This window comes from Paenibacillus sp. URB8-2, assembly GCF_013393385.1.
Taxonomy (GTDB): domain Bacteria; phylum Bacillota; class Bacilli; order Paenibacillales; family Paenibacillaceae; genus Paenibacillus_AQ.
Genome location: NZ_AP023239.1, coordinates 4092482 through 4150152 on the forward strand (window position 1 = coordinate 4092482; position 57671 = coordinate 4150152).

Below are 57671 nucleotides of genomic sequence, written 5' to 3' on the forward strand. Positions count from 1 at the left end.
GCAGTCTGTCCTCTGGACAGCGGCAGCTGATCTCCTTCGCCAGGGCGCTTGCGCATGATCCCGCGATCTTCGTGCTGGACGAAGCGACCGCCAATATCGACACGCATACGGAGAAGCTGATCCAGCAGGCGGTCGACAACCTTGCGCGCGGGCGCACCACCCTGATTATCGCCCACCGCCTGTCGACGATCGCCGGAGCCGATATCATCATCGCGATGAAGAACGGCAGGATCGCCGAGTCGGGCGGCAGCGGCGAGCTGCTGAAGCAGGGCGGATATTACGCGAAGCTGCTGGAGGAAAGCCGCAGCCATGCCGCATCCTGCTGAAGGTTTATTTCAAGCGAGGAGGCGGGAATGCGTGTAATCGGGGAGGGAAAATCCCGGCGGGAGTAGGCGACATCAGCGGAAGGTCCAGCGTCTCTTCGTTTGGATGACCGTACAGATTATTGACACCGGCTGAAACGACGGCGGCGGAGGCTTCAAGAATTGCAGCCATACCACGCCGTTCGAGGTTTTGCTGCCGAATCTCAAGTAGACTTCATCCGGAGCAGCAGGTACGCCACAAAAAAAACTGCCAAGAATAATCTCGACAGCCGAAAACCCTGCTACTTCTGGTACAAGGATGCCACGCATTCCACAAACATCTGAAGAGGAGCCCGGTATAATCCGTCAGCTCCTCTTAAGGGCAAGCTTATCTGCGGGGCATGGTGATGCCCGAGTTGGTTTTATATTTTTCCGTAGCTTCCTTGATGACATCCTTACCGCCCTTGGAAAGCCACTCTTCTACAGCCTTCGGCCAGTCGCTGATGGGCTCCTTGCCATACACCATCTTCACCATGTGCGTCAACAGCACCGGAGGGGCCGTATCTGAGTTGGGAGCGATGTCCGGATTCTTCACCAGGGCGTCAAGACGCGGGTCGAACTGAATCCCGTCGCGGCCCTCCTTAGCCAGAATCGTTTCGTATACTTTGATCAGTTCCTTGCCTTCTTCCGTCATATTAAGGACCCCCTTGTTGTAAGTGGTGTCCTGCACCAGCCACAGGAAGGACTGACGGTAGCGCTCCTCATCTACGGCAGCGGAATCCGTGGGGGGGGTGTATACGATTTTGCCGTTCTCTTCCTTATAGGTTTCGCCCTTGTTCCCGAAGGTAAAGAAGGTTTCCGCCTCATCGCTCAGCATCCAGTCAAAGAATTTCACGATATCCGCAGCATTCTTCGTACCTTCCTTGATAAAGTAGGTGCGCGTAACGGAGCCGTACAAGTAGGAGCCGCCTTTTCCGTCAGGGCCAACCGGCGACGGAATAATCTCCAGCTCGGCGGGTGGCGTTGCAGCCTTCAATTGCTGCTCCCACTGCAGAAGCTCATTGGCATTCATCGTCCACATACCCGCTTTGCCCGCGAGAATCGCATTCTTGTAGTTGGTCGGGTTGATGGTGGCGAATTCCTTGTTGATCAAGCCTTCGTCATACATGGTCTTGTAGGTCTGCAACGCTTTCATCATATTTTCGTTGTCCATAAACTTCGGCTGAACCTGGCCGTTTACTTCCTCGAACATGGACAGGTACGGAAAAACATCATAAGCGCCAAAGAAAGCGTCGGAATACTTGAAATCCTGCCGGCCCATGTACGGGTTCTCAACGCCCAGCTTTTTGAAGGCCCGGAGCACATTCAAGTACTCATCGACCGTTTTGGGAACCGGCAATCCAGTTTGATCCAGCAGGTCCTTGCGAATCCAAGTCGCGCGACGGGACGGATTGGACAGAAACTCCGGTATCGCGTAGATTTTCCCTTGATAGGTGACATTTTCCCAGTCTTCCTGCGGAATTTTCTTCAACAGATTCTGACCGTATTTCTGCAGCAGGTCATCCAGGGGCATGAACACTCCCGCCACAACGGAACCGGCCATTTCCTTGCCGTTTACGCCGCCTGAACCTTGAACCACGTCAGGAATATCGTTAGTGGCGAACATCTGGACCATTTTCTGCTCGAACTCCTTATGAGGAACCAGCACAATGTCCAGATCGGTGTTCGTCATCTCCTCCAGCTTTTTCACCCATTTATCCTTATTCAGATTGGGCGATTTCTCAACATAGTTAAAAGCCAGCGTCCGCAGCGAGATGGAGAATTTAGTTTTCTGCGGCGCATTTGTCACTTCTCCGGCAGTCACTTCTTTGTCCTTGCCTGAGCAACCAGCAACGGCTGTAGCGGCCATTAATGCAACCAGAAAGACGCCAATCCATTTTTTCATTATAACCTTCTCCTTGTAAAATGGGGTGCCATTCGCAAATGAAAACGTTTTTAAAGACTAGTACGCTTTGGGAATCTCAACCCGGCGGGTAACCCCCTGATTCGTAAAGTAAACATGAACCCCATGGTCCTGATCGTCCATAAAGTACGATACGTAATCCCGGCTTCCTGATTTTTGGGGAATAAGGAGAGTCACGATACGATGGCTTATGGCCTCTTGGGTTGATGCGGTCAGGTGCCAGTGCTCGGGCAGCCCTTCCCAATCCTTCGGATCTACATCGGTAAATTGATTGTTTTGGCTAAGCGCCATCTCTCCGGAAGAGCTGTAGACAAACCGGCCCTCCATTTGAGCTTTTTTGCCATTTACTTTGAAGGTTTGGCCCTTCAACGTCAAGGGATAGAGCGTATGGAACAGCCAATCCAGTTTTCCGGGACGTTCCAGATCCAAACTATCCGCGATGACAAAATAAGCGCTATCAAAGAAGTATATTTCCCGCACATACCGCTTGATATAGGGCACATTCTCCCGGTAGGCTTCCGTTGCATCCATCTGCGTGTAGCTGATCCCGGGCGTGCTATGCGCCTTCAGCACCTTGCCGGAGGCTGCCATGTTCTTCGACTTGTCCGTTCCGGCATATTGGCCCCTCCCGTCAATAAGAATCACGTTCTTGGAGCGGGTTTGCCTGCGCCACTGCATATGCATCGTGCTGTTGAATGCGACGTAATAGCCACTCTCGATAGCCAGAGGCTCGCCGAACGCATGCAGCAGGAAGGCGTTCTGATCCCCGTGGCTATGGCTCACGGAGCCGTAACGGCTGCTCTTGGCGAGCATCATGATATGCTCCTGAGGTTCTTCCATCCTATGATGCATGGCGACCCAGCCAACATCCTGAAACCACTTCAGAGGCTCCGCAGCGAGCGGTGGCTCTGAAGGAACCTGCGGATAATCCTTGCGGTAAACCATCTCATCGAACCGAAAATCCCACCAGCCGTAATTATAGAAGATCATCTGGGTATCGGGATTCAGCTCTTTGGTCCGCTCATAATACCACTGGTATTGTCCGTTTCCCTCTAAACCGGCGAATTGGCGGATATTGAAGCCCGTCTTGAGACTGACCGGATCCCCCAGCGTCGATTGATCCCCGAAGCTGGCCCTCAAAGTGTCGGGGCTGAAGCAATAGAGCGGAAAGTCGCCGGTTTTGCGTAAGAAGGGACGCTCATAGAAGTTGATTCCCATGTATTTGCGAACCAGATTGAACGCCTCTGTAACGAAAGCCATCTGAGTGGTCCAATACATAGGACCTTCAGCCCAACCGCCATCCTTGCCGCCCCATGGGGTATACATTGCGGAGAAATACTCCAGCGTATAATCAAACCATTCCTGAACTTTCTCCTCCTCGCCCAACATGGAAATGCAGCAGGGAACGAGCACGGAGGACAAAGAGCGGACCGCATGGCTGTCATAAGGCACTTGATGAATTCGGGAGCGTTCGATGACGTGGAAGGCTACCTGTCCGGTTCTCCGCAGCAGAGCCTGCCGTACCTTAAGACGCTCCTCTTCCGTCAGAGAGCCGTGAAGCCAATCATAGCCCCATGCCAACGTTCCGGCTATGCGAAAAGCGCATTCGTCATTGTAATCCCGGCTGGTGGTCCCCTCCGTGTTCCAGCTTGCAGCATGAAGCAGCCACTCTCTTGCTTTGGCAATGAGCGCCTCGTCCTCCAGCACAACCCCCGCTATGGCAAGATGCCGAACGGCGTAGAAAACTTCCTGGCAGTCCATATACATCTGCCGCCATAGCTTGGCTACGCGCTTATTATCCGGATACGGCGCAGGCTCGGGAATAAGAGCACGCTCTGTCCAGGGCAGTACGGAATGCTTCAGGAAGTCATCCCAGCCAGTTGAGGCAGGGTCTTGGCGGACGGCTTCCCGGAAGGAATGAAGCTGTTCCGCCTGGAGCCAAAGCCGCGGATGGCTGGCGGAAACGGCGGAATACCGTTCCGCTCGGGATGGAAGAGGCGTTAACGGCAGCTTATCCGCAACCACGAAAGCTCTTACTTTGCTCCACTCGGAACGGGAATCGTTCTCCCCGATAAGAGTGTAGCGCCAATGATAGGTGCCGGGTTCCAGCGGCTTATCCGGAGTAAACAGATTATAGGGAATTCGACTGTAGGTCAGCGTGCATTCAGGCTTAAATTCGGTGGTTAAGGATATCTGCAGCTCATACATTCCCTCTTCCAGACAAGCAGGCATCCATGTAAAACGCGGCGGGTTCTCTCCAACATCCGTATGTTCATCAGGCCCATAAGACACGTCGAGAACGCCGCTGGCGGGTTGAAATAAAGGTTCGGACATCTTTACTCCTCCGTATTCCGGTACTCTTCCTGAATTAGTCCCGCTTCGGGGTTCAGGCCATAGACAACTCGTTGCCCAGTTGCTTCTACCTGGATTCGGGCCGGTTCGCCCGCTTGACTCACAAGCTTCAGTACGGCCGGTTCATGACCGTCCCGATAAACCGTAATGAAATCAACCGAGGGGCCTCTGTGCCGAAGCATGATGCCTCGAATGCGCCTGCTCGGGTCTTCGGTAATACCCGGTGTGCGGATTTCATGCAGAATGGAGCCGGGCGGCAGCAGAGCGCTTACGGACACTTCATATTCCGGGTCGTGGCTCCCTCCACCATGACGGGTGCTCCACCCTGCTCTTAACGCACAGTCTGTCTCATTCTGTAGGACGGACAGCACCTCTACTGAGCCGTAGCCCGCTTCTTGTCCAAGGACTGCCGGAGAGTCCGTCCGGACGCGGCGAGGCTCAACCGGGAACAGCAAATGTCCCGTCGGATGATACCACCAGTCTACTTCCTGATCCTGCTCCCGGCCCGTTACCTGCTCAACATGAAACCAGTCCAGCAGCCAACCGTCGGTCAATAAAAGATGCCGGTCGAGAACAGCCTCTTCATATGCGCCGTCCGAGCGAATCCATAAGTACGTATCTTCGTTTTCCTGCCGGAATTGCCTGCAGCTGCCGGTATGGGGAGCCTGGGAGCGTCCTCCGATGCTGACCGTGTTATGGCTCGCGGTTTCGGCATACCATTCCTTTCGCAAAATGGAGCCGTAAGGAACCATTCCGAGCTCGGGAGCAACCTCTCCCAACCGATGCATAATCGTGATTTGCAGCTTGTCATAATGCCCGTGAGAGCCGCCATGCTCGCCGAAGTCTGCCAGAACGGACAGTGGGTTGCCCGAGTGGCGGAGGACGGCGAAGCCGGAATCCGGCAGCAGGACAGAGGCCCTCGTCAAGGAGGCGGAGTGAAGATCCATACCTTCTCCTTGTCCGTATAGCACCGCCTCCAGACCGGTCCGCCCTTCCTGCCCGTATAAATACCGATAAGCCTTCGCCAGTACAGGCTGGAAGGTGGGGTCTTTGTAAACCGCACACCCTATTTCGAATATTTCAGCGACTTCCCGCGAGAAAGGAACGCGTGCATAAGGACCATCATGCAGGGCTGGAAGCTCCCCGTTGTCGCCACTAAGCTCCACTAACAACTGAAACATGCCACAGATGGATTGTCCCTGATCTCCCCTGGCGTCATAGAGATCGACACCGAAGCGTTCGGCCATCTCGGCCGCTATGAGATAAGCCCGCAGCACAAAAATATGGTAGTACGTGCTGCCTTCAAATTCAAAGCCGTCCGGCTTGACACCAATAGACAGATGATGATAGAACCCGCCTTCCCCCTCCAGCAGGGAACCGAGCTTTTCCCCGGTACCCTTGGCGGCGTATACGCAAGCCAGGCTGGCGTTTAGCCATGCGGTATAATTGTTCTCTGCATTCTTCTTCTCGTGAATGAGAATGCGGCGGTACTGCTCCATGCTCTCCTCCAGCATCGTGAAGAACGCCTGCAGCTTCTTCTCTTCCTCCGCCGTGAACGTCACTCCATGGTCCACAAGAAGCAAGTAGGCCCGAATAAGCGTGGTGGACCAGATAGCCTCCGTCAGCGCCTGATGAAAGGCGCGGCCCCTAAGCATCCATGGTTGAGCATCGGGATGAACCGGATACAGCGGGAACTGCTCCGCATATCCGGCAAGAATCGTCCGGGCCAGGCCGCTATAGAAGTCTTCCCCGTCTGCGGCGTATACCACAGCAGCCTGCAGTGCATACCGCGCCATCGCCTGATGCCGGTATACCAGCCATGCTCCCCGGTAGGGTTCACCTTCCAGCTTGCAGCCCTTCGGACAAGAAAAGACAACCGCATCCCGCTCTGCAGCATCGAAGATCAGCTCGGTATGATGCCGGGGACACACATATTGATGCCACCAGCCGCCCGGCTCTGCCGGAAGAAGAATCTCTTCACTCCGGAAAAAGTCCAGCTCTGTCTTCAATTTATCCACCGCATGGCGGGCCCAGGAAAAAGTGCCCGCTTTCTCCTTTATGGTCATCATCGCATGGACATGCCTCCGTTAATTTCAATGATTTCGCCTGTCAGATAATCCGACAGCTCCGAAGCGAGGAACAGTGTCACGTTGCTCACATCCTGCGGAACGCCTTCCCGGCCTAGCGGAATCTTATCAATCGTCGCCTGCCTTACCGCATCCGGGGTAAAGGTGGCATGGAAAGCGGTCTGACCGATGAACCCGGGGGAGATAGCGTTTACATTGATTCCGTGAGAGCCCAGTTCCTTGGCAAGTCCCTTGGTATAAGACCATACCGCCGCTTTGCTCGCCGCATAGACGGAAGCGCCAGGTCCGCCGCCGTCATGGGCCGCGAGGGAAGACACATTGATGATTTTACCTCTTTTCTTGGCAATCATTCCCGGTGCTACGGCTTTGCAGGCAAACACGCAAGATTTAAAATTGACGTCCATCACCTTGTTGTAATGTTCTTCGTCCATTTCGGTATTGGGAACCCTATTGACCATACCGCCCGCATTGTTGACGAGGATATCGATGGTTCCGCCGAAATGCTCCTCAATTTCCTTCACCATGTTGTCCAGTTGGGCAGGGTTTGTTGCATCTGCCTGAAAAGCATAAGCTTCTCCTCCGGCCTGACGGACCGCTTCCACCGTCTCCTCCGAAGATCCGAACAAATAGTTTACGGCCACTTTGGCGCCGGAAGCAGCCAGCGTCTCCAGGATTTGTCGGCCTATCCCCGCATTGGACCCTGTAACAAGCGCAATTTTACCAGTCAAATCAATTATCATTGCATATTCCTCCCAATAATCGTTTTATTTTTAAAACATCCTTTTCCCCGCTCCACAGGCATGGACAAGATCATCCGTGTTCCCTCATTCTCCTTGCTTTCGACGCTTAACCCGTATTGTTCTCCGAACACCATCTGGATTCTCCGGTGCACGTTCATGATCCCAATCCCCCCTCTATGATAGCGGGAATCGCCTTCCGTATCCGCCAGTTGATTCAGGTTCAGCTTTTCGCGAAGCTCGTTGAGCCGTTCCCGGGACATCCCTGAGCCGTTATCCTCTACGAGAACATGAAGCCGGTCTCCCTCTATCCTGGCGTCAATTCGAATATAGTGCCGGTCCTCAATCCCATTGAAAAATGCATGCTGAAAAATATTTTCGATCAAGGGCTGAAGCGTCAGCCTGACCGTCTTGGCGAGAAGCAGCGCTGGCGGAATCACAACATCGATTTCGAACTCCCGGCCGATCCGGTGCTTGAGAATCGTCATGTAGCTCAATACATGACGAAGCTCATTGGCTATCGTAATCTCCTCCAGGTTGGTTTGGATGGAGTAGCGAAGCATGAACGCCATGGCTTCCACCATTTCCGCTATTTCATCCGAATCCTGAACGACCGCGTAGCAATTAATAGTCTCTAACGTGTTATACAGAAAGTGCGGATTAATCTGCAGCTGAAGCGCCTGGAATTCCGCCTGCTGACGCTCCAGCCTGGTCTCCTGCAGCTCCAGAGCCGCCTTCTGGGTCGTAAGCTCCGCTTCATATACCCGCTCGATCATTTCGGACAATCGGGTCACCATAAGATTGTAGCTGCGCATCAAGCCCCCCAGCTCATCCTGACGGCCGTCCGTCTCAAGCCTTCGCCAATTTCCTTTTTCCGTCTCCCTCATGCCTTCCTTGAGAATCAGGATGGGCTTCGTGATAGATCGTCCGAACCGGGAGGCAAGCCACAGTGTACCGGCAAGCGTGAGAATTCCCACAACCAGCGTGGTCGTACGTATGGTGGAGATGGGCTTGCGCAGCTCGCCAACCGGCATGGATACCACAAGCTGCCATTTGGAATAATCGGATTTTCGCGACACGAACATATACTCTTTCCCGTCTACCTTCTCCACGACGGAATCGTTCGGGTGCTGAAATACGTTACGGATGAGATCAGCAGATAACCCTGGAAGGTTCTCATTCCCTTCCGGCCGGTATAGGAGTTTGCCGAATTCATCCATGATAAAGAAGGATCCGCCCTGTCCCAGATCAAGAGGTTCCCAAATGCGGGCCAGATCCTCTGCCTTGAACTCGATGGCCACAATGCCGTTGGGACGATAGGATGAGACCCCTCTGATTCGGCGGACCATCGTAATAATGTGCTGATCCCCTTCATTCATCACGTTCGTGTTGAGAATGGCGATGCGGCCGCTATCCGGCGTATGCTTGCTTAAGAAACGGTAGCGTTCCAGGGGATGAAACTGCAGGCTGTGCGCCTGATTCGAGTTATCGTCGCTGATGGACTTGCCGTGTTCGCCAATGACATACATCAGGTTAATCTGGGGATAAAGAATGAACAGTGAGCGAAACAAATACTTCTGTATGTCATTCGTGTATTGATAGTAAGAGTAGCTGTCCTCCGGGTCCATATCAAGGAACTGTTTGACTTGATTGTAGGACAGGATGGAATCGCTGGCCTTTTCATAATTTTGCAAATACAGGTCCGTTTGATAGGACGCGCTCCTGATGACTTGGGCAATGGACTTCTCCGAAGATTTATCAAGCGCTTCCGAAGCCTGAAAATAAGAGATGAATCCTACCATGGACAAGGATAGAACGATGACGGTCAGAAAGGAGGCAAACAGCTTGCCCGACAGACTCTTTCTCATCATTCAATTCCAAGCCGGCTGCGGTACTCGGAGGGAGCCAGCCCCGTGAACTTCTTGAACGTCTTCGTAAAATGGGGGTGGTCCGCATACCCGACCTCATACGAAATATCGGTTATCCGATAGCTTGAATTGGCAAGCAGCTTCTTGGCCTTCTCCATCCTGCGTCTAATGCGGTAATGTACGAAGGTCTCTCCCGTCGAATGCTTAAACAACTGGCTGAAGTAAGAGGCATTCAGACCAAGCACCTCCGCCACCTCCTCCAGTGAAACTTCCTGGGCGAGATGCTTTTCGATGAATGCTTTAGCTTCCTCCAACGGGTCCTTCGCCTTGCCCTTGCGCTTTATCCGAAGCTCTTCCAGTATAGCTTCCGACGCCTCTGCGAAGCGGTGGAACAACTGTTCAGGTCCGGCTTCTACGGACAGGTCAAGCACGCTTTTACCGGGTGTGACCGAATTGGCATGGAGCTTCTTCACGAGCAAGGTGTAACCCTCTTCCAGAAGCTCTTTTTGCTGACATCGGCTCATCCTGCGCTGCAGGAAGTCAGTTTCCCATTCCTTCAGCACAAGGTAAAGCTTCTCTTTATCCAAGGTCCAGACGGCATCATCCATCCGCACAACCCATTCATCGAGCTTGGCGACAGAGACAAAGCTCCCCAGTTTCTCTCTATTCGCCTCCAGCTTGGCGATCACATTCTGAAGGTTTCCTTTGCTTACGGGCTTCAGGAGATATTCTTTTACTCCATAGGACAAGCATTGACGGGCGTATTCAAAATCCCCATAGCCCGAGATGACAACTGTCTGAATATCCGTCTCCATCTCCGACAGCCGCCGGCACAGCTCCAGTCCGTCTACCCTGGGCATACGGATATCTGTAAAAAGAAAATCCGGCTGTTCCTCCATAATGAACTGAATCGCCTCTTCCCCATCCTGAGCCAGCCTGATGCTATACGGATGCCCGCCGCATTGACGGATCATGACAGAGAGTCCCTTCCGAATCATGGGCTCGTCGTCTACGATCAATACACATCTCATCCATGGATACCACCTTCCGTTTCGTCTCGATTCACGCATTTCCATTTTATCACATCAATGATAAATCAGGATTTCACGGAGCCGACCATCATTCCTTTAACGAAATGGCGTTGAAGAAACGGATAAATCATGATAATCGGAATAGTAGCGATAATGATAACGGCCATTTTGATGCCCTCAGGCGATGTGTGCGCCAGAGAGCTATAGACCGAGGAAGCCGGGTCGATGCTGATATCGTCCGTCTCGAACAGCTTCTTCAGCATCACCTGCAGAGGCCATAAGGACGGCTTGTTGATGTAATACAGAGCGCTCATGTACGTGTTCCAGTGCCCGACGGCGTAGAAAATCCCCAATGAGGCCATTACCGGTTTGGACATCGGCAGCACCATACTGGCGATCATCCGCAGCTCACCGCACCCGTCGATCCGGGAGGAGTCAATGAGCTCCTGGGGAATCTGCATGAAGAAGCTTCTCATTACGAAGAAGTTAAAAGCGCTGATGGCGCCCGGAAGCATGAGTGCCCAAAGGGAGTTCATAAGCCCTAAGTTCTTGATCAGAATAAAGTTCGGAATAAGGGGGGCGCTGAATACCATGGTGAACAATACCATCATGACGATGTATTTGCGGCCTACGAATTCCGGGCGCGACACCGGATAAGCGAGAGACGCCGTCGCAATCAGATTGATTGCGGTGCCCAGCACCGTAATATAGACAGAGACGCCGAACGCCTGCCAAATGGACCGATCACTGAGAACGTACTGATAATTGATCGTCGTAAAGTCCTTTGGCAGCAAGCCTACCCTGCCATTAATAATCGCATCCGAGCTGCTGAAGGATTGGGCAATCACGTTCAGGAACGGCAGAAACATAGCCAAAGCAAGGGCGGTCAGAAACAAAAGATTAAACACATTAAATAATTTCTGGCCGCGAGTATAGCGTCCTCTCATCTTCCCTACCTCCATAAAGAGCGTTTAATACAGCGATTCACCGGTTGTTTTCTTGCTCAAAATATTGCCGATGAACACCAGCATGAGTCCCACTACCGACTTGAATAGCCCCACTGCTGTTGTATAGCTGTATTGCTGGGACAACAGCCCCGCCTTATAGATATAAGTGTCCAGAATCTCCCCGTTCCCGGTATTGAGCGCGTTCAGAAATACCCATACCCGCTCGAAGCCAAGATCAAGAAATCTTCCGATATGGAGAAGGAACAAAATCATAATCGTCGGTATAAGAGACGGGAGCGTAATGGCCATGGTTTGCTTCCAGCGCCCGGCTCCGTCCACTTCGGCAGCCTCATACAGGTCCGGGTTGATTCCTGCCAACGCGGCCAGGTAAATGATCGTGCCGTACCCGGAATCCCGCCAAATGCCGGAACCGATCAGAATCGTGCGAATGTATGAATTTTCACCGAGAAAATAAACCGGCTCAAACCCGAAGGCCTTTATAACCTGGTTCACTATCCCTGTTCCGGGAGAGAGAATACCCAAGGCGATTCCGCTGACAATTACCCAGGACAGGAAGTGGGGCATATATACCACCGTTTGCAAAAACCGTTTGTAAAACACAAGACGAATTTCATTCAGCAGGAGCGCAAGCACTATCGGAGCAGGGAAGGCGAATATGAGATCATACAGACCCAGCAGAATCGTATTGCTTAAGATTCGTCCGAAATCCTGGTATTGAAACATGGTCCTAAAGTGCTCAAGCCCCACCCACTCGCTGCCCGTAAAGCCTTTAAAAATATTGTAGTTCTGAAACGCAATTACCGAACCGGCCAACGGCACGTACTTGAAGATGATAAAGTACAAGATCCCGGGAAGCGCGATCACATAAAGCGCCCTGGATTTCCACATGTATGAAAGAAGGGACTTCTTCGTATTGGCCTTGTAGCTTATAAGGTCTACCGCGGTTATCTTAGCCCCCATAACCGTTTCCTTCAGGTCCTGCTTTCAACAGGTTTGCCGGAGCATTCTCATCTAAGGGGATTTCTTGAAATTCGACGGTAATAAACCGTTCCTCCCGTTCAATAACCCGGGATAGCTCCCGCTTGAATACAGCGACAATCTCCTCCTTCTGCTCCTGTGTTCGGCCTTCGTACATTTTAATCGTAATGTGCGGCATCGTCTTTCCTCCATTTCCTCGAATAGTGATTGGAACTATCCTTATTCTACCTCCAATAAAGCGCTTGCAATATGGAGTTTCTATGAGTGGACTTGTGTTTTCTTTAGGGTAGCCCGTCGCGCTTTGTCACAAAGCCATCTTTTGTCCTATTCACATCATGGTTTACTAACAACCAGAAGCGCTTTCAAAACAAACTCGGCGACCTGTCTCCGGTAGAATACCGGGAGCAAGTCGCCGCTTAAAACCTGTTTTTTACTGTCTACTTGACGGGGCTATGACAAATGTCAGTTAGTTGCATCTGCGCTGTCGGAAGGCCAGCCTTCAACTACTTCCACTTGTTCGCTTTTGAAGTAATTGACGCCGATACTGTCAACGAGATTCTCCCGCAGAACGATACCGGTTCCAGCGAGAAGTCGTATGCCGTTCGTATTACCGGTCAGCGAATTTCCGATCAATTGAGCGTTCAGCGGGTCTCCCTCTCCGATATTATTTGCTTTGCTGTCGCCGGGATCATGCTCAAGCGATATCGCCCAATAATTTGACGCGGTATTAAAGCGAATGACATTCTCTTTGATAATCGTGCCCGGCCCGTTCAAGATCCGGATGCCCTTGGCATCCTCTATATGGGTTGTGTATTCAATCAGATTACGCTCGATGACTGTATCTGGCGTACCCATAATTACATTGATTCCTTCTCTTGTATTGCGAATCGTATTGTCATGGATATAGTTGCGCGGTCCTGTCTTGCTGTGATTGCTGGGCGCCGTACCGCCGGTGTTTCCAAGCCCGATCGCAGCGCCGGCAGGAATATCGGAAATCACATTGCCGTATATTTCGTTCAAATATTCGAGTTCCCCGTGCAGATCGATGGCATCCAGCTTTGTATTCACAAACTGATTGTTTCGCAGGACATTGTTATGTGCAACAAATTGGATCAGCACGCCATGCCGCAAATAAGGCCCTTCGAACCGGGAGTCCTCAACAACGTTCCAAAGCGTGTCGTTATCGTACCCATTGCGATCCTGTTTGGCCATACCCTGAATCGACACGCCGTAGCCGGCACCGCCCGGACCGACATCCGTCGCATTACGAAATGTGCTGCGCCGTACGACAATATCACGGCTGTTGTCGATACGCACGCCCATACGCGAATACTTCTCCACTGCAACCTGATCAACCGTGATGTTGTATGACGGAACCTCGCCCAAATTCGCGATGACTATCATGCTGTCGGGACCGCCGGCGTCCAGGTTGTTCACTTTATGGTCCGTCGTGTAGACACCGTTCCAGTTGGAAGTTAATGTGAGATTGGATATGGACAGATCATGCTGTCCGGATGCTTTCATCAGGGCGCTGTTTCTCACCTTGTCGAGTGACGTCTTGAGGATGGTTTTGGATTGATTTTCGCCGCGAAGGTTTACGCCTGACTTGAGCTTCAAACTCACAAGGGTATCCAATGTCGAGTTCAAATTATAAACCCCAGACGGCAAATAGACTTCGTCACCTTGCTGGGCACTGTTAATGGCGGCTTGAATGGCGGCGCCGTCGTCTGTGTCGTTATCGGCCGGATTGGCATTAAAGTTCAGCACGTTCAGGATACGCCCGGTTGTCGCATGCGGGGAATGAACCGGGTGCACCGTTCCGTCAGCCTCGGTTAATCCCGGAGCTGTGAACGGAACCGGTTCCTGGGTCGGACCAGGCATGTAGTTCGGAATGCTCGCTACAGGCGTATCGCCATTCGCAAACGGCGCATAGATGTTTACCTCCGATAAGCTTGTGTACGCACTGCCGTCGGAATTCCCAAGACCTACAATGCGCACATATCTCGCTTCTGTGTCCGGGAGATCGAATGGCTGCATCTCCGTCGTCCTGCCGCTGCTGGTGCCAGACCATCCCGGAGTCCACGTCACACCGTCATCCGAAGTTTCAATAACCAATTGGGTCGTGCGCAAATCACCTTTATAAAATGCAACACCTAAATAGCCGATCGGCTTCCGTTCGCCTAAATCGTACTGGACCCAGGCTCCGTTACCGGCGGCAGACCAACGGGTGAACAGGTTATTATCGATGGTATTCGTTGCGATATTGCCGTCGCTGTCGCTGGCTGTCACGTCTACCGTCGCGTAAGGAACGATGGGTTCTGTCAGCGTAGAACGGATGAAAGAAAGCGGTGCGGATGCATTGCCCGACAGATCCACCGCTTTAACCTTAAAGGCGTACGCCGTGCCCGGGTGAAGCCCGGTGACCGTATACGTCGCATCGGTAACAGTGGATAGGAGCTCGTCATCCTGGTAAACGCGATATTCGCCGATACCCTGATTATCCATGGCGGCCGACCACGAAAGTTGAATGAAGTCTGTGCCTATATTAACGGTTTTCAGCGAACTGCCATCCCGCCAGGACGGCGGCACATGGTCGTTTGAAGTATCTGGTTTGTGCACATTGGGCTTTGCTGCGGTACGACTCTTCACATATTGATCCAGGAAGGCCCACGCCTCGGCGCTTGCTTGCTCGGCCGCGTCGCCGGTGAAACCGTGCCCCTGCCCTGGCACGATCTTGACATCGATCACTTTCACGCCTGCGTCCTTCAATTGATTGGAGAACGTAACGCTGTCCGTGTACGGGATCGTCGCATCCGCATCACCATGGCGGATGAAAAAAGGCGGGTCGTCCGGCGACGCATAAATGCCAGGCATGGCCAGCCGCGCCTGATCCGGCACGGAGAACGCGTTATTCCCACCTAAAAGCGCTGTCACAGAGCTGTAGCTATTGGCAAATTTCGTTGTAAAATCCGCTGGTCCGTACATATCGACAACCGCTTGCACTTGATCGGAATATTCCTGCCAACCACCCGTCCCATCCAAATCCGGAACGTTTACGACATGGCCTGTATCCAGCGCAATTGTCTCGCCCGAGTCCATGTGCCCTGTCGTACCGAGCAGCGAGGCCAGATGACCTCCTGCAGACGAACCCCATACGCCGATCCGGCTGGGGTCCAGATGGTATTCTGCCGCATGCGCGCGCAAATAACGAATTGCCAGCTTCACGTCCTGAATTTGCGCCGGAAACGGCGCTTCCGGGGTTAAGCGGTAATCCAGCGATACCCCGATGTAGCCGCGCTTGGTCACATAGTTGCAGATGCTTGCAAGGGCTTGCTTCCGGTCCCCGTGGTTCCAGCCTCCACCATGAATATATACTATCACCGGCATCGGTTCATGAGGCGGGGTCTTCGGTACAGCAATCGAAGTATAGATCGGCCGCGTTCCGGCATTTCCAATCAGCACGTCTTCATACAGCTCGACGCCCTCCGGAACCGGAAACGGCTGAGGCTCTACCGGCGGAGGGATCGGCACCGGTGTCTCGGCGGGCGGTATTCCGGGAATGGCTTGAGCCTTGATGGCGACACTATCGATGTACATATTCGCGCTCATCAATTCGCCCACACGAACCCGAACTTTGACGTTCGGGTTGTTGTCGGCTCCGCTGCCCAGGAATTGGACTTTGAGCTTGTTCGGCTCACTGTTCTTTTGTTCCAGCGTCCCCGGAGGAAGCTTGAATTCCTCCAGCGTTGTCCAAGTCGTTCCTCCGTCGCCCGACCATTCCACGATGATGCTTCCCCCGATGTAGGAGGATGCCCGAGTATAATAACTCAATTGAAGATTGCCGTACCCCGTCGTATTAACCGGCAGGGCCAACGCGTCCTTCCCGTCGATTTTCACCAGATTCGGCGCGGACGGGGCCGTGGACGACACCGAAGTTTTCGCCACGCTGTTATCTTCGCCTTCCTGCAGCCATGGCGCCGGAATGGCAACGCCGCCGACCGATCCGAAATTGTCAGGGTCATCGAAGTTTTCCTCGTAGAGTGTAACATAGTCGCCGGACGGTTCGGCTGCATGAACCGAGGTAAGCGCTTGCAATCCAAAGGGTGGAGATAACAAAGCCAAAGCCAACAATACGCTTGTGCCAAGTCGATAAGCTTTCCTACGCATTCCGTTGCTCAAATGAATTCCTCCCAGATAAGGTATAGGAAATATCAAGCCGCATAGAGTGTCTCAAACCTCGATAGCTGTGCTGCTTATTTATGTCGGGACAAGATGACGCCGTCGTTTTTGTTATAACGTTCTGTCGCTTCCTTGACGACTTCACGGCCGCCTTTCTGCAGCCATTCCTCCACCACCTTCGGATAATCGGAAATCGGCTCCTTACCGTATACCATATTGATCATATGCGTCAATATGACGGGCGGCAGTTTATCTGCGGTTGGGGTGATGTCCGGGTTTTTCTGGTAGCCTTGCAGCTGGGGCTCGAATTGAATCCCGTCGCGTCCCTCACTCGCAAGTACCGTATCGTAGAACTTCATCAAGTCTTTCCCTTCGGGGGTTAGGCTGAGCGCACCTTTATTGTAGGTCGTATCCTGTACGAACCATAGCAGTATTTGACGGAATGTTTCCTCGTCGACTTCATTGGCGTTTTTCGGATTCTTGTAGTTTATTTTGCCGTTCTCTACCGTGTAATTTTCCCCTTCAATCCCGAAGGTAAAGAACTTCTCCGCTTCGTCACTGACCATCCAGTTGAAAAACTTGACGATCCCGGCAGGGTCCTTCGCTTTCTTATTGATTAAATAGGCTCGAGGCACCGGACCGACGACGCGAAGTCCACCCTTTCCGTCCGGCCCTGTCGGCGAAGCGATCAGCTTCATTTTTCCAGTGGGTACCTGTTCCTTTAGCTGCTGGTCCCATTGGATCAATAGGTTGGCATTCATGTTCCAGATGCCCGCTTTGCCTGCGAGAATATCGTTCTTGAATTTCGCCGGATTAATCGTGACGAACTCCTTGTTGATCAACCCTTCGTCGAACATTGTCTTGTACGTTTGGATCGTTTTTTGCATATTCTCGATATTCATGAATTTCGGTACGATTTGATCCCCTTGTTTCGTAAAGAAATTGGCGAAGGTGTCATAAGACCCGAAGAACATATCCGAAAACACAAAGTCCTCCCGGCCCATGTAAGGATTCTCCACACCCATCTTTTTGAAGGCACGCATGACGTTCAGGAAGTCATCCACCGTTTTCGGTTCTGGCAGCCCTGTTTTTTCCAGAAGATCCGCGCGAATCCAAGTCGCTCGGCGTGACGGATTGGACAGCCATTCCGGAATGGCGTAGATGTTGCCCTTCTCATCGGTCTCCTTCTCCCAAGCCTCCTTCGGAATTTTTTTGAGAAGGTCTTGCCCATATTTCTGAAGCAATTCATTTAGGGGCAGGAATACTCCGGCCTCCACGGAACCGGCCAACTGGGGATTCGTCAGGCTGGAGCTTGCTTGAACGACATCCGGAATGTCGTTGATCGCGAACATTTGGATCATTTGCTTATCAAAATTTTTCTGCTGCATCAAACGGATGTTAAGATCTGTGTTTGTAAGTTCCTCCAACTTTTTAACCCATTTGTCTTCATTGATATCCGGATGATTATCCGCATACGAAATGTTGCCGGTCCGGAACGATATGGAGAAGGAGGTTTTCTTTCCCGGACCCTCACCTGCTTGTTCCTGTGCCTCCTTCGATGACGAGGAACATCCGATCAAAGAGGCTGCTAATAGCGACACGCCCACCATGGAAAGCATCCATCGCTTCATTTCCATCAGCTCCCTGTTACATAATTTTTGTCAGCGGCACTCGAATGTCCAGACGTTCGAAGCGACTCTATCGCAGGCCGCAGCAGCTTAGATAAATGCTCACTCATCAGCATGTGCCCGTAATCGGAAGGATGAATCAGATCGGACGTGAGCGATGCAAGATCTCGCATGATCCGTGCTCCATCCAGCAGATGCAGCTGAGGATGTTTTCTGCTTTCACAGCAATGAAGCAGCGCTTCGTTAAAGATTTTCTCTTGGACATGAAGATGATGCGATGCATCAAGAAAATAAGTTGCGCGATTCGGATAAATCGTAGTGACGAACACCGGTTTGTCGCGATGGCGTTCGATAACCCGGTCCAGCAGGTAAGTCACCCTCCGCTTGAATTCCTCGGGAGTCACCACTGCGCGCATGTTGACGCCAAGCTCCAGAAACAGGAAATCCCAATCCCCGCGTTCGGCCAGATGATCGGCAACGACGGTCTCGCAATAGCAAGATCCGCTGAGCGCAAGGTTAAGCACATCCACGCCGAGTCTGCGCGCAGTCTGCTGCAAGTATCCGTTGAAATGGTGCGTGGATCCTGCGCTCTGACTGATGGAAGACCCGTATGCCAGCATCGTAAGCGTTGGAACCTCATCCGGCCTCGGCGCGCGCACTTCGCAGCCAAAGGCATCCACCTCGTAGAAGACAGCCCCGAAGCGGTCAAAATGCAAGCGCCACACGTTAGAGGAAAATCCAGACTGATTCAGCCGTTCGCTCGGCACCTCTACGAAACGCTCCGGCTCCTCCAGGTGCAGGGTGGTTACCGTACCGGCCTGCAGACAATGCCGGGAATGAAAAAAATCCCCTCTGCATACCACGATGCGGCCGTTAATATCATTCGAGCCGACGGTGACCCTGACATGCTTGGATTCGGTGACAAACCGCAATTCGCAGCCGTTCGATTGTACCGCCTTGGTCCTTCCTTTCTCCGACAAACCAATGCGCACATGCTGCGGAAAACGCTGCAGGTGCAATCCAGATTGATGGGGTTTATGTACCAGCTCCGAAACATTGTGAAAATACACGCCTTGCTTTTCCATCGTTGCAGCCACACCACCTTAATGATTACGAAATAGTACTAACTCATATCTGACTCTAAATAAATCATATACTAATAATGAAAGCGTAGTCAATATGATTTTTTATTATTTATGAGTCATATATGAGTTAACGGTTGTGCAATAATCAAATAGTCCAACAAAGAAAAAAGCACAAGTTCAGCGCTGAACCTGTGCCGGAATTTTCGAATGGAAATGCAACCCTCAAGAGCGCGGAGTCTCCTGATCCGCCGTGTTCAATGCTACCTCGAGCCTGCGGCATAACTCGCCCTTTTCCAGCAAGCCAGAAACAAACATCATGATATCACGTTGAATCCCCTTCAACTGGCGGTTATTTAAGCCCAGCTCCGTCACCATGCGATAGGTGGGAAAGATCTCGCGGTAAAGCTGAAAGCGGGCCGGACGATAGACGACTTCCTCGCCCTCCCATTCCATCGCCAAACGGTTGGCTGCAATATTCAGCGTCTTGCGCCGAATGAGCAGTTGCGCCTCGTACGAGGTGAGAAAATCGACGAGAAGCATGGCTGCATCCTTGTTCTGCGATTTGCTGTTAACCGCCAGCCCGTTTATGATCAGCAGCGTATTGGTATTTTGCAGCCTGGGCAGCGGGGCAATGTCGAATGCCAGATCGGAATGACGCAATTGATTCAAGAAGTAATAGGTGGTCATAATCATGGACACTTTGCCTTGCAAGAACAAGGCTTCTGCATCCGCATCGCTCTCGGACAGTATGGTCGGGAATACATCTTTCATGCTTATCAGCTTTCGACAGGTTCCCAAACTATCGATTAACTTTGAACCGCAGAGCCGTAATTTGCCTTCGCCGTCCCTTTCTGCCTCGAACGTCGTGCCGCTTTGAAGCAGGAACAATGGCCACCGGTTACGAGAAGGCAGATAAAAATAAAAGCCGTACCAGTCATGTTCTTCAGCCACTTTACGTCCGTTAGAGAACAAATCGTCCCAGGTCCAACTGCTGTCGGGAGGCGATATACCGGCTTCCTTAAAGTGGCGTTTATTATAACAAAGCACGACAGGAGAAAATATGAAGGGGCGAACGCGATTCCTGTCACCGTACCGGAACGGTTCGGAAAGAATACGGTACGCGTCCGGCTGCTCCTCCAGCGGCTCCAGCAACTCCGTACACCCTTGCTCCAAAAAATCCTGGTAATTGTTATTGTTGATCAGTACGACATCTATGATTTCCGATTGCAAATATTCCTTCAGCGATGCCGAGTAGCTTCCTGAAGGCAATTCGAGCGGCTGAACGTCGATATGCGGATACCTTTTGCCGAACTCATTCAGAAGCTCTTGCATCTCTACAAGCTTTGGGATGGTGTTCACATATCCGAATTTGATCGTCGTTTTGTACTCCGGTGCCGGAGGGATTACCCGATTGCCGACACGCGGAATTTTCTCAATCAGGCCTTCGTCCACCAGTACCTTAAGCCCGTTGCGCACGGAAGCGTTACTAAGTCCGAAACGCACCTCCAAGTCGCTCTCCGAAGGAAGATAACTGCCAATCGCAATACTCCCGGAATGAATTTCATGTCGCAATGTTTGAATCATTTCCTCTATCTTAATACGGAAAAATTTTCGGCTATTCCTTTTCTGCATTGGGGTTCCTCGCCATCTTCCGGTTACTCCTGCCCATATGGGACAAGTTTACAGTACTCATCATACTGAAATCCTTCCGGAACGACAAGTCTCGGAGTTTGGTCCGAGTAAAACTGCGTTCATCGCCGACGGCGGCCAGACAGTGGCGGCCAATGCGCCGTAACACGAATAATATTGTCATGGCACCAATGGCATGTGTGTAATTAACAACAAGGCGCCATCTCCAAAAAAAGAACGTATGGCTGAAACTACGAGAATAGGCCACGAGGATTCAATTCCGTTTATTATGAACAGAGCAAAAATCAAAGTAAAAATTGCAATAAATGCGTTTTGCGACACAAGATGTACAGACGCGGCTATGACATGCTTGAAGCAACACTCGACTTCCTGGTACGGGACCATGAGGCAGTACTTCAGGAGTAAGGCTTCTGTGGCGTGTATTTGTTCAGTACGTAAAACATTCTTGAAATTAAAGCGGATGTCCCCCCATATTATCCGGTTGTTCGCTTGTCATTTACCCTCCAACTTATGACGTACCGTTATTCCTTCCGGCAGAACTCGCATCTGAATCTCCCCGTGCTGGTCCGTGCGAAAAACCGTTGTTCGGGCTGCGGATAACCGTTCCAGCACTTCGCCATTGGGATGGCCGTACAGGTTGTTGACCCCGGCGGAGATTACTGCGGCACGCGGCTTCCAGTACTCCAGCCAGACGCCACCGGTGGATGACTTGCTGCCATGATGGGCGACTTTCAGTACATCGACGGGGGAGGCAGTGTCCCCCGATGCCTGGACGGCGTTTAACATGCGTTCCTCGCTCTCCGTATCAATATCCCCCGTAAATAAAAAGCTTCTTCCGCTCATGTCGAGGCGAAAGACAACAGAAGCCGGATTCTGCTCCTCCAGCATCGGAATTTCTTTTCCTGCCGTCTTCATCGGCACCGGCCACAAGAAGGACAATTTTGTGGAGTCATCCGGTGACAGAGCCATCCCCCGATGAACGCCGTACAGCTTTACCCCGCGATCAAGCGCCGTCTTCATCAGCTTGATGTATTCCTCCCGCTGGGCCAGCGTTCCGTTTAACAGCAGCGCCGACACCGGAATCTCCTCCAGTACGGCTTGAAGACCGCCTGCGTGATCCTGATCCGCATGTGTCAAAATCACCGCATCGAGCCGGTGGATGCCACGCTTTTTGAGCAGGGGAACCAGCGTCTTGGCCCCGACCTCGTAAGGGCTGCGGCGGATGCGCCACTCCTCCTTGCTGCCGTACCTCATCGTTCCGCCGCCGTCAACGAGAATGTGGGCGCCTTCCGGCGTGGTAATCAGCATGCTGTCGCCCTGTCCCACATCCAGAAAACTGACGGAGCCCTCGGGTGACAGTTTCTCCGGGCGGTATCCCGTATACAGCAATATGGTGAAGGCCCCGGCGAGCGCCGCGGCCGCGATGCGATAGCGGATCAGCGTTCCGGCACGCTCCAGATCACCGGGGAACGCGGCAGCGGAATGCGGATCCTTGGAAAACGGCTGCAGACCTTCAAGCGGCCTTGTCTCGTCTTCTGCATACAGCGGCGCGTCGCGCATTTCGGCGTAATGCTTCAGCACCCGAAGCAGCGCGTACAGCAGCGCATAATACAGGGCAATCCATAAAAGAGATGGCGAGCGCCAAATCGTTATTCCCGCATAACGTCCGGTCCATTCAACGGCGTCAAACGTCACGTCATTCATCATTTCTACAGCATGGGCCAGAGCATTGGCACAGACCGGCCATATCTTGCCGAGCAGCAGCGCGGCCGTCCCTGCGGGAAGTACAGCAAAGGTGATAAAGGGAACCAGCACCAGATTAGCCGCAAAAGACAGCAACGCAAACTGGTTAAAATAGTAAATGGTCAGCGGAAAGGAAACAAGCTGCGCAACCAGCGTGACAGCCACCGCGCTTCCGAGCCTGCGGGGCAGAGCTGAAACCAGCGGCATGGCCAGCGGAACATAGATCATAAGCCCGGCCGTAACGAGAAAAGACAGCTGAAAGCTGACGTTCAGCAAAAAATACGGCTCCCATATCAGCATCAGCAGCGCAGATGCGGCCAATATGTGCATGCCGTCCTTCAGCACACCCATGCGCGCCGCATACAAGGCAATCATGCTCATCAGCCCCGCCCGGACGACGGACGGGCCCGCGCCGGATAGAAGCACATAAGCCGGAACCAGCAGCAGCGTAACGGTCAGCGCCGTCTCTCTGGTGAACCTCAGCCGTGACAGGACAAACAGCAGAAAGCCTGCGTAAACTGCGACATGCATTCCTGAAATGGCAAGAATATGCGTCAGCCCGAGTCTGGAAAACTCCCGGTACGTCTCCGGGTCGAGCTCATCCTGCATCCCGATGATTAGCCCCTTCAAATATCCTGCGTCTTTCTTACGGAACAGGGATTCCAGCTCAGTGCCCAGTTGCGCTCTGACGGCATCGTTCCAGCGCAGAAGTGTTCGAAAGCTCCACGTTGCCGGGGGCGCGGCATCGATTTGCCCGGTCCCGGAAATTTTCAACAGCCAATGAATATGCCGGTTCCGCAAATACCCGCGGTAATCGAAGCCTCCGAAATTCCTTGCGCCGGAAGGAGACGACAGCGCCCCCTCCATTGCTACACGGTCTCCTCTTCTCCAGGAGGCCGCGACGGCGATTTCCTGCTCGGCTTGGAGCTTCAGCTGTACTGCGATTTTTTCCCCATGGACCAGTTTGGCGCCTTCTTCGGCTGGGCCGCTTGTTCCGTCCGGGCTCAGCGGCGGCGCTGACTTCTCCTCTCCACTATCGGACAGAGAACCGTCCTGAGCGCCGGATGACCGGATTCCATCAAGTTTAACTGTAAAATCCACCCGATCGCCGTCCCGCTCCACGGTTGAAACAATCGTCCCCTCCGCGTAAACGGCCAGTTCTTCCATCTGAACAGAAGACATTCCAAGCGCCTCTGGAAGAATGCTTGCATTCCGGTGGTCATTCCATTCCCAGTACGCTCCGCCCAGGGCAACAGTCATCCACAGCATGATCAGTTGCTTCCGGCTCCATCGGCCGGATATTATGGCAGCCGCCAGCAGCAGCGACACCCCGGCCCAAGCCGCAAGAAGCCTTCCTGGGGGCAGCATGCTTGCGGCCGTGTTTCCTGCTACCCAGCAGATGACAACATAGAGCAGCGGTCTTCTTCTCATCGACCTGCCTCCTTTCTGTCCAATCTAACTACATCATGGAACACAATCAGCCCCGAAAAAGGCAAAAAAAGAACCCCTGCAAACGCATAATGCGTTAGACAGAGGTTCTTCCTCCTGTTTCGGTACTTTGTTCTGAATTTCATTGATAAGCTGCGTCCGCCTTAGTCGGATACGCTCAGCACCGTCTCGCGCGGAGGCTCATACCCTTCCAGCCGGCGGAACTGGATGCCCTTCGAGGACATCATCAGCCGTACCTTTTCCGTATCCTTGGGATAACTGCGAAAATACACGATTTCGACGACGCCGCTGTTCGCAAGCATATTCGCACAGGTCCAGCATGGCTCGTCAGTTACATATACCGTGCTGCCTTCACGGTCAATCCGGTCCGTAAAGAGCAGCAAATTCTGCTCCGCATGGATCGTCCGGATGCAGCGCTGCTTTTTGACCATTGTCTCCGTCCCATCCACAATCTCCAGTTCATACTGCTCGGAGACCATGCATCCCTCTTCGGAGCAGTCCGGCACCCCCATGGGAGCACCGTTATAAGCCGTGCCAAGCAGCTTCTTGCCCTGGACGAGCACGGCGCCAACATGGCGGCGCGGACAGCGCGAACGTGTCGAAACCATAAAGGCGATGTCCATGAAATAGGTATCCCAATCTTTGCGATAGGCAGTGGTCATTGTCGTTCCCCATTTTCTCCAAGATCGTTGTTCACTATTGTAGCATATCCCCCGTCCGCGCACTATAACAACCGTCGCTTACCGAATAAGGCGTCAGGCAAAGCTATTCGCTAAAAAAAACGTAGGGTTTCAGCTTCTCCAGCATCTTCGGGCCGATTCCTTTGACGTTCTCCAAATCGGACGCGCTGCGGAATGCACCATGCTGTTTTCGGTAATCCAGAATCGCCTGCGCTTTCTTTTCGCCAATGCCGGGCAGGCTTGTCAGTTCGGAGATTCCCGCTGTATTGACATCGACCTTGCCCTCCGCTGAAGCCTGGTCATCCGCCGCCGCAGTTGTGGGAGCGGCGGCACTGCCCAACGGGCTCCCGCCACCCCTGGATTGCGCCGCAGCATCCGCCGCCGGTGCGGTTGCGGCTTCCCCGGCGCCCTGCCCGCCGCCCTGCATCAGAATGCCGTCGGTTTTCGCTGCCGCCTCGGCTGTTGAGGCGGCCGGCTCACCGGCGCCTTGCCCTCCGCCCTGCACCGCGCTACCGCCCGCTGCCGCCGCGTTCTCTGCCGGTGTTGCGGCCTCCCCAGCGCCCTGCCCGCCACCCAGCACCGCTCTGCCGCCCGCTGCCGCAGCGTTCTCCGCCGGTGCGGTTGCGGCCTCCCCAGCGCCTTGACTGCGGCCCTGCTCCATGCGATCCGCTGCCGCAGCATTCTCCGCTGATGCGGCCTTCCCTGCGGACTTCCCGCTATCCCTGTCCCGGCTGCCGCCCGCATCCGACCCCGGCCCGCTTTCAACCGCCTGCGCCACCCGGATGTTCAGCGTTTCCCAACCCGCTGCTCCAATATCCCGGCCGCTTCCGGCGTTCCAGAGCAGACCGCCTCCGATAATAGCTGCGGCGATTCCGCCGATTAGCTTAGTCTTTTTCATAACCGCTCACCTCGTCCTTCTTGTCTTCTGATAAATCTGTTACCGGTTTCCAGGTTTCACCTAAATATTAGGCATGAGTCCAGGACTACAATGCATACATATAACGAAGAACATTACTGCCAATGAGTAAAGCGCGAAAGGAGGGAACCACAGGATGAAAGTGGGTTTTATCGGAACGGGCAGCATGGGCGGCCTGTTGATCGACGCCTTTCTTTCTTCCGGGGGGCTTCTGGCCGGTGACGTGATTGCGAGCAACCGCAGTCCGCAGAAGTTGGCTCGGCTCGCGCAGCTTCACCCCGGGATCACGCTGGCGGAAAGCAACGGCGAGACTGCGGTCCGAAGCGATATTTTATTTTTATGCGTCAAGCCGATGGAATTTAAAGCGCTGACCGATGAAATCGGCCATTGTCTCCGCAGCGAACAAATCGTCGTCTCCATTACCAGCCCGGTTCAGATCTACCATCTGGAAAGCGCGCTGCCGTCCAAAATCGCCAAAATCATTCCCAGCATCACGCACAGCGTATACAGCGGAACCTCGCTCTGCGTGCTCGGCAGCCGGCTGGGGGACGAAGACAGAGTGCAGGTGCTTAAGCTGATGTCCCATATCGGCACTCCGGTGGAAATTTACGAGCACCATACCCGTATCTCTTCCGATTTTTCCAGCTGCGGTCCGGCGTTCCTTAGCTACTTTATCGAACGCTGGATTGAAGCGGCCGCGGATGCGACCGGAATCGACCGGATGCTGGCGGGAAAGCTTGCGGGCGAAATGCTGCTTGGAACGGGCAAGCTGCTGACCGAAGGTGAATTTACGCCGCAGGAGCTGCAGGACCGGGTCGCAGTGCCCGGCGGGATTACCGCCGAAGCGCTGAACCACCTGCGGTGCAGTCTGGACGGCGTGTTCGAGCGGCTGATCGCGACGACGCACGGGAAGTACGATGAGGATGTGGCCAAACTCGATTCGCTGTTCGGACAGGACGGGATAACCCATAGGAAATGAGGGACATCCTTGCGACATAACCAGCCTTGGCCGCATAGCTTAACCGGGATATTTCGCATAAAAAGCCTAAGAAGAAACGGCTTCGCCGTCCTCTGGAAGAGGAAGGCATCCGTTTCTCGTAAAAATATCAGGTTAAGGATAAGCACGAAGCTTATACTTTCTGATATTTCAAGAAGAAACGCCTGACGGCGTCCTTGACGAACGCAAGTACGTTTCTCGTAGAAATATAAGGCCTTTTATAAGCGTGAAACTTATAAATTCTTATATTTGCAAAAAAACGCAAAAACCCCGCAGCGGGATAAACTCCGCCGCGGGGTTTGGCGTGCTTCGCTAACCCGCTACGATATTGACCAGCTTGCCCGGAACCGCAATGACCTTGCGGACGGTCTTGCCTTCGATAGCCGCGCTCACATTCGGAAGAGCCAGCGCATGCGCCTGCATTTCCTCTTGTCCCATGTCCTGCGGAATCAGGCTGCGCTGAACGATTTTGCCGTTCACTTGAACCACGATTTCCACCTCTGCGTCCACAGTCAGCGCCTCTTCGTAACTCGGCCACTCCACATAGGAGATGGTGCCTTCATGTCCGAGCAGCTGCCACAATTCTTCGGCAAGATGGGGAGCGAGAGGCGACAGCATCTGCGCGAAGTTCTCCATCGCCTTGATCGGAAGCGTATCCTGTTTGTAGGCGTCGTTGATAAAGATCATCAGCTGGCTGATCACCGTATTGAAGCGCAGATTTTCGAAATCATCAGTCACTTTCTTAATCGTCTTGTGCCAGGTGCGCTTGAATTCTTCGGTGCCGCCGTTCTCAGTGATTTTGGCGCTCAGACCGCCCTCTTCATTTGCGAACAGGCGCCATACACGGGAAAGGAAGCGGTGAATGCCTTCCACGCCGTTTGCGTTCCAAGGCTTGGTTGCCTCCAGCGGACCCATGAACATTTCATACATGCGCAGCGTATCCGCGCCGAATTCGCCCACAATCTCGTCGGGGTTGATGACATTGCCGCGCGATTTGCTCATCTTCTCGTTGTTCGTGCCGAGAATCATGCCTTGGTTGACCAGCTTGTAGAACGGCTCCTTCGTGTTAACAACACCGATATCGTACAGCACCTTATGCCAGAAGCGGGCATACAGCAGGTGAAGCACCGCATGCTCGGCGCCGCCGATGTACAGATCGACCGGCAGCCATTCCTTCTGCTTCTCGGGTGAGCACAGCTCCTTGTCGTTATGCGGATCGATGTAACGCAGATAGTACCAGCAGCTGCCGGCCCACTGCGGCATCGTGTTCGTCTCGCGGCGGGCTTTCATGCCGGTCTCCGGGTCGACCGTCTCAACCCAATCCGTCACGTTGGCCAGCGGCGATTCGCCTGTGCCCGAAGGCTTGATCGCGTCGACATCCGGCAGAACCAGCGGCAGTTGGTCTTCCGGGACCGTCTTCATCGTGCCGTCTTCCAGATGCAGAACCGGGATCGGCTCGCCCCAATAGCGCTGACGGCTGAACAGCCAGTCGCGCAGGCGGTAGGTAACCTTGCCCTTGCCGAAGCCTTTTTCCTCAAGCCAGGCGATCATGGCAGGGATGGCCGCTGCGTTGTCGAGTCCGTTCAGGAAATCGGAATTGACATGCGGACCGTCACCGCTGTAAGCTTCCTCTTCCAGATTGCCCCCCTGGACAACCTCGATGATGTCAAGTCCAAACTGCTTGGCGAACTCCCAGTCACGCGAGTCATGTCCGGGAACCGCCATGATGGCACCCGTGCCGTATCCGGCCAGGACATAGTCCGCAATCCAGATTGGCAGCTTGGCGCCGTTGACCGGGTTGACCGCATAGGCGCCCGTAAACACGCCGGTCTTCTCTTTGGCAAGATCTGTCCGCTCCAGATCGCTCTTGCGGGAGGCCAGCATCTGGTAATCCTCCACAGCCGGGCGCTGGGCATCGGTAGTAATCGACGCTACCAGTTCGTGCTCGGGCGCGAGCACGCAGTAGCTTGCTCCGAACAGGGTGTCGGGACGCGTTGTAAACACGGTCAGATCCGCATCATGCCCGTCGATGCCGAAGGTGACTTCGGCGCCCTTCGATTTGCCGATCCAGTTGCGCTGCATGTCCTTGATGCTCTCGGACCAGTCCAGCTCTTCCAGATCCTCCAGCAGACGCTCGGCGTATTCGGTAATCCGCAGAATCCACTGGCGCATCGGTCTGCGGATGACAGGATGCCCGCCGCGCTCGCTTTTGCCGTCGATGACTTCTTCGTTGGACAGTACGGTGCCGAGTGCCTCACACCAGTTCACCGGCACTTCCGCTACGTATGCCAGGCCGCGATTGTACAGTTGAATGAATATCCACTGGGTCCATTTATAGTATTTGGGGTCCGTCGTGCTGATCTCGCGGTCCCAATCATAGGAGAAGCCCAGCGATTTGATCTGGCGGCGGAAGTTATTGACGTTCTTGATCGTGATATCACGCGGATGCTGACCCGTATCCAGCGCATGCTGCTCGGCAGGCAAACCAAAGGCATCCCAGCCCATCGGGTGAAGCACATTGTAGCCGCGCATCCGCTTGTAGCGGGAGACGATATCCGTCGCCGTATATCCTTCCGGATGCCCTACATGAAGACCAGCCCCCGAAGGGTACGGAAACATGTCGAGTGCGTAAAATTTAGGTTTGCCCGGTTCCTCTCCGGTCTTGAAGGTGTGATGCTCTTCCCAATATTGCTGCCATTTCGGTTCCAGTACCTGCGCCCGGTAGCCCTGGGCGGCTGTATTTCCCTTGCTGTCACTCATTTCCTATTCCTCCTTGAATTGCTGCGAACCTCCAATCAAGAAGAAACGCCTGACGGCGTCTTTCAAGACGCAAGTGCGTTTCTCGTAGAAATACAAGGTCTTTTATAAGCGTGAAACTTATAAATTCTTGTATTTAAAAAAAGCCCCCCATCCCTAGCGTATACACGCTAGGGACGAGAGGCTGAATTCCCGTGGTACCACCCTAGTTAGCAGGCGGACATTTACGTTGTCGCTTGCTCACTCTAACGCCCTATAACGTAGGCGGGCCGACGGCGGTTAACGCTTGGGAATCTTCTCCGGTCAGAAAAGCTTCTCTTTCCGTTTCGGAAGTTGCCCCGCGGTTTGCGCCGTTTCTCAGAGGCGAGTTCATTTCGCTGTCGTCAACCGGCTTGCACCAAGTACACCGGCTCTCTGCATGACACAACTGAAATTAATGCTCCTCATCACTGAATCTTTTGAAGTTTATATTCCACAATATTATATACAAAACCTGCCGCTCCAGTCAATGCGCATTCCCCTCATACCGGTTTCCGCTTCATATAATAGGTGATCAGATGCTGAATGACGACTTTGCCAGCCGCGAACACCGGCACCGCCAGAATCAAGCCGACAATGCCGGCGATTTCTCCGCCCACAAGCAGCGCAAAAATAATAAGCAGCGGGTGCAAATGCAGCGTCCGGCCGACGACCTGCGGCGAGATGACATTGCTCTCCAGCATCTGGCACAGCGTATTCACAACGACGACAAGCAGCACCAGGCGAAATGAAATCGTCGACGCCATCACGATTGCGGGAGCCGCTCCGAGAAATGGCCCCAAATACGGAACGAGTTCAAATATGGCCACAAGACTCGCGAACAGCAGCGCATACGGCATTCCGATCAAAGCGTAGCCGATATAAGCCATTGTGCCGATAATCAGACTGACCAGAAACTGGCCGCGGATATAATTTCCAAGCGCCTCGTCGATATCTTTTAACATTGTCACAATGGATTTGCGGCGGGAGCGCGGGAGACAGGAGACAAGCGCCCGTTCAAACACATCGAAATCTTTCAAAATATAGAACACCAGAAATGGAACGATAAAAGCGTCGAACAGGACGCCGATCGTCGTGCCGATATGGTCGAGGAAATTCGAAATTCCTTTGGCAAGACGGCCTTCCAGCTGAAAAAACCAGTTGTTCATCCCCATCTCCACTCCCGGAGGGATAAGACGGGTATCCATGCTGTGCATAAGCCCCTGCGCCCTCAGCGTCATCTCCGGCAAATGCTCGTTAAGCTCTTCCAGCTGTTTAATGAGCATCGGTATAAGGTTGACGGCGATGACTGCAATCGCGGTCAGAAATACGGCATAAATCAGCAGTACGGCCACTCCGCGCGGCATCTTCCTTCCGGCCAGCATGCTGACGACCGGATTGAGTACATACGAGATAATCATGGCGGCAAGAAAGGGGGCAAGCACCGCCTTCAAAAAGGTGAAAATATGCTGCAGCATCGGATGAAGCAGCCAGACAAAATACAAAATGATCAGAGCGAGCAGCACCCCGACCATTGACCGAAACCATTTGCTTCCGAGCCATTGCTCCATGGCGTTACCTCCTGCGGCCAAACTGGACTGGCTTGTAAAGTAAGTATATGTCTGTCCGCCGAAAAATAACCGCCGTTTATCGCAAACAAAAAGAAACGCCCAACCACCCCTGCCGCATTATCGCAGCAAGGAGACTGGACGCCATCCATCTTATGTAACCGCCTCTTGAGACAAGCGATCAGCTTGCCTCAGGAAGTGGCGTGAATATGAGGAAACTCCTGGACCATTTCCTCTCCGCAGAACAAATCGTCCAGCGAACTGAGCGTGCCGTCTTCTTCAACCTGATAGACCGACATTTTCTCGCCGTTCACCGTCAGTTCGATGAAACATCCCCAGCAATAAAATTGATGGGAACCGATCTTACCGATATCCTTGGACCCGCAGTTTGGACACTTCATACATACATTCCACCTATCCGTTGACGATATTAATATTATTTTCCAAGCGTTCTTCACTAAGTGCGGGAACCAGAACCGCGTTCTCCCCAATAGTCATTTCCGGCAAACAAGGCAGCCATTTACGGCCTTCCATCAAATCGGTCACCAGACCGTCGCTGATTTCCAGTGCTACTATTGTGTTTCCCAACTTTTGGTCAAAATAAACATCGGACACTTTTCCAAGGATCGTTCCGGTCTCCGTCACGACCTGCAGGCCTTTCAGTTTGCTCTTGCCCTCCAAGAAGGTGTGGGGTATGCTGTCCGCGTCCTTCTTCCGAATGGACTCCTCACTCTGTATCATCACGGCATCCTCGCCATAGGCGACAATGTCTTCCCATGCCACAACTTTCACATGACCGCCGAAAAAAGATTTGCTTTCCAGTTCAATACCCGTAATGTTCCAGTTTGAATCCAAAATACAATCGACAATTTTGCCGATTTCTTTACCTTCATCGACTCCAAATACGTTAAGACCGACAAAATCTTGGAGTTTCATGGCCGCAGATCTCCTTACATTAAGGGAGTCTAGGAGAATTCAGGCAAGCCTTAACGCCGCCGAAGCTCCTGAAACGAAGGGAATACCTTCCCCGGCGACAAAAGACTCTAGTCTTTATTACGCAGCCGTTTGACAATGGTTTCAATTTTCCGGGCAACATGTTCCATTTCTTCAGTAGTATTACCCAAACCGGTGCTGAACCGAATCGCGGAGCTTAAATAATCATCCCGAAGATTCATCGCCTTCAGCACATGCGAGATTTCGATGGAACCGGAGGTGCAGGCCGATCCGCTCGAGGCGGCTATCCCCTCCATGTCGAGATTCATCAGCATGACGTCCGAGCGAACACCGGGAAAGCTGATATTGGTAATATTCGGCAGTCCATGCTCGATATCCCCATTAATATGGTAGGCGTCCCGTCCGATTCCCTGGTCCAGTCCATGAAGCAGCCGGTCCCGAAGCAGCAAGGATTCCTCATGCTTGTCCGCTTGACCCTGTACGGAGAGTTCAACCGCCTTGGCAAATCCGGCCGCACCGGCCAGATTCTCCGTCCCCGCCCGGCGCCCCCGTTCCTGCAAGCCCCCGTGCAGCCGGGGATGAAGCGGCGCGCCGCGCCGGACATAGAGGCCGCCGATTCCCTGCGGTCCGTTGATTTTGTGAGCGGTAAAGCTCATGTAGTCCACAGGCAAATCAGACAGCGAAATCGGGACCGAGCCCAGCGCCTGCACGGCGTCCACATGGAATAATATGCCCCGCTTCCGGGCCAGCCGGCCCATCTCTTCAATGGGCTGAACCGTGCCCACTTCATTGTTGGCCAGCATGATGCTGATCAGAAACGTGTCGTCCCGAAGCGCGGCTTCGAGGTCTTCCAGAGCAACCCGGCCCGTTCCGTCGACAGGAAGATAAGTTAAGGAATATCCTTCCTTCTCCAGTTCCTGGCAGGCATGCAGCACCGCGTGGTGCTCAATGGCCGTCGTAATAATATGACCGCCTTTGCGGGAATGAGCCGCGCCGAACAGCGCCAGGTTGTCGCTCTCCGTGCCCCCGCCGGTAAATATCCATTCATCGGAGAAACAGCCCAAAGAGGCGGCGATGGCATCGCGCGCCCCGTTAACCGTCTTTTTGGCGGAGCGCCCGAACGTATGCACGCTGGAGGCATTGCCAAATTGTTCCGACATTATCTTCATTATGACCTCTGCTACCTCCGGGTGAACCGGCGTTGAGGCGGCATGGTCCAAATAGATCGGCTTCATATATTAAACTCACTGTCCTTATCTGTAATTCTGTCCATAAAATTGTATATCATCCGGCATACCTATAGGTTACCATTAATTAACAAAATAAATACAATCTTGTGACCGTGCTAAGAGAGCATACCGCAAAAAGGCAAGACCGGCAAGGGCTTCGCCCAAAACGGACGGCTTGCCGGTCTTTTTTTGAAAAAATAACTAATTAACAAAGCTACTGCCTTAACGAGAATACCAGAGCCTCATAAGGTCGTAATTGGAAAGAAGCGATATTCCTTACGCTTTCAGGGTAATTCCCGATCACCCATGCCGCAGAAGTATAAGAAGCAAGAGATACAGGCAATTGAAACAATGGGGTACTGTCGCTAAAATTACAAATGACCAGCCACTTCTCATCATTCCAGGCTCTCGTATAGGCATAAATTTCCTCGTGCTTCTCCAGAATCAAGTCATATTTGCCGTAAACCACAATGTCATTATCCTTACGAAGCTGAATCAACTGTTGATAGAAGTAAAATATAGAATTGGGGTCAGCCAGCACGTTCTCTGCGTTAATAGCCGTATAGTTCGGATTGACTTCAATCCACGGCGTTCCGGTCGTAAACCCGCCATTCGGTTCTCCATTCCACTGCATCGGAGTGCGGGCGTTGTCCCGGCTTCTGTGATGAATGGCGTTCAGCATGGCGTCATGCGCAATCAGGCCGCTTCCGCAGAAATCCCGATATCCGTTAACCGTCTCAATGTCTCTGTAATCTTCAATGCTGTGGAAATGGACATTGGTCATTCCCAGTTCTTCCCCTTGATAGATATAGGGGCTTCCCTTCAGCATATGCAGGCAGACGGCCAGCATTTTAGCTGAGATAACGCGGTATTCTTCGCTGTCATTGCCAAAGTTCGATACGGCCCGCGGCTGGTCATGGTTGCTCCAGTACAGACTGTTCCAACCCTTCTCCTCCAGCCCATACTGCCATTTGCTGAAGATCGTCTTCAGCTCGGTCAGCTTCCAATCTTCTACCGACCAGCGTCCATATTCGCCATAACCCAGATTGACATGATCGAAATGAAACACCATATTCAGTTCGTTCCGCTCATCGCCCGTATAGAGCATCGCCTCTTCGATATCCACAACCGGCATCTCTCCTACAGTCACAAGATCATACCGGGACAGCACACTGGAATTCATTTCCTGCAAAAATTCATGAATTCGCGGACCGTTCACGAAATAGGGCACACCGTTTCCATAAACCAAGCCCTTCGGAATTTCTCCATCCGGCAGAAGCGGAACCTTGGAGATGAAATTGATGACGTCCATGCGGAACCCGTCGACGCCCTTGTCAAGCCACCAGGTCATCATCTCGTAGATTTCGTTCCGCAACGCCGGGTTCTCCCAGTTTAAGTCCGGCTGCTTCCTGCTGAATAGGTGCATGTAATATTCCCCGGTTGCCGGATCAATCTCCCAGGCCGAGCCGCCAAAGAATGAAGCCCAGTTATTCGGCTCCTTCCCTTCTCTTGAAGACCTCCAGATGTAGTAATCCCGGTAGGGACTGTCCTTGGAGGATCGGGATTCCATGAACCAGTTGTGCTCGTCCGATGAATGGTTGACGACAAGGTCCATCATGATTTTGATTCCGCGTTCATGCGCCGCATCCAGCATCTCATCGAAATCAGCCATCGTACCGAATTCCTTCATAATATTGCGGTAATCGGAGATATCATATCCGTTATCGTCATTGGGAGACTGATAGACCGGAGACAACCAGATCACATCAATTCCCAGCTCCTGCAAATAGTCCAGCCGTGATGTAATACCCTTCAGATCGCCAACTCCGTCCCCGTTGCTGTCCTGAAAACTGCGGGGATAAATTTGATAAAATACAGCTTCTTTCCACCATTTCTTTTCCATTTGCTGACCTCCGATTATAGATGACTTTATTTAGCGGTTTTCACGAATTGTAGTTCTTTTACAATACCCGGAAATAATTTATCGAGGTTGTAAAATGCCAATAGTACAATTTGCAGGACAGCCAAAATGATTGGAGCATATATAAACATGAAATGAATGGAGGAAAGCGCGGATGCACTGATTGTAGCTTGCCCGCCAACATATCCTCCCAATGCCAGTCCCCAACCGATGAGTGCCGCTCCGAAACCGCCCCCCGCCTTTGTGCCGAAGCTTCCCGCGCTGTATACCAGCCCCTCGGTACGCATACCCGTCTTCCATTCGCCGTACTCGATGGTATCCGCCAACATGGCAAAGAAGGTACCGAGTATAGCGGCATGCCCGAGCGCTTTAATAACCAATCCCAGGCAGACAATCGTGAGACTTTCGGGACCGAAGGCAATGACAAGCGACCCCAAAATCAGGAGGAGACTTCCGATAATGGATGAATTGCGTTTGCCGATTCGCTTGACGACCGGGGACAATAACGCATATCCAAGCAGGGAAGGAGCGAGCAAGGACAAGCCCAACAGTCCAACCAGGTCGGCGTCTTTTAGCACATATCGCGCATAGTAAATATTCATGCCTGAGCCCATTGCGTTATTTATGAAGTAGACTACAGCAAATCCAAGGATCAATTTCCAGTATTTATTCCGCATCAACGCTCCAAAAGCGCGTCTAAACGGGATAGGCTTCTGCACAACAGATGGAGTAACCGTTTCCTTGGTACTGAAAAAAGTAACGAGAAAAAAGAAGGTTCCGAGCAAACCGAACAGAATAAAGGCAAAAATCCAGCCTTTTTGACCGCCGCCGAATGATTTCACCAACGGGAGGGTAAAATAATTGATTAACAAGGCTCCTATAGTCGCCAAAGTCATACGAAAAATATTAAGAAGGGAACGCTGGTAAGCATCCTGCGTCATCATGGAATTGAGCACGCCGTAGGGGACATTAATGCCGGAGTAGATAAAGTTCATCAGCAGATAGGTAACGTAAACGTATACAATAGTGACCGTCATATTTCCTCCGGGAACGGTGAACAAGAGAACCCCGGACATCGCAAATGGACCGGACATCCACAGCAGCCAAGGACGGGCCTTCCCGTGCCTGGTCTTCGTTTTATCGACCAATGCGCCTATTCCGACATCAACAAACGCATCCAGCACACGAGCAATCAGCATTAAAGTGCCAATGATCCCGGCGCTGATCCCAATTACATCCGTGTAAAAGTAGGACAGAAAAGTCATTGCGGCGGCAAACAGCAGCTGGCTGGCAAAATCGCCGAAACCATAGCCGATTTTCTCTTTCAGCGTAATGTTTGAATCCGCTTTCAGCAAAGTCTCGTTTCCTTTTACAACAATATCGCTCATGCTCATGCTCCTTTTCCATTTTTATTCTCTAAAATCCATGTCCATTCAGAAAACGTTTTCTAATATATCAAAAAATAAACCTAAAACTCTTAAATCAACCACTATATATATAAAAAAATGGGCTAATTCAGGTTTTTATCTGCAATATACGAGAAAACGTTTTCTGTAACCGATTATACTCCTCCCTATCTAACAAGGTCAAGCGCTTTCTTTTCTCCGGGATTTCAGTTAGCTGGATAAATAAATCAAGAAAAGCTGATATAATAAACTAACTTGCCGTAAACCTTTCTTCCAGAAAACCTTTTCCAATATTAGCTTGAAAGCCGGTGTGCATAATGAAAATAACTATAAAAGATGTGGCTCGAATGGCCAATGTCTCCATTTCAACGGTTTCCAGAGTAATCAATAATAGCCAAACGGTGAACAGTGAAATCCGCAAACGTGTTCTGGACGTCCTTGAAGCCACTCAATTTCGTCCGAATGCCATAGCCCGAACGCTGGTCAAGAATAACACTTCCCTGATCGGAGTGCTTTTGCCCGAGATTAAAAACAACGTTCTGGACGACATGGTCGAAGGCATCAATCAAGTGGCGCATCTGTACGGCTTCGACGTCATGATTGCACTGTCGGGGGGGAACCCGGACTCTGAAATACACTATTACAACCTGTTCCGTGAAATGCAGGCCAGCGGAATTATTATATCGGCAAGCGGTATCCGGGATTCGCTGTTCGAGCTCATTGAAGCGGCGGGGATTCCCTGCATCCTTGTAGGCCGGGATTTTCGCGAACAATCCATTCCTTCCGTACATGTCGACAATACCTCGGCCGCTTTTGAAGCGGTAACTTATCTGATTCAGCAGGGGCATCGGGATATCGCGATGCTGCGGGGAGCAGCGGGGGATATTTCAGCGGGCAATCAGCGCTTTCTGGGCTATGAACAGGCATTGAAGGCCGCTCAACTGCCTGTACGTCCCGAACGCGTATTGGAAAGCGGCCTTTCGGTTGAAGACGGCATAACCTCAATGAGAAAGCTCTATCTTTCAGGCCCATTGCCTAGCGCGGTGTTCTGTGCGACGGATCGAATGGCCATTGGCGCTATGAACTTTCTGACCGAGAATGGGGTAAAAGTACCCGAACAGGTCTCCTTCTTTGGATTTGACGACATTGATATGGCTGCGATAATCCGGCCAAAATTGTCAACGGTCCGGTATTCAGCATCCGAACTGGGCATGGTCGCCGCCCGCAATCTCATTAAGCTTATTAAAGGAGAGGAATTGGCTGCTGTCCACTGGTCCATATCGCACCAGTTGGAAATTCGAGACAGCATCGCCAGGTTGGTTAAGCGGTAATATGCCTTTTTTCTGTCCTTTTATCGCGCATTAGTGTGTCTCATCATAACCTATTAATGAGAGACAAGGACTTAGGAGGAATGCCTGGTGCCAAGAATATCTGTAATTATGCCGGTCTACAATAATGCAATGTATTTACAGGAAGCAGTTAACACAATCTTATTGCAAACGCTAAACGACCTGGAATTGATCATCATCGATGACGGATCAACTGATGGATCAGCAGGAATCATACATGAAATAAGGGACACTAGGGTAAGGAAAATATTCCATTCCGAGAATATGGGTATTGTAACTTCTCTGAATCAAGGACTCGATCTAGCTCAAGGTCAGTACATCGCGCGTATGGACAGCGATGATATAGCTGCACTAAACCGCTTGGAAGTGCAGGCTTATTTTATGGATCAGAATCCAAGCATAGATATTTGTGGAACAGGATACACAACTAACTATCTTGGACCGGTCAGGTTAAATCCTATGAATCACGAGGAAATAAAGGTCTGGCTATTATTTTACTGCTGCATATTACACCCTTCCGTGATGATGCGCCGAAGTTCAGTAGATCGTCTTCATATTCGCTATGATCATAACTACCCCCATGCCGAAGATTACGAACTGTGGAATAGGCTTTCCACATGCGCGCAATTAGCAAATATCCCCCATAATTTAATGTATTATCGACTTCATGGGGGACAAGTGTCCAATACGAAGCGAGTTATACAAGATGATTCGGCGCGGAGAATCCGTCAGAGACAACTTTCTGGGCTAGGCATCCAATTATCGGATGAGGAATACGCACAATTCGTTAAATTGGCTGAGTTCCGGGTTAATGCTGAAAATTATGAGGACTATCAAGCAGCAGCAGGTTTTGCTAATTGGCTAATTGAGCGAAATAGACAATCCCGTGTGTTCAACGAAGAACTTTTAACCATGGCTCTATCCAGATGTATATCAAGAGTTCCCTACTAATAATAAAAACACGCCTAATATGATCCAAATTAACGTTCTGAGATAATTACGCGAGGTTGGACGATTCATCTTACTCTCTAATTCGGTCACACGTTCCTCAAGCTCCCATATTCTTTGCTCTTGTTCCAAAGGTGATCTTCCCTCCCTAAGAAATACCCGAATTTTCGGGTTATTTTTTTATTGTAAAAAAGCCCCCAAATGGGGGCTAAAATATGGATACACCAACGTTTTTACTACTTCAGAGAAAACTGAAGTTAAATATAGAACATGTAGTTGTCGATATGGCTCTCTTCCTTGAAAGTGATCAGATCGGCGAGGGTGGTGGAGTCGAGCACATCGGCGATGCTATCGCGGATACGCAGCCACAGGTCGCGTTTGGCCGGATCATCTTCTTCCGTAAAGTCGACGGGAGAGATCGGACCTTCCAGCACGCGGATAATATCCCCGGCCGTAATATTTGATGCTTCACGGGACAAAATATAGCCGCCGTAAGCGCCGCGTATACTCTTAACGAGGCCCGCGTTGCGCAGGGGGGCAATCAGCTGCTCCAGGTAATGCTCGGACAATCCGTTTTTTTCAGCAATGCTTTTTAAAGATGTTGGACCTTCGCCAAACCTGACGGCGAGTTCCATCATGATCGTTAATCCGTATCGGCCTTTTGTCGATATTTTCAAAGGGGCACCTCTTTCAATATTATAGCTGGGTATAGTATAATTAGCAGTTGGTCAAAACCTTAAGATAAATCAGCGTATTCCGATGACCACTCTTGATTTTATGTTATCATATCCGCAGACCTATTTGAAATACAAAACGTAATTTTTTTTACAAATGTGTTCATTCAGGGTGGACAGTGATGACATTGGATGAGATGGTCTTGCGGACACTAACCCCGCCGCTGTTTCGGGCAAGACCGCTGTTAAGCTTTATCAATCTATATAAAAGATGGTGATCCAGGGTGGAAAAAGCAAATGAAAATACCCGCGTCGTTGTCGGCATGTCGGGGGGAGTGGACTCCTCCGTTACGGCGCTGCTGCTGAAGCAGCAGGGCTATGACGTCATCGGCATCTTTATGAAGAACTGGGATGACACCGACGAATTCGGCGTCTGCACAGCTGAAACCGATGCGGAAGATGTGCGCCGCGTATGCGAGCAGATCGACATTCCTTACTATACCGTAAACTTCGAGAAAGAATACTTTGATAAAGTGTTCACTTATTTTCTCGACGAATATAAGGCCGGGCGCACGCCGAACCCGGACGTCATGTGCAACCGGGAAATCAAGTTCGGCGAATTTCTGAACCGGGCGCTTCAGCTCGGCGCCGATTATGTGGCGACAGGCCACTACGCGCGCGTCGTGGAAGAAGGCGGCGAATTTAAGCTGCTCCGCGGCGTTGACGCCAACAAGGATCAGACCTATTTCCTGAACGCCTTGAACCAACAGCAGCTGTCCAAAGCCATGTTCCCCATCGGCCATCTGCCGAAACCGGAGGTCCGCCGGATCGCCGAAGAGGCAGGACTGTATACGGCGAAGAAAAAGGACAGCACCGGCGTCTGCTTCATCGGGGAACGTAATTTCCGCGAATTCCTGAGCCAGTATCTGCCGGCCCAATCCGGCGACATGGTGGACATCGCCACCGGCGAGGTCAAAGGCCGCCACGACGGGCTGATGTACTATACGCTCGGCCAGCGCCAGGGCCTCGGCATCGGCGGCTCCGGCACGGGCGAGCCGTGGTTTGTCGCGGATAAAGACCTCAGCCGCAATATTTTGTATGTCGTTCAAGGAGACAAGCACCCGAGCCTGTATTCCACGGGCCTTGTCGCTTCCGGCGTAAACTGGATCGACGGGCGCGGTCCCGGCGGCGAAGCGCTGCGCTGCACGGCGAAGTTCCGGTATCGCCAGCCGGATCAAGGCGTCACGCTGACGAAGCGCGAAGACGGCACTGTGCATGTCGCCTTTGATACGCCGCAGAAGGCGATTACGCCCGGACAGGCCGTCGTATTTTATGACGGCGAACTCTGCCTCGGCGGCGGAACGATCGAATACGCCGAAAAGGTTGTGCCGCAGCCGCAATAATCGTCCGGCTTAAGCGGGGATCAAGAGCTTCAACGAGTTTTTAAAGCATTAGAGCCTTTGCCAGAGTGTGCCAAGCGGCACGCGGGCGAGGGCTCTTTTTCTACGTAAAACCGGCGCTGGAAATCTGGCCTCACTATTCCCGGCGCAGCGCCTGATTATGGCGGATCTTTACTTCGCTACCCTGCTCGGTAGCCTGGTAAAAGACCCGGCGCGAAATCGCCTTGGGCAAATACTCCTGCTTCACGTAATGGCCCGGGAAATCATGCGGATATTTATAACCGCCATGTCCCAAAGCGGCGGAGCCTTTGTAATGCGTATCCCGCAAATGCAGCGGAACCTCGGCCGATTTGAGCTCATCGATCGCCGACATCACCCTGGAAATCGCCATATACACCGCGTTGGATTTCGGGCTCTCGACCGCGAACAAAATCGCCTGGGCGATGTTGAGCTTCGCTTCGGGCCAGCCGTTGTTGCGGTAGGCCTCCAGCGCACTGACCGCCTGCACCATCGCCTGCGGGTTCGCAAGTCCGATATCCTCGCTCGCGGCCGCGATTAGACGGCGAATGAACACAATCGGGTCCATCCCTAGCTTCTCCACGGCGTAGAGGAACCAGAACAAGGCGGCGTCGCTGGAGCCGCGGATGCTTTTGTGAAAGGCGGAGAGCACGTCGTACTGCGTCGACTCGTCCGCTTTGACGGTCGGCCGGCGGATGGAGTCCTCCGCCACCTCAAGCGTCACATTAACGGTTCCGCCGCTGTCTGGCGGCGTTGTCAGCGCGGCCAGCTCCAGCGCGTTCAGCGCCCGGCGGATGTCTCCGTTCGCCATCGTCGCGATATGATCCAGCGCGGCCTCGTCGACCTTCAGATCCATAAAGCCGAGCCCTTTGTCCCGGTCCTCCAGCGCCCGGCGCATCGCGGTCAGGCTGTGCTCCTTATTTAGTGGCTCCAGTTGAAACAGCGTGGACCGGCTCATAAGGGCGCCGTTCACATAATGAAACGGGTTCTCCGTCTTATATGTATTTTATTGCGAGAAAACAGAGTTATAGAACCCTAATGTTCTTCAATTGCAGTAATGACAAGGAATATATACTATCATAATAATTCTCCAATACTAGTATTGGAGAATTATTATGATTAAGAAATATATATACGAATCTTATCCAAGGACAATTTGGAGGAAAATAATTGAATTTATTTTCACTGACTTCTATACTCTTATTATATACGATTTAAGGAGTTAAATTGGAGGAGAAAATGCACCCGAATAAGAATTTTGTTTTCGTTACAAGAGAAGTTAAAACAACAATCGCTAATGGTCGAACGGTCAGCTACATGTCCATTGCCTTACAAGACAAAAGAAACCAGTTCCTTGTAACTCACCCTGTTACAGATTTTATTCGTTCAAGATATGCAGGGTTGAACAATAACAATACTCAGAAGGCTCCGGCAGAAGCAATAAAAAGATTCTTAAACTGGCTCTTAATCGAACAATGTGAGAAGTATCAATTGCAATCATTTGAGGATATTGGCGTTAATCACGGGAGGGATTATATAGAATATTTAGGAACCGAAAGAAATAACAAGCGTTCAACAGTCATGGCTGCAGATCGTTATTTAACTGAATTCTATTATTTCCTTTATAAAAAAAAGGTTAAGCATTTGGAAATTCGTTTGAGAAGGAACATGGCCGGTAATGATGTTCCAGTATCTCCTTTTATTGAAGCAGAGGTCTCATTCCCAGAAGAAGATAAAGCTGAAATAACGAAGATTACAGATTTCCCTGATCTGAAATTAATTCCATTATTCATTGATACCGCAATGGAAGTAGCGTCGGATATAGCTTTCGGTATCTACGTTCAATTTTTCGGGGGCTTAAGGAAAGGCGAAGTTGTGAATCTTAACAGGGCAAGTATAATAGCCAAAGGTGACTACGGGAGTAAAGGATTAAAACTAATTGTTAAAGACAAACCTGAACTCTTCGATCGATTGTCTGATCTAAGCAAAAACAGGGTCAAGTCTCCACGTACTCAACCGGTACAGGTGATATCCACTTTACCCATTATCTATAAGCAACTCCTAAGTCGTTTAGAACAGAATAAAAGTGATAACCTCGGTCAGCCAATTTTTCTAGATGAAAATAATAATGCGATGAGCGGTGCTGTTTATGAAAAGCGTTTCAAAAGAGTTAAAGATGCATTTATAAAAAAGCTAGTGAAAATGAAATCGCCACACCTTCCGATCATCCAGAAATATAGTTGGAGTACTCACATCGGCAGAGGCATCTATACGATTGTTAAGGGGAGATAAATCACTCGATGCCGCTCTTGAATATATGTCATTAATGAGAGTCATTAATGAAGTACACCAATGTCTTGAGGATATGTACGAAAGCGTGGCTAAAGAACGCTTGAAGATTCAGTACAATGAAAAGTTCAAAAATCCAGACTCCAAAACAAGCAACCAAGATAGAGAATCACTAAGTAACAGAATAACAATAGACATATAAGGAAGGTATCATGAATCAGGAGCAGAAACCCTATATATCAAAAAAAGACATCAGGTTAGTTTACAAGTGGCATTCTGAAAAGGTTGACCAGTTGATTAAGGATGGTCATCTTGAAAGAATCGATACTTCTAATGGACCAAGAATATCAAGAGAATCTATAGAAAAATATTATCTATTTGAACAGAACATTTTGGAAAATTATATATCCCCAAAAGCCGTGATCTTACACCTATTTGGCTATCAAAAACCCCATACCAACATTGTTGAGACGCTTGAAAAGAAAGGTTATATTGATAGCGTTGTTCTAGATTATCCTATTAACCGATATAGAAAATGGGTTTCGAAACGATCAATTTCCACTCTTTTTCAAAAACTTGAGGAAGATTTCATAAGTTTTGAAGAAGCACGAGAACAATTAAGTCTACCCTCATCAAAACTTTATCTAAAAATAAGACTAGTACCTTGACCTATTTTTATTCTAGTTTTATGCTCTTTCTATAAGAAAAATATGGGAGGGCAAGCAAATGAACAAAAAATACGAGGTTCGGCTTGAGCCGAAAGAACGTGAAAGAATTGAACAACTTCTTCATGCCGAAACGACATCTCCCGGCATTCGCCGCCGCTGTCTCGTGCTGCTTCTTTCGGATGAAAATCAAGGTGCTATTCCCAAGCAGACTGAAATTGCCAGTCGTTCAGGAGTCAGTAATGCAACCGTTTTTTACACCGTTAGAGACTACTGTACCCACGGACTGGAGCAAACGCTCTGTTACCGCCGCCGTGCTGAACCGGCACGCCCTTCACCGATCACCGGTGAGGTGGAAGCCCGAATTATTGCATTAGCCTGCTCTGAGCCTCCAAAAGGGTATGCGCGCTGGACGATTCGTTTGCTAACGCGCCGAGTCATTGAGCTGAATATTTTAGAATCGGTCGGACGAGAAACCATTCGGACGACTTTAAAAAAACGAAACTTAAGCCTCACCTGAAAAAACAATGGTGCATTCCCGCCAAATCGAGCAGTGAATTCGTCGCTCGGATGGAAGACGTCTTAGAGCCTATGCCCTGCCTTATGACCCTGAAATCCCGCTCATTTGTATGGATGAACAGCCGATCCAGCTGCTCGATCATTCGCGCCCACCGCAACCTATGAAGCCAGGACAGGTTCTGCGAGAAGACTACGAGTATGTTCGCAAAGGCAGCTGCAGCCTGTTTCTGTTCACGGAGCCGCTCGCCGGGTGGCGTCACGTGCAGGCTTCGGAAAGACGCACAAAATCCGATTGGGCTCTGCAGATCCAAGAACTGCTGGAGGTCCACTACCCAGAGGCGAAACGGGTTCGGCTCGTGATGGATAACTTGAATACCCATACGATCTCGTCCTTGTATGAAACCTTTCCGCCTGAACAGGCGTTGGCTTTGGCAAAACGGCTAGAGATCCATTATACCCCTAAGCATGGAAGTTGGTTAAACATTGCTGAGATAGAACTCAGTGTAATGACGATCCAATGCCTGAACCGCCGAATCACCTCGGATACAAATGCTTTAACTTGCCTCGTGCCTGCTCCGTGGTTATTGACAACAAGTGAAGCTAGAAAATTAAAGGAGAAAGACTCACGTTTATCCTTCAAAAAAAAATTGTATGAGCTTCTTAGGCTTTGCAAGGGCACACATTTATGTAAATTTGAGTTAAAACAAATTGAAAAGCCGAAACAAAAATCCTGTGAGCATGAAAAAGAACTTTATGACTTTGAACAATTTATTGCACTTTACAAATATGCTACTGATTTGTCCTTACACCAATTCAAAGCAATAGAAAGCCCAAGATATGCTTCAACTCTTCTATACGTCTTAATGCATTTAAGTAACGCTTGGAGACACAGCGATGTCATGACGATACCGAAAGTTTTTCCTGAGGCTATTGGAATTTACAATATTAACTGGTTTAAGGACAATCAACTGACCCTGCCTCAGGGACAAACGATTATCAATCAGCTTCACAATTTCAAGCTAGTGATTAGCAAGACAGGGATGAAAAGACATTTTTTTTGTAATAAGGATCTTGTTGTGCCCATTGCAACAGCCATGGTTATTGCCGAGTTTCACTGCAAAAAAAACAACCAAGAATATTTAGTTAACTATGAATCGAAAAACAATCGTGTGCCCGAAAATGCACTGATTGAGTTTTTTGATCAAGATGCGTCTTTGGGAAATGGGCAATTGAAATTTAGCAGCTTGAAGATGAATCGCTCGTTAATGACACATTTATTCTATTCCATTCAGATGCGTGAGGGGAAAGGAAATTCCGCCTTTGAATTAGTGCAGAAACTACGGAATCATGTGACAGATATTACAAAGAAGTACATTCTAAATGATGATGAGAAGTTATCCGAGGTATCAAAGAATTTGTTTGATCGTGGCGAATTCGGTTATATATTCGATCAGCTCCTAGACGTTCTAAGCGAGGACAAGTCCTCTCGGTCTTTGCAAGAAAGAACACGAGCCATTGTGAAACTAAAACAAAGGTTTCTACCGCATCAAGTAGAATCTATTTCGGATTTCCTTGAGGCCATGCAACCTGAAAAGAAAACGATTATTATGCACATACATAAGCTTACGAAAGAGGAGGCTTTTGAATATATTCGAAAGATATACTTGGGTGAGATGCCAAGTAAGATGGAACATATTCAATGCTTTTCACATCCCCTATGTCATCGACCTAGTGCAGAATACAAATGTCACAGTTGCCCATATGCTATCCCTAATATTTATGCTTTAACAGCACTTTCAAACGATATTAGGTTTCGTATAGAGAAATACAAAACAGTAACTAAGCCAGGTTCGAGAAACAGGGAATTTGTATTACTTCAGCGTTCGTTGGACCTCCTCTTCCAAGCATTGGACGAATTCGACGAATCATATGTATGGTCTTTCATTCCAGGAGGAGAAGAGTTCATTGAAAATCAACTATCCATGATTGAAGAGGTGTCCAATCATTGATTTCATCAGCGTTAGAAAAACATTACCGATACAACGGAGAAATGGACGATGCCTCCGAAACTCTATATAAGGGTACAAGAAGCATACTGGAGGCTAAGCAAATACTCAAAAAACTAAAAGAAGATAATGTTCTGATTAAAGGTAATTTTGAATGCGAACAATGGCTTCTTAAATCTCCTAATGAAGTATACAATACCGGTATCCACTTCGCATTAGAAGTCGACGATCCATTACATCGCTATACAATTCAGCAGTCAATTTGGAAACAAACGAAATGTTGGGCAGCAGAAAAGCTAGTTACAATAGAGCCGTCGTCCGTTCAACGATATGTTTATTGTCTTAAAAGAGCCCTTACAATTACAAATAGCTTCGATGAGGCAAACATTTACCAGTTGAACGATTACCTTACCAACTTGGAAAGTGAGTATGTAAGAGATGATATTATCAAATCATGCCTTAACTTCCTTGACTACAGCGATCTGCCATGTCGAGAAGAATATTTAATTGAATTGCGCATGGTTCGTAGTAGGTATAGATTATCGCAAAATATAAGAACTCTCCCCAGCTACCCTGATGTGTTAAAATTTCAATTAATTTTGGAATACTTCATTAATATCTGGGGTTATGAAGAAAAGTTCGCTTATTTCCCAATTCTGTTATGGTGGAAGCTAACCAATGTCATACCTTTACGTCCTTCAGAGCTTTGCGACATCCCACGCAATTGCTTGTTTATTAATAATTCCAAATTCTATATCAAACTTCCGAGAAAGAAGCAAAAAGGTACTCTAAAAAAGTTGGAAATAATTGATTCTGTAGCTATTAACGAGGACATGTATAGGCTTGTAGTAGAATATATCTCTTTAACCCAAGATTATGGTGATTCGAAAACATTACTTCATTATAAAGCGTCAAATGCTTTTTTTAGAACGAATTATTGGACTTGGAATAGGGACCCTCTAATTTTTCATTATAATAATCTGAATTCTCTGCTAGAAAAATTTTACACTGAAATCATTGAAAAGAAGTTTCAAATATATAATTTGGATCGGATTACCCCCAATGATACACGTCACTTTGCATTCTGTAATTTGATGCTGCAAGGAATGAATGCTTTAACGATTGCCAGATTGGGGGGACATCGACATATTGAATCGCAATATCATTATCAGCAGCACATGGACTATTTTACAGAATCAAAGGTCTTTCACCTTACAAAAACCATTCAACTGAATAAATATTCTGAGTTTCATGAAGTCGTGTCGAATATTGAACTGGAACAAGCAAAGACTAATGCTTTGCGAAGTAGGCATAGTTTTGATTACTTGGATGAGATGGAAATTGGTTATTGTACTGACCGTAATAAAAATTGCGAGTCTGAATACTGTCAATTTTGCCAGAAGTGGTGGATTTCTTTGGAAGAACTTTATGCTTATGAAGACAAACTGAGAAATATCAGTGAATTAAAAAACCAGCAAATAAAGGTAAGACTCGAGGTTATGGAGCGGATAAGAAAGGAAATGGAGTACGACTTCCAAAAAAACACCTATTCCCCTCAAGATCAAGAGCAGTTAACCAAAGAATCAAAACTTCTTAATGGCGATATCCACGACCTTGCCAAACTACAATCGTACTTAGATCTCATGTAATGTTACAGTTAGGAAGGTGTAGATATATGACGAACAAGGATTCCAATCAAACGAACTCTAGTCCCAAAATGGGAAGACCAGCAAAATATAAAAATGAAGAAACGGAACAAAACCTTCAAGAACTGGTCTATGAATACAAAAAATCACATCCCTTCTCCGGTCTGATTCGAATCTCCCACATGGTTCGATTTACTGAACGGAAGCATAGGGAAGATCCAGAAACGTATCCTATCGCTTACAGTAAAGACGTTTGGGGGAGTTACGGCAAGAAATACATCGATCGTGCAAATGAACCTATACCGTCGGCTTTACTATCTGAATTGCCATTAGATATTGAGGTTCCCAATTTAACAGATATTACTCTTAAGTATCATCATAATATGAACAAGCTTTTAGAGCATCTAAATCCTATCGAAGTCATGCTTCATGAAAGTCTCTCCAGAGAACAAAAACTAAGATTACAAGTAAGCGAGTTAACGAATGAACTTTCCGAGATAAAGAATACAGTAAAAGAACAACAAAATACCCTTAGTTTGTATGAGAAATTCACCCTCGAAATGGCTCATCACAGCTATAATGATGAATTTCAACAAAAGTACGGATTAATCAATCAAATTTCGATAAATGCAAATGATCGAAACAAAAAAGCTATGTCTAATCTTAATAATTTGGAATCATTATTTCCCTATGAACGCGACCAAGTTACAACAAATACAGATACACCTTCCGAGACGTCAACGCTAACCCAATGGCGTGAACGAAGAAAAAAACAAAAAGAACGAAAAGAATAGTGTAACAAATAACACAACACCATAAAATGTAAACTTTTGCGCAACCTTAATGAGCATAACAAAATTCTCATCAATTTTTTAAGGGCCTCCTTCCTTAGGTAAAACTAGCTTAGCGAGCCTTAGCAGACATCTTAGTTCTTCTAAGTTCTTCAAATTAAATGCAGTTTCATTTGGCGAAATTCATTCTATTAGATTCCCAATGATACCCTTGAGTACTTAGGATATTAGTAATGATGACATCACAAATGACTTAGTGAGGAGGACTTTTTTCTTGATCCCTCATGGCTCTTTGTTCAATTCTTAGCCTCAATAAATAAAATTTTATAACAGGTTCATTTTATGTTACAATATGCTGATAAATTTATCTGATAAGGTGGCATAAAATGGACCTGTTTGATTTTTCGCAAAATGAACATGCGGTAACCATCCCCCTTGCAGAGCGCATGCGTCCTCGGACTTTAGATGAATATATTGGTCAGCAACATGTTGTCGGCAAGGGAAAATCTCTTCGTCATATGATTGAAACTGACCAAGTCCCGTCAATGATCTTGCAAGGCCCTCCTTCTTCCGGTAAAACTAGTTTGGCTACCATTATCAGCAAAACTACAAACGCCGAATTTATCAAGCTTAATGCAGTCTCACTGGGTATAGCTCAATTACGTGAGACTTTTGAACAAGCACAAGACTTAAGAAAACTATACGGTAAGAAAACAATCGCTTTTATTGATGAAATTCACGCTATGAAGCGGAACATACAAGAAACTCTATTGCCATATGTTGAAAATGGTGTTATTACACTAATCGGCTGTACAACAGAAAGTATAACTCACGATATTATCCCGCCATTAGTATCTCGATGCCGAATTTATCAATTGACAGTACTTTCCCCAGAAGATGTTAAGGGCGTTATTTTATCAGCGTTAAGTGATATGGATCGAGGACTCGGAAAAAATCATTTTACTATAACTGAAGAAGCATTAACATACATTGGAGATGTATGTAATGGAGATATACGAGCAGCGTTTAACGCACTTGAAGTTGCTGCCTACTCACTCCATAATACAAATGAAATTGATTTAAATGCCATACAGGAAGCATTCCAATTTCGTTTAAATGGCATTAATACCAGTGATATGTATAACCTGACTTCTGCTTTCATTAAGTCTATGAGAGGGTCCCAGACAAACGCTGCACTGTATTGGTTGGCCAGGTTGATTGATAGTGGTGTTGACCCGATCTACATCGCCAGAAGGATTGTGGTCCATAGTTCTGAAGATGTTGGGATGGCAAATCCGCATTGTCTTCAGATGGCAATTGCAGCTCAACAGGCGGTACAATTCGTAGGGATGCCAGAGGGTCGATTGGCGCTTGCACAAGCTGTAGTTTATCTCTGCGAAAGCCCGAAATCTAATAGCGTCTATAAGGCTATTAATTCCGCTCTGGAGACGGTTCGGACCCATAGGCAATTTGATGTCCCCAAGGACATCAAGCACGGCTCTACGACCTATTCATACCCTTTTGACAACCCAGGTAAGGATAAAAATGAATATCTCCCAACTGAAATAAAAAAAATGCGGTTTTATCAGCCTCAGGATTCAGGGACAGAGAGTAAAATTTATTTAAAATATCAAAATCGTAATCCAAAGTAAGCTCGTATTCCAGTGTACTCCTTCTGGATGACGTGATTTGTCAGTTGTGTCCTACCCGACGATTTCAACCCAATTGAAAGAAGCCCTCGAGAAGCTGGAAGGCATCATCGCCACCTTAAATGCACCAGTCGACGGTTTAGGAAAAAAAGCCGTAGCCGTGAACCTACTGTTAGAAAGCACATAAAGCATATTTGACTTTATCCAAACAACATCGGGCAGGAATCCAAGCGAGAAAACAACAATCGCTGACGCTACTACGGCGTAAACAGGATCAAGATCTGCTTGTCATTCAGAAATTGTATCGGCAGCAGCGTCAGATGTGCGAGAACTGTAAGCACCCAGATGGAGACCGAATCATGAGCATTACGCAGCCCCACATCCGACCTATAGTGCGAAGAAAAGCGAAGGCTCATGTCGAGTTTGGTGCATGGTTAGCGTTCTTGGAGCTTCAGTTGTGGGACTGTTTTAATGAAGGTGTGACGTCAATCGAATCGCTGAAGACTTAAGTAAATTACGTAATTATCCCCCGCTCTCTCCATTTTCGGTTTGAAAAAGCGTAGACCAAAAAGGCAATGCTCGCAGTAATGATAGCCATGCTGGTCCATTGGGCCGCTGTCCAATCCAGAGCATATCTTGGGGTATCCCCCCGCAGAAACTCGAGCATGAATCTACCGAAGCTATACAGTATATTGTAGGCCATAAAATGGAAACCTTTCGTCCATTTCTTGTTTCTTAATGTAATCAGTATTGCAAAAACAATCAAATCCCACTGCATCTCAAATATTTCCGCTGGCCACAAAGGCTGGGATCCGTATGCGTCGTATGCCATGCTGCCTTTCGGATAAACAAGCCCAAAACCGGAATTGGTCGGGGTTCCGTATGCATCACCGTTCAAGAAGCATGCGATCCTGCCTATAGCCTGTCCGAGAACAATGGCTGGCGCCAATAGGTCGGCAAATTCCCAAAAGGATAACTTGTTCATCCGAGTATAGATTGCTCCCGCGATAAATCCACCTACCAGTCCCCCTTGAATGGAGAGACCGCCGTTCCAGATAGCAAATACCTCCGGCAAATGCTTTGAATAATATTCGCTTTGGAAAAACACAACTTCCCACAACCGGGCCCCAACGATAGCTCCTATAATAACGTAAGTCAACATATTAAAAATATGCTTTTGGTATGCGCTCCCTCTTGCCAAATAATAGGCAACGGATGCGGAAAGCAATATTGCAATAGCGACAATAAGTCCATAAGATCGTACAGGAAAATCTCCAATATGGAACAAAATGACTCTCATGATGTGAATATCCTCCTATTTTTTATTTTTCGAAGCTTTCATAGATGCGATCCATTATAAACGGATAATGTGTGGAATCTGTGTTTTTACAAAACAAGTGCATTTTCTGGGCTCAAAACCGAAATCAGCGATTGACTAAAATATATTGTGGTTAAACCACAATCGCATCAAGACCTTTCAACGCCGACATTACTTCCCCCTCCTATCCTCGACTGTCCACATTTTAAAACAATACTCGTTTAATTTATCTAAGAGTTCCACGGTCATTCCCCGTTACAACCACACATTTTCTACACATTTTTTATTTATTATTATATTAGAATAAATACACAAAAGAGGTGTGAAGGGATACTATGAGAAAACATCTGATTGGAACAGTGACTACAGTTGGCTTACTTGCTATCATTCTTGTCGGTTGTGCCGACAAAAATAAAGACACTATGGAAGGCATGGACCATTCTAAGATGAACATGACAAACACTGAAACACCCCAAGCTAGTGAGTCTGCCGCAAAAACCGTCAAGATGAGTGCAATCCGTCAAACCGAATTCACACTGACAGCAAAGCTAAGCAATTTGGAAGTAGAGCCGGGCAAGACGCTCCCGGTGTGGACCTTCAACAATTCGGTACCCGGTCCGGAAATTCGAGTCAAACAAGGCGACAAAGTCAAAATCACGCTAAAGAACGAGCTGCCTGAGCCTGTTTCGATCCATTGGCATGGCGTTCCTGTACCAATCTCGATGGATGGTATACCTGGGGTTACCCAGAATGCCGTCCAGCCTGGAAGCACCTTTACTTATGAATTTACGGCAAACCTACCCGGAACTTACTGGTATCATTCCCATCAGGACAGCGTGAACCAAATCGACCGTGGCCTATATGGCGCATTCATTGTGGAAGCAAAAGAAGATAAAATCGATCGCGATTATACACTCTTGTTGGATGAATGGAATTCAACAGGTACTGCCAATATGAACATGGGGAATATGAACACTATGGATCATAGCAAAATGAACATGAGTTCCCCATCTCCGTCTCCAAGCAACGTTCCCCAATCGGAAAATGGCAGCGATGTGAAAGCTGCTGAGCCTGCCGCCGGGCATAATATGAACATGTACGATCTCTTGACCATCAACGGCAAGACCGGCACAGCCATCGACAATCTGACGGTTAAACGGGGCGATAAAGTACGGCTTCGCCTGATTAATGCGGGTTACAAGTCCCACATCCTGCATTTGCACGGTCATGAATGGAAGGTTACCGCAACGGATGGTCAACCGGTTAATGCTCCGCAGCTGCTCAATGATTCTTTCTTATCCATTGCGCCGGGCGAGCGGTATGATGTTGAGTTTGAAGCAAACAATCCGGGTCAATGGTACTTAGAGGCCCACGGCAACGAACCCGGAGTCAAAGGAATGAAGGTTAAAATCGCTTACGAAGGATCATCTGAGAACACAGACCAGCCTAATGATGAGGTTATTAATCTCCCCTTTTTCGATCTAACCCGTTACGGTCAGACAGGCAAAGGTTCGTTCACGTTAGATCAAAAATACGATTTGGAGTACACCATGAATTTGGGCACCGAGGTAAAGAATGGCCAGCAAGTCTTTTCCATCAACGGAAAGACATACCCGAACACGGATGCCATCAAGGTGAAGAAAGGCGATAAGGTGAAGGTTAAGCTGGTTAACAACTCGAAAGCCGATCTTCATCCTATGCACCTTCACGGTCACTTCTTTCAAGTTCTCAGTAAAAACGGCAAACCACTTGAGGGTTCGCCTATTGTGAAGGATACCTTAAATCTGAATCCCGGCGAAGAATACGTGGTCGCCTTCGAGGCCGATAATCCGGGAGATTGGATGTTCCATTGCCATGATCTGCATCACGCCTCCGCAGGCATGGTCACCCACATGCTGTACACGGATTACAAGAGTGATTTCATGGCCGATCCGAAAGCAGGTAATAAACCAGAGTAGCATTTAAAGGACTTGCCCCCAAAGCGGAGGTAAGTCCTTCTTCTTATTTTTCAAAAAAAGGATCCATACCCATCCTATCACGCTGGAGCTCACTCTAGATTTTTCAACTGTAGGTATCCTTTTAATTTGGTGGGTTTAAAACTTGGGAAGCCGGACCGTAATAACGGTTCCTACTTGGACTATACTTTCCGCAGAAATACTGCCGCCATGCGCTTCCACCAACGCTTTCACTACAGCTAACCCGATTCCGGCGCCGCCAAGCTTACGGTTTCTGGACTTTTCGCCGCGGTAAAACCGTTCGAATATAAAGGGAAGCTCATCCGGGAGAATGCCAAGTCCTGTATCCTGGATCATAATGGTTGCGTGTTCAGATTCTTCTGTTACCTTAACCTGCACTGTACCCTTCTCGGGCGTATATTTATAAGCATTGCTTAGCAAATTGATGAAGATTTGCAGGAGTCTTCTATAATCCCCCGTCAGGATCACTTTCTCCTGCATAGGAGGTATATAGTGAATCTGTTTCTTCACTTCCAACTCTTGAACCGTCCTTTGAGCCTCATGGATGATCGGGATCAAATTAATCTTTTCTTTTTGTAAGTGGATCATTGGATTTTCAGCTTCAGCCAGTTTTTCAAGATCATGAATCAAATGAGCCAACTGCATGACTTGGAGATGACAAATTTCCAGCTTATCTGGCGAGGGTTCCCATATCCCGTCTTGGAATGCTTCAATATGGCTTCTAACTGTGGCGACCGGTGTACGAAGCTCATGAGCAATGTCAGCCGTCATGGTCTTGCGAAGTTTCTTTTGTTTTAGAAGACTTTCTGCGAGATGATTGAGCGCGTCTCCTACCGCACGAATTTCAGATTGGCCGTTTTCCAAACGAACTCGCGCTTGTAGGTCTCCTTCTGTCATTCGATTTGCCGCTTTCTTGATTTGAAGCAGAGGGCGACTAATTTGGGAAGACAGCCGCTTACTGAATCCATAGACGCCAATCATCACGGCAATAAAAGCCAACCATATCCATACATTTACCCGAAGTAGAAATGATTTTTCCTGATCGTGATAAATGCCGGTTGTCGAGCCCAACCAAACGGTTCCGATGAATACTCCCTCTTTCTTGATTGGTACTTGATACTCGCTCTTCAAGCTGCCGCTCACGGGCTCCCCTCCCGTTTCCAACCCTGGCATGTGGCCGTTCATGGTAGAGGAATCCCATATCCTTCGGTTATCAGAATCGGTAATTCGGACAACGAAGTTTTGCAGCATAGCCCGATGGGAAATGGCCATAAGAACGGACTTCGGCCAGCCTTCCTTATTCGAGTATGCCGTCGAAAGTTCCTGCACAATCGCCTCGGCTTCGGCTTTCTGCTGGTTACGGACATACCCGCCGAAAGATAAATATACGGCTGCGTTTACCAATATCGTGATGACGATCAGGGAAACGAGCGCCACACCGACATGGGAAAGAAATAGCGTCTTGCGGATACCGTCATGCTTCATCAGGATTCACCGTTAACCGATACCCGACTCCGAATACCGTAGCAATAAAAGTAGGATTTTTCGGATCGTCACCGAGCTTCTGTCTCAAATTCTTGATATGCACATCTACTGTACGTTCATAGCCTTCATATGCATATCCTTGTATCAGGTTTACCAGCTCCAATCTGCTAAATGCTTTCTTGGGGTGACTCGCTAAAGTAAGCAGAAGCTTAAATTCGATCGGGGTAAGCGGAATCGTCTCTCCATCTAACGTTATTTCATGCTTTTCAGGATCGATTTGCAGTCTTTTCCCCAGAAAATGCAGCATCTGCTCCTTATGATCCGTACCGGAGCGGGTTCTGCGCAATAAGGTGAATACTCTTGCTACAAGCTCTCTCGGACTGAATGGCTTGACCAAATAGTCATCCGCACCAATCATGAGTCCATTGATTTTATCGTCTTCGTGGCTTTTTGCTGTCAACATGATGATCGGGATATCCGATTCTTTGCGAATTTGCCGGCAAATATCTTCTCCCGATGCATCAGGCAGCATGAGGTCCAGGATGACAAGGTCAGGTTTCAAATGGGAAAGTAGCCGCAGTGCGGCTCCTCCTGTTTCCGCTATATAAACGTGATATTCGTTTTTTTCCAGGTAAGCGCGTATGACATTCAGTATATTCATCTCGTCATCTACGACCAAAATTTTTACGTTCTCCATGTGCTTCACCTACCTGCGAGTTTTGCGCTCAGAATAAAGCAAGCAGACTCTCTTGTCAACAGAGAGTCTGCTTCTAAGTATCAAGTTGTTATGTTCACTGACTTACAGCCGTCGAACTGTTCATCATGTTCTTCATGGAGCCATTCATCATGTTCCCCATCATACCGCCCGCTTCGCCATTCATCATGCCGGACATACCGTTCCCATTGCTCTTGCAGTTATTATACATCTCCTGAAGCTGCTGCTCCGAAACATCCGGATGCATTTGCTTCATCTGAGGGAGCATTTCTTGCAAGCCCTTGTCTTTATCCGTTGCGGCGTACACCGCTGTACCCAGAGCAAACACCATGGTAACTGCTGCCAATACGATCCATATTTTCTTCATTTTCTACCGCCTCCTTGATTTATATCTTACCTAAGAGACGTGTAGGTTTTATGTAGGACTTATGAAGAAGTTATAAAGATTGTCAGTAGGCTCCGTAACCCTCCATTAAGTTTGTCTCTTTTCTTCCGAAATCCGGAGCAAATGCATTATATTGTTCCTGAATCCCAAACAAGGAATGGCTTAAGTCACATTTGAGAATATTTTCACGAATTTTTCACTACTCAATGTAGATATTCTATGTTACCATTCTCACAAGCATTGATATTGATTATCATTTACGGGAGGGTGAACCATGTTTGCAGGCATACTTATTACCTTACGAGAGGGAATCGAAGCTTTTTTAGTTGTAGGTATTTTAATTGGAATTCTTAGTAAAATGAGGCAAGGTGATAAACGAAAATATATTTGGTGGGGATCGGGAGTTGCCATTGGCCTCAGTATATTATTGGCATACCTTATCCAATTGTTCTCCATTCAATTCGAAGGAACAAATGCCGAAATATTTGAAATTATCGTAGCTAGCGCCGCCATCGCCATTTTATCCTATATGGTCATTTGGATGAACAAACAAAGCAGATCTCTTAAAAATAGTTTGGAGAGCAAAATTGTCTCTGCACTACAGAGAAATCAGATGTGGGGACTTGTTTTCCTTGCCTTTGTGACGATTATCCGGGAAGGTATTGAAACTGCCTTATTTCTCTCGGCTGTAAATGGATCTTCTGAAGGAAGCGGACTCATGTTTGGTGCATTTATCGGTTTGGTATTGGCAGCTGTGATCTCTTTTTTCATTGTAAAAGCAACCATTCGGCTAAACCTTCGAATGTTCTTCCTTATTACTGGAAGCATGGTTATTGTAATTGCTGCGGGATTGGCATCCCATGTTACCATGGCACTTCAAGAATTAGGAATCATTCCTCTCCATGAACTCATCGCTTGGGATTTAAGCGGCTTTATCCAGGATGAAAGCCTGTTGGGCAAACTCCTTCACGCCTTTACGGGATATGTCGCCGCCCCTACTGTTATTCAATTGGTGGTTTACGTCATTTATATCGCCATTATGCTGCATCTTCTCTGGAAGGGCCCTACTTTCTTCTCAAAGAAACAAGATCCTCTACCCTCGGCAAATTAATCGTCAAAAAAAGATGCCAGCGCTATCCTTAAGAGATGAATTGCTGGCATCCTAAATTTCACTATTCATAAATTCACTCCTCATATGCCGGCAATTGTAATTGTATCAATACCAGTTACATCAAGGAAACGAGACCAGTCAATATTGAAGCAAAATCAATTGCATAACTATGCCAAGGGTTACACCACGGCGATTTCACTACGCGTCTCGGTACTGTCTTATGCAGCAATCCGCCAATGCCCCCATTAATTTGCTCATCTT

General features: G+C 49.3%; 42 protein-coding genes, 2 pseudogenes and 1 other annotated feature (1 of these 45 cut by a window edge). Of the genes and pseudogenes, 15 read left to right on the top strand and 29 right to left on the bottom strand.

The window, feature by feature from the left end; genetic code table 11:
• Window positions 1–326: the final stretch of an ABC transporter ATP-binding protein gene (locus tag PUR_RS18950; protein WP_179036584.1), read on the top strand. The gene continues 1477 nt to the left of window position 1, outside the view; 326 of the gene's 1803 nt are visible here — the last part of the coding sequence; its start codon lies beyond the left edge, outside the window; the stop codon is at window positions 324–326.
• 364 nt (window positions 327–690) lie between these two features.
• Here PUR_RS18950 and PUR_RS18955 read toward each other — a convergent pair whose 3' ends face one another.
• The 9 genes from PUR_RS18955 to PUR_RS18995 all read right to left on the bottom strand — a co-directional run bounded on the left by PUR_RS18955 (window position 691) and on the right by PUR_RS18995 (window position 12464).
• Window positions 691–2247: an extracellular solute-binding protein gene (locus PUR_RS18955; RefSeq protein WP_179036585.1), complete on the bottom strand. Its 1557-nt coding sequence runs from the start codon at window positions 2245–2247 to the stop codon at window positions 691–693.
• 57 nt (window positions 2248–2304) lie between these two features.
• On the bottom strand, window positions 2305–4599 hold the full coding sequence (locus PUR_RS18960; protein ID WP_179036586.1) for a DUF4962 domain-containing protein: 2295 nt from the start codon (window positions 4597–4599) through the stop codon (window positions 2305–2307).
• Window positions 4600–4601: 2 nt separating this feature from the next.
• Window positions 4602–6686, bottom strand: a complete 2085-nt coding sequence (locus tag PUR_RS18965; protein ID WP_179036587.1) for a heparinase II/III domain-containing protein — start codon at window positions 6684–6686, stop codon at window positions 4602–4604.
• Window positions 6683–7444: an SDR family NAD(P)-dependent oxidoreductase gene (locus PUR_RS18970; protein ID WP_179036588.1), complete on the bottom strand. Its 762-nt coding sequence runs from the start codon at window positions 7442–7444 to the stop codon at window positions 6683–6685. Before PUR_RS18970 ends, PUR_RS18965 begins: the two co-directional genes overlap by 4 nt.
• A complete protein-coding gene (locus PUR_RS18975; protein WP_179036589.1) occupies window positions 7441–9312 on the bottom strand; it encodes a cache domain-containing sensor histidine kinase in 1872 nt (623 codons plus the stop codon). Before PUR_RS18975 ends, PUR_RS18970 begins: the two co-directional genes overlap by 4 nt.
• On the bottom strand, window positions 9309–10340 hold the full coding sequence (locus PUR_RS18980) for a response regulator transcription factor (protein ID WP_179036590.1): 1032 nt from the start codon (window positions 10338–10340) through the stop codon (window positions 9309–9311). Before PUR_RS18980 ends, PUR_RS18975 begins: the two co-directional genes overlap by 4 nt.
• A 65-nt stretch (window positions 10341–10405) precedes the next feature.
• Window positions 10406–11287, bottom strand: coding sequence for a carbohydrate ABC transporter permease (locus PUR_RS18985; protein WP_179036591.1), 882 nt, complete (start codon window positions 11285–11287; stop codon window positions 10406–10408).
• 24 nt (window positions 11288–11311) lie between these two features.
• Window positions 11312–12268 (bottom strand): ABC transporter permease, encoded by a 957-nt coding sequence (locus tag PUR_RS18990; protein WP_179036592.1) that lies wholly within the window; start codon window positions 12266–12268, stop codon window positions 11312–11314.
• Window positions 12258–12464, bottom strand: coding sequence for a tautomerase family protein (locus tag PUR_RS18995; protein ID WP_179036593.1), 207 nt, complete (start codon window positions 12462–12464; stop codon window positions 12258–12260). Before PUR_RS18995 ends, PUR_RS18990 begins: the two co-directional genes overlap by 11 nt.
• A 164-nt stretch (window positions 12465–12628) precedes the next feature.
• Between PUR_RS18995 and PUR_RS26600 the strand changes: the two are divergent.
• Window positions 12629–12706 (top strand): annotated as a pseudogene (locus tag PUR_RS26600) (IS3 family transposase); the annotation flags it as partial.
• A 42-nt stretch (window positions 12707–12748) separates the two neighbouring features.
• Here the strand turns inward: PUR_RS26600 and PUR_RS19000 are convergent.
• The 7 genes from PUR_RS19000 to PUR_RS19030 all read right to left on the bottom strand — a co-directional run bounded on the left by PUR_RS19000 (window position 12749) and on the right by PUR_RS19030 (window position 25598).
• The gene (locus tag PUR_RS19000; protein ID WP_232101566.1) at window positions 12749–16465 is read right to left on the bottom strand and encodes an alpha/beta hydrolase fold domain-containing protein; all 3717 of its coding nucleotides are present in this window, start codon (window positions 16463–16465) and stop codon (window positions 12749–12751) included.
• Window positions 16466–16539: 74 nt separating this feature from the next.
• Window positions 16540–18096 carry an extracellular solute-binding protein gene (locus PUR_RS19005; protein WP_179036594.1) on the bottom strand — a complete coding sequence of 519 codons (1557 nt, stop codon included), beginning with the start codon at window positions 18094–18096 and terminating at the stop codon, window positions 16540–16542.
• A 5-nt stretch (window positions 18097–18101) separates the two neighbouring features.
• Window positions 18102–19178 carry an SGNH/GDSL hydrolase family protein gene (locus PUR_RS19010; protein ID WP_179036595.1) on the bottom strand — a complete coding sequence of 359 codons (1077 nt, stop codon included), beginning with the start codon at window positions 19176–19178 and terminating at the stop codon, window positions 18102–18104.
• Between the two features lie 222 nt (window positions 19179–19400).
• Window positions 19401–20762: an extracellular solute-binding protein gene (locus PUR_RS19015; protein ID WP_179036596.1), complete on the bottom strand. Its 1362-nt coding sequence runs from the start codon at window positions 20760–20762 to the stop codon at window positions 19401–19403.
• Window positions 20763–21320: 558 nt separating this feature from the next.
• Window positions 21321–24002, bottom strand: coding sequence for a ComEC/Rec2 family competence protein (locus PUR_RS19020; RefSeq protein ID WP_179036597.1), 2682 nt, complete (start codon window positions 24000–24002; stop codon window positions 21321–21323).
• A gap of 161 nt (window positions 24003–24163) precedes the next feature.
• Window positions 24164–24682, bottom strand: coding sequence for a deoxycytidylate deaminase (locus PUR_RS19025; RefSeq protein ID WP_179036598.1), 519 nt, complete (start codon window positions 24680–24682; stop codon window positions 24164–24166).
• Window positions 24683–24785: 103 nt separating this feature from the next.
• Window positions 24786–25598, bottom strand: coding sequence for a ComEA family DNA-binding protein (locus tag PUR_RS19030; protein WP_232101567.1), 813 nt, complete (start codon window positions 25596–25598; stop codon window positions 24786–24788).
• 154 nt (window positions 25599–25752) lie between these two features.
• Here PUR_RS19030 and comER point away from each other — a divergent pair, with 154 nt between their 5' ends.
• A complete protein-coding gene (gene comER / locus PUR_RS19035; RefSeq protein ID WP_179036599.1) occupies window positions 25753–26595 on the top strand; it encodes a late competence protein ComER in 843 nt (280 codons plus the stop codon).
• A 330-nt stretch (window positions 26596–26925) separates the two neighbouring features.
• On the opposite strand, the gene leuS is transcribed toward comER, so the two are convergent.
• From leuS to PUR_RS19070, 7 genes are all read right to left on the bottom strand, one after another.
• Window positions 26926–29373: a leucine--tRNA ligase gene (gene leuS, locus PUR_RS19040; RefSeq protein ID WP_179036600.1), complete on the bottom strand. Its 2448-nt coding sequence runs from the start codon at window positions 29371–29373 to the stop codon at window positions 26926–26928.
• A gap of 166 nt (window positions 29374–29539) precedes the next feature.
• Window positions 29540–29829 (bottom strand) — a binding site (T-box leader).
• A gap of 62 nt (window positions 29830–29891) precedes the next feature.
• On the bottom strand, window positions 29892–30959 hold the full coding sequence (locus tag PUR_RS19045) for an AI-2E family transporter (protein ID WP_179036601.1): 1068 nt from the start codon (window positions 30957–30959) through the stop codon (window positions 29892–29894).
• Window positions 30960–31147: 188 nt separating this feature from the next.
• Window positions 31148–31357: a hypothetical protein gene (locus PUR_RS19050; protein WP_179036602.1), complete on the bottom strand. Its 210-nt coding sequence runs from the start codon at window positions 31355–31357 to the stop codon at window positions 31148–31150.
• A gap of 13 nt (window positions 31358–31370) precedes the next feature.
• Window positions 31371–31892, bottom strand: a complete 522-nt coding sequence (locus PUR_RS19055) for a PRC-barrel domain-containing protein (protein WP_179036603.1) — start codon at window positions 31890–31892, stop codon at window positions 31371–31373.
• A 107-nt stretch (window positions 31893–31999) separates the two neighbouring features.
• Complete coding sequence (locus PUR_RS19060) at window positions 32000–33145, bottom strand: cysteine desulfurase family protein (RefSeq protein WP_179036604.1); 1146 nt, start codon at window positions 33143–33145, stop codon at window positions 32000–32002.
• 208 nt (window positions 33146–33353) lie between these two features.
• Window positions 33354–35042, bottom strand: coding sequence for a glycoside hydrolase family 13 protein (locus PUR_RS19065; RefSeq protein WP_179036605.1), 1689 nt, complete (start codon window positions 35040–35042; stop codon window positions 33354–33356).
• 26 nt (window positions 35043–35068) lie between these two features.
• Entirely contained in the window at window positions 35069–36454 is a 1386-nt protein-coding gene (locus tag PUR_RS19070) for an MFS transporter (RefSeq protein ID WP_179036606.1), read from the bottom strand.
• A 329-nt stretch (window positions 36455–36783) separates the two neighbouring features.
• On the opposite strand from PUR_RS19070, the gene PUR_RS19075 reads away from it, so the two are divergent.
• Window positions 36784–37797, top strand: a complete 1014-nt coding sequence (locus tag PUR_RS19075; RefSeq protein ID WP_179036607.1) for a LacI family DNA-binding transcriptional regulator — start codon at window positions 36784–36786, stop codon at window positions 37795–37797.
• Between the two features lie 87 nt (window positions 37798–37884).
• Window positions 37885–38766 (top strand): glycosyltransferase family 2 protein, encoded by an 882-nt coding sequence (locus PUR_RS19080; protein ID WP_179036608.1) that lies wholly within the window; start codon window positions 37885–37887, stop codon window positions 38764–38766.
• Window positions 38767–39020: 254 nt separating this feature from the next.
• On the opposite strand, the gene cymR is transcribed toward PUR_RS19080, so the two are convergent.
• Complete coding sequence (cymR, locus tag PUR_RS19085) at window positions 39021–39440, bottom strand: cysteine metabolism transcriptional regulator CymR (RefSeq protein WP_179036609.1); 420 nt, start codon at window positions 39438–39440, stop codon at window positions 39021–39023.
• A 281-nt stretch (window positions 39441–39721) separates the two neighbouring features.
• Here cymR and mnmA point away from each other — a divergent pair, with 281 nt between their 5' ends.
• Window positions 39722–40840, top strand: a complete 1119-nt coding sequence (gene mnmA / locus PUR_RS19090; RefSeq protein ID WP_179036610.1) for a tRNA 2-thiouridine(34) synthase MnmA — start codon at window positions 39722–39724, stop codon at window positions 40838–40840.
• Between the two features lie 133 nt (window positions 40841–40973).
• Here mnmA and PUR_RS19095 read toward each other — a convergent pair.
• Window positions 40974–41849: pseudogene (locus tag PUR_RS19095) on the bottom strand (replication-associated recombination protein A); the annotation flags it as partial.
• Between the two features lie 233 nt (window positions 41850–42082).
• Here PUR_RS19095 and PUR_RS19100 point away from each other — a divergent pair.
• The 7 genes from PUR_RS19100 to PUR_RS19130 all read left to right on the top strand — a co-directional run bounded on the left by PUR_RS19100 (window position 42083) and on the right by PUR_RS19130 (window position 50423).
• The gene (locus PUR_RS19100) at window positions 42083–43147 is read left to right on the top strand and encodes a hypothetical protein (protein ID WP_179036611.1); all 1065 of its coding nucleotides are present in this window, start codon (window positions 42083–42085) and stop codon (window positions 43145–43147) included.
• 209 nt (window positions 43148–43356) lie between these two features.
• The gene (locus tag PUR_RS19105) at window positions 43357–43812 is read left to right on the top strand and encodes a hypothetical protein (RefSeq protein WP_179036612.1); all 456 of its coding nucleotides are present in this window, start codon (window positions 43357–43359) and stop codon (window positions 43810–43812) included.
• A gap of 58 nt (window positions 43813–43870) precedes the next feature.
• Entirely contained in the window at window positions 43871–44329 is a 459-nt protein-coding gene (locus PUR_RS19110; protein WP_179036613.1) for a helix-turn-helix domain-containing protein, read from the top strand.
• A gap of 109 nt (window positions 44330–44438) precedes the next feature.
• A complete protein-coding gene (locus tag PUR_RS19115) occupies window positions 44439–46337 on the top strand; it encodes a transposase (RefSeq protein ID WP_179036614.1) in 1899 nt (632 codons plus the stop codon).
• The gene (locus PUR_RS19120) at window positions 46334–47983 is read left to right on the top strand and encodes a tyrosine-type recombinase/integrase (RefSeq protein ID WP_179036615.1); all 1650 of its coding nucleotides are present in this window, start codon (window positions 46334–46336) and stop codon (window positions 47981–47983) included. The genes PUR_RS19115 and PUR_RS19120 overlap by 4 nt, the downstream gene beginning before the upstream one ends.
• 26 nt (window positions 47984–48009) lie before the next feature.
• Window positions 48010–48774, top strand: a complete 765-nt coding sequence (locus PUR_RS19125) for a hypothetical protein (protein WP_179036616.1) — start codon at window positions 48010–48012, stop codon at window positions 48772–48774.
• A 383-nt stretch (window positions 48775–49157) separates the two neighbouring features.
• Window positions 49158–50423 carry a replication-associated recombination protein A gene (locus PUR_RS19130; RefSeq protein WP_179036617.1) on the top strand — a complete coding sequence of 422 codons (1266 nt, stop codon included), beginning with the start codon at window positions 49158–49160 and terminating at the stop codon, window positions 50421–50423.
• Between the two features lie 511 nt (window positions 50424–50934).
• Here the strand turns inward: PUR_RS19130 and lgt are convergent.
• On the bottom strand, window positions 50935–51720 hold the full coding sequence (lgt, locus tag PUR_RS19135) for a prolipoprotein diacylglyceryl transferase (RefSeq protein ID WP_179036618.1): 786 nt from the start codon (window positions 51718–51720) through the stop codon (window positions 50935–50937).
• A 353-nt stretch (window positions 51721–52073) separates the two neighbouring features.
• Between lgt and PUR_RS19140 the strand changes: the two genes are divergently transcribed.
• Window positions 52074–53696, top strand: a complete 1623-nt coding sequence (locus PUR_RS19140) for a multicopper oxidase family protein (RefSeq protein ID WP_179036619.1) — start codon at window positions 52074–52076, stop codon at window positions 53694–53696.
• Window positions 53697–53831: 135 nt separating this feature from the next.
• Here PUR_RS19140 and PUR_RS19145 read toward each other — a convergent pair whose 3' ends face one another.
• The 3 genes from PUR_RS19145 to PUR_RS19155 form a co-directional block, all read right to left on the bottom strand.
• Complete coding sequence (locus PUR_RS19145) at window positions 53832–55199, bottom strand: sensor histidine kinase (RefSeq protein WP_179036620.1); 1368 nt, start codon at window positions 55197–55199, stop codon at window positions 53832–53834.
• Window positions 55189–55896, bottom strand: coding sequence for a response regulator transcription factor (locus PUR_RS19150; protein WP_179036621.1), 708 nt, complete (start codon window positions 55894–55896; stop codon window positions 55189–55191). The genes PUR_RS19145 and PUR_RS19150 overlap by 11 nt, the downstream gene beginning before the upstream one ends.
• A gap of 94 nt (window positions 55897–55990) precedes the next feature.
• Window positions 55991–56281 (bottom strand): FAD/FMN-containing dehydrogenase, encoded by a 291-nt coding sequence (locus PUR_RS19155; protein ID WP_179036622.1) that lies wholly within the window; start codon window positions 56279–56281, stop codon window positions 55991–55993.
• Window positions 56282–56573: 292 nt separating this feature from the next.
• Here PUR_RS19155 and PUR_RS19160 point away from each other — a divergent pair, with 292 nt between their 5' ends.
• Window positions 56574–57410, top strand: a complete 837-nt coding sequence (locus PUR_RS19160; protein ID WP_179036623.1) for an FTR1 family iron permease — start codon at window positions 56574–56576, stop codon at window positions 57408–57410.
• Window positions 57411–57671: the final 261 nt, after the last annotated feature.

Bases quoted from the DNA above. Each gene is read 5' to 3' on its own strand.
- PUR_RS19060 (WP_179036604.1), bottom strand. From the start codon at position 33,145: ATGAAGCCGATCTATTTGGACCATGCCGCCTCAACGCCGGTTCACCCG.
- PUR_RS19020 (WP_179036597.1), bottom strand. From the start codon at position 24,002: ATGAGAAGAAGACCGCTGCTCTATGTTGTCATCTGCTGGGTAGCAGGA.
- PUR_RS19015 (WP_179036596.1), bottom strand. From the start codon at position 20,762: ATGATTCAAACATTGCGACATGAAATTCATTCCGGGAGTATTGCGATT.
- PUR_RS19075 (WP_179036607.1), top strand. From the start codon at position 36,784: ATGAAAATAACTATAAAAGATGTGGCTCGAATGGCCAATGTCTCCATT.
- PUR_RS18990 (WP_179036592.1), bottom strand. From the start codon at position 12,268: ATGGGGGCTAAGATAACCGCGGTAGACCTTATAAGCTACAAGGCCAAT.
- PUR_RS18960 (WP_179036586.1), bottom strand. From the start codon at position 4,599: ATGTCCGAACCTTTATTTCAACCCGCCAGCGGCGTTCTCGACGTGTCT.
- PUR_RS19030 (WP_232101567.1), bottom strand. From the start codon at position 25,598: ATGAAAAAGACTAAGCTAATCGGCGGAATCGCCGCAGCTATTATCGGA.
- PUR_RS19140 (WP_179036619.1), top strand. From the start codon at position 52,074: ATGAGAAAACATCTGATTGGAACAGTGACTACAGTTGGCTTACTTGCT.
- lgt (WP_179036618.1), bottom strand. From the start codon at position 51,720: ATGAGAGTCATTTTGTTCCATATTGGAGATTTTCCTGTACGATCTTAT.
- PUR_RS18965 (WP_179036587.1), bottom strand. From the start codon at position 6,686: ATGATGACCATAAAGGAGAAAGCGGGCACTTTTTCCTGGGCCCGCCAT.
- PUR_RS18980 (WP_179036590.1), bottom strand. From the start codon at position 10,340: ATGAGATGTGTATTGATCGTAGACGACGAGCCCATGATTCGGAAGGGA.
- PUR_RS18995 (WP_179036593.1), bottom strand. From the start codon at position 12,464: ATGCCGCACATTACGATTAAAATGTACGAAGGCCGAACACAGGAGCAG.
- PUR_RS19110 (WP_179036613.1), top strand. From the start codon at position 43,871: ATGAACAAAAAATACGAGGTTCGGCTTGAGCCGAAAGAACGTGAAAGA.
- PUR_RS19005 (WP_179036594.1), bottom strand. From the start codon at position 18,096: ATGAAGCGATGGATGCTTTCCATGGTGGGCGTGTCGCTATTAGCAGCC.
- PUR_RS19150 (WP_179036621.1), bottom strand. From the start codon at position 55,896: ATGGAGAACGTAAAAATTTTGGTCGTAGATGACGAGATGAATATACTG.
- PUR_RS19145 (WP_179036620.1), bottom strand. From the start codon at position 55,199: ATGAAGCATGACGGTATCCGCAAGACGCTATTTCTTTCCCATGTCGGT.
- PUR_RS19065 (WP_179036605.1), bottom strand. From the start codon at position 35,042: ATGGAAAAGAAATGGTGGAAAGAAGCTGTATTTTATCAAATTTATCCC.
- PUR_RS18955 (WP_179036585.1), bottom strand. From the start codon at position 2,247: ATGAAAAAATGGATTGGCGTCTTTCTGGTTGCATTAATGGCCGCTACA.
- PUR_RS19155 (WP_179036622.1), bottom strand. From the start codon at position 56,281: ATGAAGAAAATATGGATCGTATTGGCAGCAGTTACCATGGTGTTTGCT.
- PUR_RS19010 (WP_179036595.1), bottom strand. From the start codon at position 19,178: ATGGAAAAGCAAGGCGTGTATTTTCACAATGTTTCGGAGCTGGTACAT.
- PUR_RS18975 (WP_179036589.1), bottom strand. From the start codon at position 9,312: ATGATGAGAAAGAGTCTGTCGGGCAAGCTGTTTGCCTCCTTTCTGACC.
- PUR_RS19130 (WP_179036617.1), top strand. From the start codon at position 49,158: ATGGACCTGTTTGATTTTTCGCAAAATGAACATGCGGTAACCATCCCC.
- PUR_RS19050 (WP_179036602.1), bottom strand. From the start codon at position 31,357: ATGAAGTGTCCAAACTGCGGGTCCAAGGATATCGGTAAGATCGGTTCC.
- leuS (WP_179036600.1), bottom strand. From the start codon at position 29,373: ATGAGTGACAGCAAGGGAAATACAGCCGCCCAGGGCTACCGGGCGCAG.
- PUR_RS19055 (WP_179036603.1), bottom strand. From the start codon at position 31,892: ATGAAACTCCAAGATTTTGTCGGTCTTAACGTATTTGGAGTCGATGAA.
- PUR_RS19070 (WP_179036606.1), bottom strand. From the start codon at position 36,454: ATGAGCATGAGCGATATTGTTGTAAAAGGAAACGAGACTTTGCTGAAA.
- PUR_RS19160 (WP_179036623.1), top strand. From the start codon at position 56,574: ATGTTTGCAGGCATACTTATTACCTTACGAGAGGGAATCGAAGCTTTT.
- PUR_RS19115 (WP_179036614.1), top strand. From the start codon at position 44,439: ATGGATGAACAGCCGATCCAGCTGCTCGATCATTCGCGCCCACCGCAA.
- PUR_RS18985 (WP_179036591.1), bottom strand. From the start codon at position 11,287: ATGAGAGGACGCTATACTCGCGGCCAGAAATTATTTAATGTGTTTAAT.
- PUR_RS19105 (WP_179036612.1), top strand. From the start codon at position 43,357: ATGAATCAGGAGCAGAAACCCTATATATCAAAAAAAGACATCAGGTTA.
- PUR_RS19045 (WP_179036601.1), bottom strand. From the start codon at position 30,959: ATGGAGCAATGGCTCGGAAGCAAATGGTTTCGGTCAATGGTCGGGGTG.
- comER (WP_179036599.1), top strand. From the start codon at position 25,753: ATGAAAGTGGGTTTTATCGGAACGGGCAGCATGGGCGGCCTGTTGATC.
- PUR_RS19025 (WP_179036598.1), bottom strand. From the start codon at position 24,682: ATGACCACTGCCTATCGCAAAGATTGGGATACCTATTTCATGGACATC.
- PUR_RS19125 (WP_179036616.1), top strand. From the start codon at position 48,010: ATGACGAACAAGGATTCCAATCAAACGAACTCTAGTCCCAAAATGGGA.
- PUR_RS18970 (WP_179036588.1), bottom strand. From the start codon at position 7,444: ATGATAATTGATTTGACTGGTAAAATTGCGCTTGTTACAGGGTCCAAT.